This window comes from Protofrankia symbiont of Coriaria ruscifolia (assembly GCF_900634745.1).
In the GTDB taxonomy this organism is placed as follows: domain Bacteria; phylum Actinomycetota; class Actinomycetes; order Frankiales; family Frankiaceae; genus Protofrankia; species Protofrankia californiensis.
The window spans coordinates 1-57671 of sequence record NZ_CAAAFR010000044.1 but is presented as its reverse complement, the minus strand read 5'-3'; the positions used below and the strand labels follow the sequence as shown (position 1 = coordinate 57671).

Here is a 57671-nt window from a genome sequence, read left to right as displayed (position 1 = left end):
CGAGATCGGCGAGATCAACCCCGGCAAAGGCGCGGCGGACGGGAAAGCCCTCGCCCTCGTGGCCCGACGGTGCGGTCGTGACCGACCGGACAGGACGCTCCACCCGGCCGGGCAGGGGTGCGGCCAGGCGCGGCAGGCTGGTTGTGTCGGCGGTGACGGCAGGCATACTGTCCCTCCCAGAGCTTCGTTGCCTATGCAACTACTAGGAGAGAATAACTCCGGATCGCCCGGATCGCTTCCCGGCGGCGCGGTCGGCGCAGCGGCCGACCGGCCGACCGGCCGACTAGTGGTTCAGCCGCTCAGGCACTCAGATCAGGCACTCAGATGCTCGGCCGGTCAGACGCTCACGCACCCAGCCGCTCCCACCCGGCCGATCAGACGCTCGGGTCAGATCGCCGCGGCGATCGTCTCCGCCACCTGCTCCCTGCGCCTGGCGAGTTCGGCATCCTGCGCTCGCGCCCGGTCGAGGTCGTCGGCGATGTCGGCATCCCTGCGCATCAGCTCGGAAAGATCGAAATTGGACAGGTCGAGCACGCCCATCTGCGAGTAGGCGGTGCGGACCTTATCCCCCCACAGGCCGATGTCCTTCACGCACGGCACGATCCGGCTGAACAGCAGCCTGCGGAAAGCCCGCATGTACTCGGAGGTCTCAACCGCGGCAAGGCAGTCGTCCACGTCGAAGCCGAGGTTCTCCCAGACCTCAGCGCCGCGCAGCCGGTCACGCATGAGCCAGCAGCTCTCGACGACGAACTCCTCACGTTCGTCGAGCTCCCGACGGCTGAGCTGCGCGTAGTAGTCGCGCAGTGCCAGCCGTCCGAACGCCACGTGCCGGGCCTCGTCCTGCATGATGTAGGAGAGAATCTGCTTGGGCAACGCCGCTGTGGCGACGTCCCGCAGGACGCCGAAGGCGGCCAGGGCGAGACCTTCGATGAGCACCTGCATGCCCAGGTACGGCATGTCCCACCGACTGTCGTTGAGGGTCGTGTCCAGCAGCGACCGCAGCTCGCGGTTGATCGGATACAGAATGCCGATCTTCTCTTTCAGGAAGCGGGAGTAGATTTCCGCGTGCCGGGCCTCGTCGATCGTCTGGGTTGCGGCGTAGAACTTCGCGTCCATGTCCGGGACGGATTCGACGATCCGGGCACTGCAGATCATCGCGCCCTGCTCGCCGTGCAGAAACTGGCTGAACTGCCAGGCCATCAGGTGCTGGCGCAGTTCACCGCGCTCCCGCGGGCCGAGCTTGTCCCACAGGGGAAGCCCGTAGATCGGAACCGTCGCATCCGATGATCCCAGCGGGTGGTGGGGATCCACGTCCTGCGACCAGTCGATCCTGCTCGACGCGTCCCACTGCTTGTCCTTGCCCTGCTGGTAGAGAGCCAGCAGGCGAGCCCGGCCGTCGGCGTAGTCCCAGGAGAACCGGGCACTGCCGGCCATGGGAACGTCCCAGGTACGATCACCGGCCGACACGTCGTAGCGGTCATGTGCGCTCATTGAGCGAACCTCCAGTTACCAGACCCCGACCGGCCGAAGGACGGCGCGATCATGATCATCCTTACCACCGGAGGCCGCCCGAACAGACCCGGCGAGACGGCACCGGCAGGACATCCCGACGGACCAACTACCGCGTGTCGAACATGTCCACACCGTCACAGTACCCGTTGAACAGTCACCATGCCGGTGCAGGCTTAACGAATCGGCGGCAGCCCACGGGAACCGCGCAGAGCATGGCCGGGCTCCACGTCCCTCATCCCTCGGGGCCTCATCCCTTGGGGGGGTGAAGGTGCCCAACACGCCGCCGGTAAAGTTAATGGTTTGTGACAACTGGCCTCGAAGGCCAGCTGGACCGCTACCGTCGGGGCCGTGGACCGCAGCTGCAGTCGACCGGATTTCCTGCGACAAGAGCGCCTGCGAACAGCAGGGCGGCTCCGAAGCCGTCAACGTCCCCGTGACAGTCATCGCCACCGCCGGGTGGCGGCCCGGCCACCGGGGCGTCCGGCCTGGCGCCGCTGAAACCGAACGGGTCGGGTCCTCGCGGACCTGTGCAGCGGCCCGATTCGCTCGCCGGCTCGCTGGCTCGCCGTACCCACATGTCGCAGAAAGGGCGCAGATGCCGACGTCCGGGCACGGCAGTGGGCCGGCAACGAGCGATCAGTCGCACCGTCGCCATGTTCGGGAACTGATCGCCGAAGCCTCACAGGCGCTTGGCTGCGAGTTTCCCGACCACGACGCAGTGACGATCATCGGTTCGTCGCGGACCCTGCCGTCGCGGCTGCCGGTCAGTGCGCTTGCCCAGGCGACAGTCGCCGTCGTCGGGCTCGCGGCCAGCGAGCTCGGCGCCGTACGCACAGGGACGGGCCCACGGCGCAGGGAACCCCTGACAATCGACAGCGGCGCGGTGGCCGCGGCCTTCACCAGCGAACGGCACCTGCGCCTCGACGGACGGCCGCAGGGCGGCATGGATCCGCTGTCGGCGTTCCTGCCGGCAGCGGACGGCTGGGTGCGGCTGCACGGCAACTACCCGCATCATCGCGCCCGGCTGCGGGCGGCACTCGGGATCGCCGACACGACGGCTGACCCGACTGCCGCGGTCACCGCGGCAGTGGCCACGCTGACCGCGGCCGAGGTCGAGGATCGCGTGGTGGCGCATGGCGGCGTGGCCGCGGCCGTGCGAGACCCCGCCGGATGGGAACGACACCCACAGGGGCGGGCCCTTGCCGGGCTGCCCCTGATGAGGATGCAGCGTTGGGGAGACGAACAGGCATCCCACGGGAGCCGCCGCCCGCCCGGCGAGACCGGTCTGCCCGCCGCGGGGATCCGCGTCCTCGATCTGACCCGGGTCATCGCCGGCCCGGTCGGCACCAGGACCCTCGCCTTTCTCGGGGCCGACGTCCTGCGGGTCGACAGTCCGCGGCTGCCCGAGATCCCAGCCCAGCACCTCGACACCGGCCCGGGCAAGCGATCAACCTTTCTCGACCTCGGGCACCCGACCGACAGGCGGATGTTCGAGGAGCTCGTGGCGTCCGCGGATGTCGTCGTGACCGGCTACCGCCCCGGGGCGCTGGACCGGTTCGGGCTGTCACCGCAGGCGCTGCACGAGCGGCATCCCGGGATCGTGGTGGCGACGCTGAACGCATGGGGACCGACCGGGCCGTGGGCCCGGCGGCGCGGGTTCGACAGTCTCGTCCAGGCCGCCACGGGCATAGCCACGACAGAAGCCGGCGGTGATCCGGGCAGCATCCGACCCGGGGTGCTGCCCGCCCAGGCGCTCGACCACGCCACCGGCTACCTGACGGCGGCGGCGGTCCTACGTGCCCTCACCCTGCGCCATCGAGAATCCGGTTCCTGGCACGCCCAGCTGTCACTTGCCCAGACCGCCACCTGGCTGCTTGCGCGCGCGAAGGCCGGCGAGGACGCTGGCGGCAGCACAGCCGCGGCTGGCACCACGGACACGTCCACGAAGGCGTCCACGGACACGCTCACCGGTCCAGCAGACGTCCGTCCGGTCGACGCGACGCCGTGGCTCGACACGATCGACAGTGACGCCGGGCGGCTGACCTATGTGCTTCCACCCCTGCGGCTGGACGGCGGCCCGCGCACATGGTCCCACCCTCCGCGCTCTCTCGGCGCTTCCTCCTCGACCTGGCTGTGATCACGGTGCGACCGGCAACCCACGACGGGCAACCCACGACCGGCAAAGGGCGGGCCCGCGCGTGACGTCCCGGCCCGGAGACCCTAGGGTCAAGCAGATATGGATCGCCTCGTCTGGATCGACTGTGAGATGACCGGGCTCGACGCCGCCTCCGATCTCCTGCTGGAGGTCGCCTGCCTGGTCACCGACAGCGAACTGAATATTCTCGGCGAAGGCGTGGACGTGGTCGTGTCCGCGCCGGAGACCGCCCTGGCCGGGATGGATGCCGTAGTCCAGCAGATGCACGCCACCTCGGGTCTGACCGAGGCCGTGCGGGCATCGACGCTGACCATGGCCGAAGCCGAACAGCAGGTGCTCGAGTACGTCCGCAGCCAGGTTCCGGACCCGGGCAAGGCCCCACTGTGCGGTAATTCGATCGCCACCGATCGTAACTTCCTTGCCCGGTACATGCCGACACTCGACGGCTACCTGCACTACCGGATGGTCGACGTGTCGACCGTGAAGGAACTCGCCCGGCGCTGGTACCCGCGGGCCTACTACGCGGCACCGCCCAAGCGCGGTGGGCATCGCGCCCTGGCCGACATCCAGGAAAGCATCGACGAACTGCGCTACTACCGAAAGGTGATCTTCGTGCCGCATCCGGGGCCCACCAGCGAGTCGGCCCGGGCGGCGGCACGGGAGATCAGCGCGGACGGTAACGCAAGCGGCACACCGTTTACCCCGGCAGATGCCACCCCGGCGGGTATCACTCCGACAGGCCTCACCCCGGCGGAAGCCGCGGAAGCCCCACCGGCAGCCGCCATCTGAACCCCATCTGAACCCCCATCGGAACACAGCCCGGACTCGCCGACACGACACCGCAAACCACTTCGCCAGAAGGGCGATCGACCGGTACTATGGGCCGGGCCTGAACAGTTGCGCCGGCCGGTCATGGGTGTACGGTTGTTGACAGCTCGCTCTCAGGTGCGTTTTCAGTACGCGGATTTCAGCACATGGTGGGTGTAGCTCAGCTGGTAGAGCACCGGGTTGTGGTCCCGGGTGTCGCGGGTTCAAGTCCCGTCACTCACCCCAGAACAGAGATGTTCGTCGTCTCGTCGGGCCGGTCCAGAGGGCCGGCCGACAGAGGCGGTCGCCCGTCCGATAGCGGGATGACGACCATCAGGATGGCGAGTACGGGTCGGCCGGTCCGGCGACTACTGCTCGTAGTGGACGACCCCCGGCAAACCGGATGATCTGGCTCCGGAGGAACGCGGCGGCACGGGGTTTGAACGCGCTGGTGTTGCCGCCCAGGTGGGGGGTCAGCAACACACCGGGCGCGGACCACAACGGGTGTGCGTCGGGCAGCGGCTCCGGCTCGACGACGTCGAGGGCAGCCAGCAACCGCCCGTCACACAGTTCGCGGAGCAGGGCGTCGGTGTCGACGACCGCGCCCCGGGCGACGTTCACCAGCAGCGCGCCGTCGGGCATGGCGGCGAGGAACCGGGCGTTCGCAAGACCGCGGGTGCCCTCGTTGAGCGGGCAGGCCAGGATGACCACATCCTGCTGCGAGACCAGGGCCGGCAGCTCCGTGACAGCGTGGACATGACCGCGCTCGTCATCACGGGCCCGGCTTGCGACGCGGGTCAGCGACACCTCGAACGGCTCGAGCCGGGCGGCGATGGCCGACCCGAGGCCGCCGGCGCCCACCACAAGCACCCGCCGGTCCGCCAGCGAGCGGAGGGTGTGCGGCTGCCAGCGGCCCCGGGATGCGCTGCCCGCGCGGACAGCGGCCGGGATTCCCCGCAGCTGCGCCAGGATGAGCCCTACCGCCAGTTCGGACGTGGAAGCGTCGTGCACACCTGCTGCATTACACAAAGTAACCGATGAGGACACGTTCGCCACGGCGTCCTCGTAACCCGCGGTAAGTGTCTGCACAACCCGTAGCCGAGGAAGGCCGTTGACCAGGGACCAGTCCGCCCGCTTCAGGTACGGGGGGACGAAGAACTCGGCATCCACCGCACCCGCCCGCACCGGGTCGGAGCCGGCATCCCACACCACAGCCCGGACGGTCGGGACCGGGCCGACCAGGTCGATCCAGCGCTTGTCCGGAAAGCTGACGACGACCGTGGCCGCTTCGGTTCCTGCCATGGACGAAGGCTAACGGGCCGAGGACGCCGCGATCACGATGGACGTCACCGGGCGGCCGGCTGATTGTCGTCCCGGATCTCGCCGACGAGCTCCTCCAGGACGTCCTCCAGCGCGACGACCCCAAGGATCCTTCCCTCCCGGTCGGTGACCCGGGCCAGGTGCGCCCCACTGCGCTGCATCGTGGCGAGCACCGCCGCCAACCGGTCGTCGGCACCGACCCTGGCCAGCGGACGGACCCACTTGGCGGGGACCGGCGCCGACCGCTTCTGCGGGTTGGTTTCCAGGACGTCCTTGAGATGCAGGTATCCGGTGAGCTCGCCGCTGGCCGCCCGAACCGGGAAACGGGAGAACCCGGTCCGGGCGGCCACCGCCTCCACACCCCGGGGCGTGACCCCGACCGGAACCGTCTCCAGGCTGTCGAGGGGCAGCAGGACACTGCGCGCTCTGTGTTCGTCGAAGTGCAGCGCTCCGGACAGCAGCCCGTGCTGGTCCGCGTCGAGCAGTCCCTCCCGGCGGGACTCCTCGACGAAGCCGGCGACCTCGTCGCGGGTGAAGGCGCTGGCCACCTCGCCCTTCGGCGCCACCCGGACGATGCGCAGGCTCAGGTTGGCGGTCGCGTTCAGCCCGGCGATCGCCGGGCGCAGGTAGCGGACGACACCGACCAGCGGCGGGACGAGCAGCAGGGCACTGCGGTCCGGCCCGGCCAGGGCGATGTTCTTGGGAACCATCTCCCCGATGACCACGTGCAGGAACACGACCGTCGTCATGGCGACAGCGAGAGCGATCGGGTGCAGCAGGACCTCCGGCATCCCGGCCGACTCCAGCGGGCCTTCGAGAAGGTGCGCGACCGCGGGCTCTCCGAGCGAGCCGAGCCCCAGCGTGCAGATCGTGATGCCCAGCTGGGTGCCGGCCAGCATCAAGGAGACCTCCTCCATCGCCCGCAACGTGGTCTGCGCGCGGGCCGAACCCGCCTGTGCCAGGGGTTCGACGGCGCTGCGGCGAGCCGAGATCAGCGCGAACTCGGCTCCCACGAAGAAGGCGTTGGCAAGGAGCAGGACGACGGTGAGGAAGACAGCGAGCAGGACGTTCACCGCAGCGCGCCCATCGCGTCCGGGGTGGCGGGGTCGCGGTGCGCATCCCCGGAACAGTCGCCGCCCACAGGACGGTCGCCATCCGCGGGATGGTCGCCGCCCGCGGGGACGTGCGGAGGAATCAGACGGACCCGGTCCACGCGCCGGCCGTCCATCAGCTGGACGGTGAGGGTGACGCCGTCGACCTCGACCACGTCGCCGGTGACCGGCACCCGGCCGAGGCGGTCCGCAATGAGACCCCCGATGGTCTGGTACGCCTCGTCCGTCGGCAGGCGGACGTCAACGGTCTGCGCCACCTCGTCGACGCGGAGCAGGCCGGACAGCAGCCACGTCCCGTCCTGGCGCCGCGCCGCCCGCACACCGACCCGATCATGCTCGTCCACGACGTCGCCGACCAGCTCCTCGATCAGGTCCTCGATGGTGACAAGACCATCCGTGCCACCGAACTCGTCAATGACGACCGCCATCTGCAACCCGCCGCGGCGCAGCGTTTCCAGCAGCGGGTCGAGTTCGATCGTGGACGGTACGCTCAGATGAGCGACCATCACATCACCAGTGGTCACGGTATCCCGATCGTCCTCGGGAACAGCAACCGCATGCTTCACATGGACCAGACCGACCACGTCGTCGAGGTCCTGACCGACGACCGGGAAACGCGAGTGCCCGGTCCGGCGGGTAAGCGCGATCACCTCACGGACCGGGTCACCGACCCCGACCGTCCACATGCGGACCCGAGGGGTCAGGACGTCCGCGGCCTGCTTGCGCCCGAACGCCAGTGAACGTTGGAGCAACGTCGCGGTCTCCGGCGCGAGCGTGCCCTTTTCCGCGGACCGGCCGACCAGGGAGAACAGTTCCTGCGCGGAGCGGGCCGAGGCAAGCTCCTCCTGCGGTTCGATGCCCAGGCGCCGTAGCAGGCCCTCGGCGGCGCCGTTGAGCAGGCGGATCAGGAAGGCCGTCGCCCGGCTGAATCCCCGGTGGAATCCCTGCACCATCCTCGCGGTCGCCAGCGGCCGGGCCACCGCGAGATTCTTCGGGACCAGCTCACCATAGATCATCGTCGCACCCGTGGCGAGTACCACGGCGACCGTCACGGCGACACCGGTGGCCATTCCCGCCGGTATCCCGACAGATTTCAGCGGGCTGCGAAGCAGGTGCCCGATCGCCGGCTCGGCGAGGAATCCGATCGCCAGGTTGGTGATGGTGATGCCGAGCTGCGCGCCGGAGAGCTCGGTCGAGAGGTTCGTAAGCGCTGTGAGGACACCCCTGGACCTGCGGTCACCCGCTGCCGCGGCACGTTCGACGGTCATGCGGTCGACCGTCACCAGGGCGAACTCCGCGGCGACGAAAACGCCGCAGACCCCGACCAGCGCAACGCTGATCAGGACGAGGAGCCACTCGATCACTGTCGCCTGCCCGGGTCGGCTCGGTCCAGGGCAGGCGTCGGACTATGACTGGGTATATCGGGGCTAGGCATGACCCTCTCGGAGGTAGGCGTGGCAGAACCCGACGCGAGCGGAAACGTACACCGCTGGCGATGCCCGGATACCCCCGCGGGGCGCCTTCAAGCACACAGCACAAGGATGCCCGCGTCCGGCCGGGTTGGACAGCCATCCGAGCGGATCGGATCAGCACATGCTCCCTCATGACGGCCCTGGACCCAGCAAATTGCGCCGAACATCCACCCCGACGACCAACCCAAGAGGCCGGGGGAAGCTAGTCGATCTCGAAAAGACCCTGGCGGACGGCGTACATGACCGCTTCCATCCGCGAGTGCAGCTGCAGTTTGTCCAGGATGTTGCGGACGTGGTTCTTGACCGTGTTCTCGCTGATGAACAACTTCCGGGCGATCTCCCGGTTGGCTCGCCCCTCCGCGACCAGCTTGAGGACCTCCAGCTCGCGGGCGGTGAGATGGGGAGCGGGTACCCGGCTGGGCCGGTCGTCCGAACCGCGGGCGAGCGCGGCGAACTCGACCATGAGCTTGGACGCCATCGAGGGACTGATCAGGCTTAGTCCGTTGTGTACCGCACGGACCGCTCCAGCCACCTCGTGCGGGGGGATGGATTTCAGGAGATACCCGACCGCTCCCGCTTTGATCGCCTCAAAGAGATCAGACTCGTCATCGCTGACCGTCAACATGACGATCTTCGTGGTCGGCACCTCCCGCTTGATCGCACCCGCCGCGTCGATGCCGTCACGGTAGGGCATCCGGACGTCCATCAGGACGATGTCCGGGGTGGTGCCGGTGGCTATCGTGACGGCCTGCCGGCCGTCCCCTGCGCGACCGACGACAGTGATGTCCTCTTCAAGGTCGAGGACGGTCTCCAGGCCCTGCAGGAACAGCTCATGATCGTCGACGACGAGCACCCGGATGGGTTCGGACTGAGGTGCCACAGGTGGCAGAACACTAACCATCATCACAGATCGGAGCTATCTGGCACGGATAGTCCAACAACGGACTGCCGGACGGACGAGGTGCGATCGACGCATGTGCCCACTCTATGTGATGGGGGGCTTACGTAGAACCGTGTCTCTGTACCGGCACTGATCAAGTCATACACCGATACCGCTTCCGACATATCGGAATGATACGCGCCGCTGCCCCGCTACGACACTGGCGACACACCGTCACCATACCCGCGAAGGTGGTGAATCATCAACCCCGAACTGGACATATGACACACCCCCCGATGGGCCCACGAGGGGAGCCCGGTGGACCTACAAGTGGGATTCAACACCGAGACTCTCGTACTTGCGACTACTCTACGTAACAGTTCGGACGTTCAGGTGTTCGGACGGCGATACTCGGCACGGTCACCCGAACACCCGACGCTCCAGCCGCTGTTCATGGTCCGACTCCTGTCGTTCACGCTCCGGGGCGTGGTGCTGGTGGCGATCGAGGCCGATCACAGGCAACCTGAGGTCATGGTCACACCCTCCCTCAGCACGCCCCACCTACACGTCAAGCCCGGCACCACATGGTCTGACGCGTACGCCCGGTGCCGCGAGGCCGCGCCCGAGGCCTTCGACCCGGACCGGCTTCGCAACCTGTGGGGCGGCCGGTGGCGCCGCACCGGGGACCCCCTGCGCAGCGTCACGCCGGTTGACGGATCACCCATCGCCGGCCCACCGATGATCGAACCGGACGAGGCGCACGAAGCCATCCGCGCCACCCTCGACGACCACAAACAATGGCGTGACGTACCGATCTCCGACCGCAAGGCGCGGGTCACCGCCGCGGTGGACGCCATGGACGATCATCGTGACCTACTCGCGCTGCTACTGGTCTGGGAGATCGGCAAGCCGTGGCGGCTGGCGCGCACAGACGTCGACCGCGCGCTCGACGGCGTCCGCTGGTACGTCGAGGAGATCGACCGGATGATCGACGGCCGCGGCCCGCTGCCCGGCCCGGTCAGCAACATCGCGAGCTGGAACTACCCGATGAGCGTGCTCATGCACGCCATGCTCGTCCAGGTTCTCGCCGGCAACGCCGCGATCGCCAAGGCCCCGACCGACGGCGGGGCCGCCTGCCTCACCCTCGCCTGTGCCCTGGCGCGCCGCGCCGGGCTCCCCGTGGCGCTGGTGTCCGGGTCCGGATCCCGGCTGTCGAGCGCACTGGTGCGGGCACCGGAGATCGGCTGCCTTGCGTTCGTCGGCGGACGCTCCTCCGGCGGGCAGGTCGCCGCGGCGCTCGTCGACACCGGCAAACGCCACTTCCTGGAGCAGGAAGGTCTCAATGCCTGGGGCATCTGGGAGTTCTCCCAGTGGGATCTGCTGGCCGCACACCTGAAAAAGGGCTTCGAATACGGCAAGCAACGCTGCACCGCATACCCCCGCTACGTCGTCCAACGTCAGCTCTTCGACCAGTTCCTCGCGGCCTACCTGCCCGTGGTCGCATCGGTGCGCTTCGGTCATCCCCTGGCCGTCGCGCACGACGACGACCCCCTGCCCGACCTCGACTACGGACCCGTCATCACCGCGGCGAAGTCCGCCGAGCTCGCCGGAAAGATCAACGAGGCAGTCGGCAAGGGTGGCGTGCCGCTGTACCGGGGAGCGATCGCCGACGGCGCTTTCGTGCCCGGCCAGGACACCTCGGCCTATGTGCCCCCGGTGGCGGTCCTCGCTCCCCCACCGTCGTGCGCGCTGCACCATGCCGAACCGTTCGGTCCGGTGGACACGATCGTGGTGGTCGATTCCGAAGCCGAGCTCCTCGCCGCGATGAACGCCTCCAACGGCTCGCTGGTCGCCTCGCTCGCCTGCGACAACGAAACGCTCGCCCACCGGCTCAGCGGCGAGATCCAGGCATTCAAGGTCGGCATCAACAAGCCACGGTCACGAGGCGACCGGGACGAACCGTTCGGCGGCCGTGGCGCGTCCTGGAAAGGAGCCTTCGTCGGCGGCGACCACCTCGTCCACGCCGTCACCGTCGACAGCGACCCCGAAGAAAGGCTGTACGGCAACTTCCCCAGCTACTCCCTGTACCCGCCAACGTGACACTCCCGGGTCGCTGAAAAGCCAGGCGCAGCAACCGGCTGAAGGACCGAAGGTGGCGCGATCATGTTTTTCACGCGTGGGGCGCGAAGACCGTGCTCGGCCAGCGGACCGACACGAACGCCCAGGTCATGGCAGCGTGCGGCGAGCTCAGGAAGGGCACCGAGAGCGCTGCGCCAGGCCTGTGGTGCGGACGTGCAGTCGCAGTCGTGCAGGAGGACGGTCCCACCACCACGCAGGTCCGGCATGAGGGTGTCGAGGACGGTGAGCGGCGTGGCCGTCGACGTCCAGTCCCTGCCCCAGGCCGTCCACAGCACCGGAGTCAGATCCAAGCTGCGGGCGGCGAGGAGAAACCCCGCGGACAGGATGCCGTGCGGCGGCCGGACGAACCGCGGCTGCCGCCCGGTCACCGTTGTGATCAATTCGCGGGTCCGGTGCAGCTGCCGGTAGGTGGAGCGTGGCCCGCGCAACAGCATCGAGCGGTGGTCCCAGGCGTGAACCGCCAGCTCATGACCTGCGTCCACCATCCGCTCGGCCAGGTGCGGCGCACGTTCCAGCATCGTCCCGAGGACGAAGAAGGTCGCCCGGAGGTCCAGCTCGGCCAGCACCTCGAGGAACAGCGGGGTGGACGCCGGATCCGGACCGTCGTCAAAGGTGAGTGCCACATGGTCCGGTGCGCCGACCCCGGCGAGAACCGGCATCACCCGGGTCCGCAGCCGGCGCAGTGTGGCCACCGAGGGGACCGCGTGGGTGAGGGCCGCGGTGGCACCGGCGCCCGCGGCTGTCCAGGCAAGGCCTGCCACCCCGATCCGCCCGGCCGACCGGGTTGCCCGCCACGCCCGCGGCTCCTGGACGCCTGGCACGTACGTCATGCCGGACACCTTCCCACACCGTTCGTGGACCCGGCGAAACACTCGGGGCGGAAAGTGGGACGCCCCGGTGGGACGAAACGCTCCGCTCTACAGATACGACGAGCATGCGGGCACTCCGGGAACCGGCTGATTCTGCCCTCCCTGGGTCACCACGGTCGCCGGCAGGTACCCCCAGGCAGCCGTGTACCCGTGGGTATTGGACCGCGAATGATCACCCTGGGTATACAACCACCACGTATTTGTGTTGCCCTGTACCACGGGATTCGCCCGGCCCCGAAACTGGCAGATCACCCAGACGGTCGCCGCGACATCCATGTAGCCGCTGTCGTCGAGCTCCTCCGACTCCTGCTCGGCCCGGACGTTCGCGTACACCTGGGAGCCCACGTAGGTGGAGCAGTCGTAGCGCTGGGTGAAGTGCCGTCCCGCGCCGTCTGTTGTCGCCACGTTGCGGGTCACGCAGGATCCCGTCCCGGGCTGCGGTGAGACGACCCCGGTGGGAGCCGCCTGGCCGCCCGTAGGCGGTCCGGCGGCGGGCGGTCCGGCGGCGGGTGCCCCCGTGCTCGACGCCCGCGCGCCCGGCCCCCCCGCGGCAGGCAGCCCTGCGCCGGGTACCGCCGCGGCCGGCGCTCCCGGGCGGGATACCGCCGCGGCAGGTGCTTCCGCGGCAGGCGCTCCCACAGCAGGCGCTCCCGTGGCGGGCCTCTCCGCGAGGGACACCGACGTGGCCGAGGCGCCGGAACCGGACACAGTAGGGGCGAACCTGCCCGGGACGGATGGCGGGCCCGCTGAGACGGTCACCTCCGGGATGGGGGAGCGCAGTCCGGCCCCCGGTATTAACAGCAGAAGTGCCGCAAGCGCAAAGCCGCACGCCACCGGTACGAGCAGGCCCAGCCCGCGGCGCTTCCCCGGCCCGTCAGGGGCCGGCACGTCAGGCTCCGGCGTGGCAGGCTCCGGCGTGGCAGGACCCGGGGTGGCAGCATCCGGGGTGGCAGCATCCGGGATGGCGGCTGCCGGCACGACAGGCTCCACGCCCCTGCCTGCGGCGCGACCCGCACCCGGGTGTGGCTGCGGGGTCGGCCCACCGCTCGTCCCGCCGGATGACGAGGGGGGCGGGAGTGATGCGGAAACGGGATCGGCCGGACGGCTGATCATCGTCGGCGCCGCGTGCGGGTCGTCCGCGGACGCGGGAGCGCCGCCCTGGTCGCCGGAAACGTCACCGATCGCACGGAGCTCCTCCAGCACACCCGCGGCGCTGGAGGGACGCTGCTGGGGTGCGACGGCGAGGGCCCGGTGCAACAGCGCGACCAGATCGTCGGGGACGGTGCCGGGGAGATCGTCGGGCAGGGCTGGCGGAGGTCCGTCCAGCATGTCCCGCAGCAGCTGCGCCGGAACCCGAGCGGTGAACGGCGGCTGTCCGGCCAGCAGCGCGAAGAGGGTGGCGCCGAACCCGAAGATGTCGGAGGCTACGGTGTGCTCCTCGCCCTGAAGCACCTCGGGCGACGCGTAGCGGGGTGTGAACGCCACCGATGCGGTCGTGCCCTCCGCCGCGTTCTCGACCACGGCGATGCCGAAGTCGCTGAGGACGGCGGTCCCGGACTCGCGGATCAGGATGTTCGCCGGTTTGAGATCACGGTGTAGGACGCCGTGGCGGTGAGCGGTGACCAGGGCGTCGGCCACCTGCACGCCGATGCGCAACACCTCCTCGACAGCCAACCGCCCCGTGTCGGCCATCCGATCGGCCAGCGACCCGCCCGCGATGTACTCCATCGCGATGTAGGGACGCCCGTCGCGGGTCGTCCCGGCGTCGAAAACCGAGATGATGTTCGGGTGGCCGGTCAGGCGCCCGGTCACCCGGCATTCACGCAGAAACCGCCGCTTCGCGCCGGGATCCCTGAGATCGGCGTTCATCACCTTGACCGCGACCTGACGGTCGAAAATCTCCTGTCGGGCCAGGTAGACCGTGCTGAACCCGCCGTGGCCGATCGGCTCCAGCGGACCGTAACCGTCGATCATGTCAGGGGACGGACGGATGCCACCGACATCCGTCCGGTCGGATGAGCCACGTCCACGGCTAAATGCCAAGCGCCGTCAGGCGGTACCACGATATGCGGTACCAGGATATTTGGTACCACGATATTTGGTACCTCCTTGTTCGGTACCGCCGCAGCCGGTACCACCACCGTGGTGAATCCGATCACAACGATTCGACCCTGCGCCGGACGCCCTACCCGCCGACGAGGCATCTTTCCGCTGCCTACCGCTCCAGGACAGGCCAAACTGGCAATCGGGGCTGACAGTATCGGGTGAGGCCAACGACACCGGAAGTATATAAGGAGGCTCATGCCGGCAGCCATCATGCCGCCAGGCGCAACCGTCGCGCCGGCACGCGCAGCCGGTGTCCGCGGCTGGAGTTCCCCCGGGTCCCGGCCGGACGTCATCGTCGCCGGCGCCGGTGTGATCGGGCTCGGCGTGGCGTGGCGTGCCCGCCTGCGTGGGCTCACCGTCACCGTTGTCGATCCCGAACCGGGATCGGGTGCCAGCTGGACGGCCGCGGGCATGCTCGCTCCCCTCAGCGAGCTTCACTACGGCGAAAAGCCCCTGCTCGCGCTGAACATGGCATCGGCGCGGCGCTATCCCGCATTCGTCGAGGAGCTGGAGCGCAGCAGCGGTACCGAGGTCGGATACCTGCGCTGCGGGACGCTGGTCGCGGCCTGGGACGGCGCGGACATGGCCGGGCTTCGCGACATCCACGGCTTCGCGCGTTCGCTGGGCCTGGAGACCGAGCTGCTGACCCGACGGCAACTGCGCGCCCGCGTCCCCGCGTCGGCAAGCGGCCTGGCCGGCGCGCTGTCGGCGCCCGACGATCACCAGGTCGACAACAGGCTCCTGCACAGTGCGCTGCTGCGGGCCTGCGTGGCCGAGGGCGTGACGCTGCTTCCCACCGCCGCGCGGCGGTGGCTGCTACGCGGTGACCGGGTCGTCGGGCTGGCGCTGGCCGACGGCACCGACCTGACCGCACCGGTTGTCGTCCTCGCCTGCGGGGCGTGGTCGGGCCGGATCGACGGGCTGCCACCCGGGGCGGTACCGGCGGTACGTCCGGTCAAGGGCCAGACCCTGCGGCTGCGCACCGTCGGGTCACCGCTGCTGACCTGCGTGCTGCGGGGCTCGGTGCGCGGCTGCCCGGTGTACCTGGTGCCCCGTGCCGACGGCCGGATCGTCGTGGGGGCCAGCAGCGAGGAGGCCGGGTTCGACGTGCGTCCGCGGGCGGGCGCCGTATACGAGCTCCTGCGGGATGCGCAGGCCCTCGTGCCGGGGTTGGGTGAAGCCGAGCTGGAGGAGGTCAGTACCAGCCTGCGGCCCGCCTCACCCGACAACGCACCGCTGATCGGCCCGTCGCGGATACCCGGGCTCCTGCTGGCCGTCGGTCACTATCGCAACGGCGTACTTCTCACCCCGGTGACAGCGGACGCCATCGCCGGCCTGCTGGCGGACGGCGCCCTGCCCGACGAGGTGGCTGCCTTCACCCCGGCCAGGTTCGACCGGACCGAGGACCAGGCCGCCGGGGACCAGGCCGTCGAGGGCCGGACTGTCGAGGAGAAGGCCGCTGCGGATCGGACGACCAGGGAGGACGTCGGATGACTCTCACCGTCAACGGCAAGGCCATGCAGGTGTTGCCCGGGACCACACTCCAGCAGCTCATGGTGAGTCTTTCCGCCACCGGCCGCGGGAGTGCCGCCGCGGTCGACGGTGTCGTCGCCCCCCGCAGCCGGTGGGAGAGCCTGGAGCTGCGCGCCGGCCAGCAGGTGGAGATCCTGACCGCTACCCAGGGAGGCTGACATGGCCGACGACGCGTTCACAATCGCCGGTGAGGAACTCGGTTCCCGGCTGATCCTGGGAACCGGCGGCGCACCGAGCCTCGCCGTCATGGAAGCGGCGATCAACGCCTCCGGCACGGACATGTGCACGGTGTCCATGCGGCGGGTGGACACCGCGACTCCGGGGTCGGTGCTGGACATGCTCGCCCGCTGCGGCGTGCGGGTGCTGCCCAACACCGCCGGATGCCGCACGTCCCATGAGGCCGTCCTCACTGCCCAGCTCGCCCGGGAGGCGCTGGGGACGAACTGGGTGAAGCTCGAGGTGGTCGCGGACGAGCACACCCTGCTGCCGGACCCCTTTGAGCTCCTCGACGCGGCGGAACGCCTGGTCGCCGACGGGTTCACCGTCCTGCCCTACACCAATGACGATCCGGTGCTCGCCCGGCGTCTGCAGCAGACCGGCTGCGCGGCCGTGATGCCGCTGGGCGCGCCCATCGGGACCGGACTCGGTATCCGCAACGCCCACAACATCGAGCTGATCGTCGCCGAGGCCGAGGTCCCGGTCGTCCTGGACGCCGGGATCGGCACCGCCTCCGACGCGGCGCTGGCCATGGAACTCGGCTGCGACGCCGTTCTGCTGGCGTCGGCGGTGACAAGAGCGCAGGACCCCGCCCTCATGGCGGCGGCTATGGCGGCCGGCGTCACCGCGGGACGGTTCGCCGCGCGGGCCGGGCGTATCCCACCCCGTCACCATGCCCGGGCGTCGTCGCCCGTCCACGGCACGGCGGTGTTCTGACACGGCGGTGTTCTGACCAGCCCCCCGGCGCGGCTGGCGCCCTGATCCCAGGTCCGCTGTCGTCGGGATCCCACGTCCGGAGTCGTTTGCCCGCCCGAGTAACGGAAAAGAGCCCGTATGGGTTGGCGCCCACCCCGATGAGCACACCGGCCGGCATGCCCGGCACCTCGTGCCGGTGTTCCCGCCGCCTACCACGGGTCGCAGCGGGGTCGTGACCATCAATAACGATCGTTGTCAGGAATGACCGCGAAGGAGTGATCGACCATGACCGTTCCGTCTGTTCTCAGTCGCCCGGGTCCCCTCACCCGACGCGCATGGGATCCGTTCGCCGAGTTCGGCGACCTCTACGAGAGGATGGGACGGCTGCTGGACGTCTCGTTGCCGGAGCTGGCGGCCCGGGAGCGGCGTTCCTGGACGCCGACGGTCGACGTGGAGGAGACCGAGAACTCCTACCTCATCGACGCGGACCTGCCCGGCGTGCCCGCGCAAGCCGTCAACATCGACGTCCGGGGGAACGAGGTCACCATCACCGCCGAGATCGCCGACAGGCAGCGCAGCGGTGTGATGCGCCAGCAGACACGTCGCGTCGGCCGTTACGAGTACAGCGTACGGCTGCCCGGGGACGTCGACGCCGAGAGCTCCGAGGCCCGGCTCTCCGACGGGGTGCTGCAGCTGCGCCTGCCGAAGGTGTCCGCGACGTCGAGCCGGCACGTCCCCGTGATCGAGGCCGGTGGGGGCGAGGCGGGCAAGCAGGCGCGCGGCGCCACGACGTCCGGGGACGGATCCGGCTCCCGCTCCGCAACGTCCTGACTCTCCCGACCGGGGAGCTCTCCTCCCGTCCGTGCCTGCCTGTCCGCCGGCGGCCGGATGGGAGGAGGAACCGATGATCCGTCGACGCCCGCTGCCGGGCCGGCCTGTTCCGGCAGCGGGCGTCACGTCGTTCGCGTCAGGCGTGTCCCGACCGTGTCAGGCCTATCCCGGCCACATCAGGCGTGTCCCGACCGCGGGAGACAAAGTCGCCGTCCCGCACTGCGCATCCTGCGCTCCCGCACTCCTATACCTTGTGATCTTTGTTGTTGCACCGTGGCGGACACCGGATCATCGGAGGGAAGCTGCGAGCATCGGGGCGGGCACACGCCCACGTTGTTGCTCGAACGACGGATGGAGCACGTTCGTGGCCGTCCCCAGCGTTTCGTTCTCGATAACAGTGCGCCTCGACGTGCCGGCCTCGTCACAGATCGTCGGCGAGATCACCACTGCCGTCGGCAAACTGGGCGCGGTGGTCACCGCTCTCGACGTCGCGGAGTCGCACGCGGACCGGCTCGTACTGGACATGACCTGCCTGTGCGCCGACGCCGAGCAGGTGCAGTCCATCACCGAGACCCTGCGCTCCATGCCGGACTTCGTCGTCCGACGGGTGAGCGACCGGGTGTTCCTGCTACATCTCGGCGGGAAGATCGAGGTCGCGAGCAAGGTCGCGCTGCGGACCCGTGACGACCTGTCCATGGCCTACACGCCCGGTGTCGCCCGGGTGTGCCTGGCCATCGCCGACCGACCCGACGACGCCCGCCGGCTCACCGTCAAGCGCAACAGCGTCGCTGTGGTCTCGGACGGCTCGGCCGTGCTCGGCCTGGGCAACATCGGCCCCACCGCCGCGATCCCGGTGATGGAGGGCAAGGCCGCGCTGTTCAAACGGTTCGCGGACATCGACGCATGGCCGATCTGCCTCGACACCCAGGACGTCGACGAGATCGTGCGCACGGTGACGCTGCTCGCTCCCGTCTTCGGTGGCATCAACCTCGAGGACATTGCCGCACCCCGCTGCTTCGAGATCGAACGGCGGCTGCGCGAACTGCTCGACATACCAGTTTTCCACGACGACCAGCACGGCACCGCGATCGTCGTACTCGCCGCCCTCACCAACGCACTGCGGGTCGTCGGCAAGTCATTGGACTCCGTACGGATCGTCACCAGCGGGACGGGCGCGGCGGGTACGGCCATCCTGCGCCTGCTGCTGCGGGCCGGTGCGGGCCGCGCGGGCGGCAGCGTGATCGCGTCCGACATCGGTGGGATCATCTCGCCGGCCCGCGGCGATCTGGACGACAACGGCCGGTGGATCTGCAAGCACACCAACCCGGACAAGGTTTCGGGGACGCTGCGTGACGCCCTGGCCGGCGCCGACGTGTTCATCGGCGTGTCCGCGCCGGCAATCCTGACCGGGGCGGACGTGGCGACCATGGCCGACGACGCGATCGTCTTCGCGCTGGCCAACCCGGACCCCGAGGTCGACCCCGCGGACGCCCGCACGTACGCGGCGATCGTCGCGACCGGCCGCTCGGACGAGCCGAACCAGATCAACAACGTGCTCGCCTTCCCCGGCGTCTTCCGGGGGCTGCTGGACTCCCGGGCCCACGACATCACCGAGGACATGCTCCTCGCCGCGGCCTACGCACTCGCGGCCGTGCTGCGCGAGGATGAGATCAATCCGCTCTACATCGTGCCGAGCGTCTTCGACGAGCGCGTGATGCCGGCCGTCGCCGAGGCTGTCAGCGCCGTGGCACAGGCGCCGGCTGGTCAGCGCCACCGCGGCTAGGAACTGCCGACTGTCCGGGGCCACGCACGGACCACCCCGCGCACGTGCACCGCCACGTCGTCACCGAGGGCGAGAGGCTCCCCTGCATCCAGGATCCGGGCGGTCACTCGCGTGCCGTCGGTCAGTCCGAGGGTAATCATCGCATCGTGACCGTAGAAATCCTGGTGCAGCACGGTCGCGGTCACCGCGGAGTCGGGTGCCCTATCACGGGCTGTGACGCCCATCTGCTCCGGCCGCAACATGACGGTCACCGGCAGACCGCCGTAAGACAGGACACACCAGCACGGACGGAGCAGCCTTCGCGCCGAAGGCGGCGCGCGAACCAGACTCGCGCCGCCTTCGGCGAACACGAGTCGCCCGCATCCCGGGCGCTATTACAGCCGGATGTCGCCCCTGCTCCGTGTCAACTGCAGCGCCCTGGGGCTCTCGTACAGTTCGCGGTCTGGTCTGTGGCCATACCGGAGGGTCTCGCGGCCGACTTCAGGCACTTCTGCGCGGGAAAAAGGTCCTCCTCCCTGGCCAGGACGCCATCCGTCGGATCACACTGCCATATGAACATGATGTTTCATGAATGTGACCGGTGCGGTAGCTCCAAGCGGGTACGGACACCCGTCCGGGCCGCCGTCGACCGGCGACCGGCGACTACGGAGGTGGCGAATCGTGCAGTCGACAAGCCTGCGGGGCGAGCTTTTTGCCGTGACCACGGCGGTTCAGGAAGCACAACGCCATATCCGGCACCTGCGCACCCACGCACCGAACTCAAGGGCTGCCGACCGCCTGGAGGCGGACGTCCGCCGGGTCATGGAGGACATCGACGACCTGGCCGCCGAAACTGCCGTCCTCGCCGAAAGCGGCAGTTCCGACGAACCGCATGCGGACACCGCCTGCGAGTGCCACGAGCCGGTGTTCGTACCGGCCCGCCACGATGAGCCGGAGTTCCAGCCCGAATGCGACGACGAGGGAGTCGCCGGCGGGTGGCAGCGACATCGCACCGTGTCGCCGCGACGTCGACGCCGCGCCCGAGTATGACGGTCCGACGGCGATCCGGGTCACAGATCACGGCTTGACGCCGATTCCGACCGGCAACACGACCACTACGGAAAGTTACTGCTGGAGGCGCGATCACGAGGAACCCGGGTTATCGTGATCGCGCCTCCAACGGCCGAAGGCAGGTAGCCGGCGGGCCGAAAGTCGCGTGATCATGGCTCCTCTCGCGCGGTCCGGGAGGCCTCAAGAGGTTAGGAGCGCTATGGCGACGCAGACGCACACCCGTGCCGACGACCAGGGGCCCGCCGGTACGGCCACCCCCCTCAGCGGCGCGGCCAGGGCGAGAATCGCCCAGGCGAGCCTGAGGCAGGACCGCTGGTGGGTGACGCCTGCCATCACGGTGGCGGTCCTCACCGGCTTCGTCGTCTACGGGACGTGGGCGGCGTTCCGCAACGCCCACTACTATGCTGACCCGTACCTGTCGCCGTTCTATTCGCCCTGCCTGACCGACTCCTGCCCGAGCGACACGCTCGGTTCCGGGCTGTTCGGCGACATACCCTGGATCTCGCCCGCCATACTGGTTCTGGTCTTTCCGCTCGGCTTCCGGCTGACGTGCTACTACTACCGGAAGGCGTACTACCGGTCGTTCTGGTGGGCGCCACCGGCCTGCGCGGTCCCGGACGCCCGGCGAAGATACAGCGGCGAGACACGGTTGCCACTGGTCATGCAGAACGTGCACCGCTATTTCCTCTATTTCGGCGTGCTGTTCATCGGACTGCTCGTCTACGAGGCCGTCGGGGCATTCAGTTTCGACGGTCGCCTCGGTGTCGGGGTCGGCACCGGCATGCTCGCGGTCAACGTGGTTCTTCTGGGTCTTTACACATTCTCCTGCCATTCCTTCCGGCATCTGTGCGGGGGCGGGCTGCGGACACTGTCAGCGCATCCGGTACGCCGGCGGCTGTGGCAGGGGGTGTCGGCGCTCAACCGGCGGCACATGGTGTGGGCGTGGGTGAGCCTGTTGTGGATCATGGCGGCCGACTTCTACGTCTGGCTGGTCGCGGCGGGCCACCTGCACGATTACCACTGGGTGGCCTGAGGTGTCACCGTCGCGACTTCGTCCGGATTCCGCCGGTGCCAGGACCGGCATGGATCCGGCGGCCCGCAAACCGGGCACCTTGAGAACCGAGCACATTGAGAACCAGGCATCCTGCGAACAACGTGCGGTGGTGACCACGTAAGCCATGACAACGTTGGAAAGACACGCATACGACGTCATCGTGATCGGCGCGGGCGGAGCGGGCCTGCGGGCCGCGCTGGAAGCGCACGAGCAGGGTGCCCGGGTCGCTGTCGTCTGCAAGAGCCTGCTCGGTAAAGCCCACACCGTGATGGCCGAGGGGGGTATCGCGGCCGCGATGGGCAACGTATGGCCCGAGGACAACTGGCAGACGCACTTCCGTGACACGATGCGCGGCGGGAAGATGCTCAACCAGTGGCAGATGGCCCAGATCCACGCCCAGGAGGCCCCGGCGCGGGTCTGGGAACTGGAGGAATGGGGCGCGGTCTTCGACCGGACACCGGACGGCCGGATACTCCAGCGCGACTTCGGCGGTCACCGTTTCGCCCGGCTCGCGCACGTCGGGGACCGTACCGGCCTTGAGCTGATCCGTACCCTGCAGAACCGGCTGATCAGCAAGAGAATCGACGTCTTCATGGAGTGCACGGTGTTACGCCTGCTGACCGCGCCGGATCCCGCGCCAGCCCGGCCGGCGGCACCGGTCCAGGTGACCGAACCGGCCCGGACGGGCAAGCCGGGTGTACCGAGCGCACCAGGTGAAACCGGTGAACCGTCCACACCGGCGCACGAGGGTAGGCGGATCGCCGGCGCCTTCGCATACTGGCGTGAGTCCGGCACTTTCGTGCGTTTCGACGCACCCGCGGTGGTGCTCGCCACCGGCGGGATCGGCAAGTCCTACCAGGTGACATCGAACTCGTGGGAGTACACCGGCGACGGCCACGCACTCGCGTTGTGGGCCGGGGCCGCGCTGATGGACATGGAGTTCGTCCAGTTCCATCCCACCGGGATGGTCTGGCCACCGTCAGTGAAGGGAATCCTCGTCACCGAGGGCGTCCGGGGCGACGGCGGCGTGCTGCTCAACTCCGCGGGACGTCGCTTCATGTTCGACTACATCCCACCGATCTTCGCCGCCGAGACCGCCGGCTCCGAGGAGGAGGCCGACCGCTGGTACACGGACAAGAAGACCGCCCGCCGGCCACCGGAACTGCTCCCCCGGGACGAGGTGGCGCGGGCCATCAACACCGAGATCAAGGCCGGGCGTGGCTCGCCCCACGGCGGGGTCTATCTCGACATCGCCTCGCGCCGCGACCCGGAGTACATCCGGCGCCGGCTGCCGTCGATGTACCACCAGTTCACCGAACTCGCCGACGTCGACATCACCCGCGAGGCGATGGAGGTCGGCCCGACCTGCCACTACGTCATGGGCGGCATCAAGGTCGACCCGCCGACCGCCGCGGCGACCGTGCCGGGGCTTTTCGCCGCGGGCGAGTGCGCCGCCGGCATGCACGGCTCCAACCGGCTCGGCGGCAACTCCCTGTCCGACCTGCTGGTCTTCGGACGGCGGGCAGGGATGTACGCGGCCCGCTACGCCCAGTCGGTGCCCCCGCACAAGCGAGCCATGGCCGACGATGCGCAGATCAACGCGGTCGCCGCGCAGGCCCTCGCGCCCTTCGACACGACCTTCGCCCAGGACACCACCAAGGTCGGCGCGTCCCACACCCACCCTCCGGAAAACCCCTACCAGCTCCAGAACGACCTCCAGGAAGTCATGCAGCGCCTGGTCGGGATCATCCGGACCGAGCCCGAGCTCGCCCGGGCGCTCAAGGAGATCGAAACGCTGCGCTCCCGCGCACGGCACGTCGCGGTCGTCGGGCACCGTCAGTACAACCCGGGCTGGCATCTCGCCCTCGACCTGGGATCGCTGCTCACCGTCGCGGAGTGCATCGCCACAGCCGCGCTGGCCCGCCGGGAAAGCCGTGGCGGGCACACCCGCGACGACTACCCGTCCGCGGACCCGGCGTTCGCGACGCTGAACCACGTGCTCCGGCTACGTGACGAACGACTCGTGCTCACCGCCGAGCCCCTGCCCGCGATGCCACCGGAGTTCGCCGCGCTGTTCGAACAGGCCGGCGCGGGCATCTCAGCCGGAACAGCATCAACCGGTGAGAAGGGTTCCTGATGGCAGGATACGATCTTTCACTTCGGGTGTGGCGAGGCGACTCCGGCGGCGGCGATCTCCACGACTACACGGTCGGTGTCGAAGAGGGCATGGTCGTCCTGGACGCGCTGCACCGGCTCCAGCAGACGCAGGCCCCGGATCTGGCCGTCCGGTGGAACTGCAAAGCCGGCAAGTGCGGGTCGTGCAGCGCCGAGGTGAACGGCCGCCCCCGACTGACGTGCATGACCCGCCTGAACCTGTTCGCGCCCACGGACACCGTCACGGTGACGCCGCTGCGGACGTTCCCGGTGATCCGGGATCTTGTCACCGACGTCTCGTACAACTACGAGAAGGCCGCGCAGGTGCCGGCGTTCGCGCCGGGAACCCCGGCGGGAGACGACGGGCATCACCGGATGAAGCAGGCCGACGTCGACCGCGTCCAGGAGTTCCGCAAGTGCATCGAGTGCTTCCTGTGCCAGACGGTCTGCCATGTCATCCGTGACCACGAGGAGAACAAGCCCGTCTTCGCCGGCCCACGGCTGATGATCCGGTACGCCGAGCTGGAAATGCACCCGCTGGACACGCATGATCGGCGGGCACTGCTGCGCGGACAGGCCGGCATCGGCTACTGCAACATCACGAAATGCTGCACGGAAGTCTGCCCGGAGCACATCGCGATCACCGACAACGCCATCATTCCGCTCAAAGAAAGGGTCGTCGACGCCTCCTACGACCCGATCACGCGGCTCGGCAACCGCATCCTGCGCCGTCGGCGCTGACCCCTCCACGTCGGCGCTCCCTGCCTCGTGCTTGCCCGTCACGACCGAGTCAGTTACCCTTCGCATCGGAATGCATTCGGCACTTCCACGTGTGCCACTTTCAGGTGTGCCAATGGTGGCTCAAGCTTCGGGGGCGACGCGGTGGCCGGATGCGGATCCGTCCTCACACCAGGGACGGCCAAAGAGCCAAAGGCAGCGCGATCATGTTTCTTTCGCGTTCGGGGTCCGGAAGCCGATCCGGAAGGTCCGCCAGGCCCAGGTCCCCAGTTCGCTGCCAGGATCGTCCTCGTTCCTGCCGTCTTTTTCACAGCGCTGGTCATGATCGGGCAGCCCGCCACCGCGCAAACCGCCACCGCCCAACCGGAGATCACGGGAGCCGCGGTGACCCGCCACCTTTCAATCGTCCAACTCGGCGATTCGTATTCCGCTGGGAACGGCGCGGGTGCCGGTACCTATGACACCGGTGACGGACCACGCGGATGCCACCGCTCGGCGGTGAACTGGGGCGAGCGGTATGCACAGTGGCTGCGGGACGAGCGCGGATATGACGTCACCTATGTGAACCGGGCGTGCAGCGGCGCCGCCACGGACGATCTCCTCAACCCGTACAAGGCGGATCAGCGCAGCTATTGGACCCCGCTGCGCGCCGGCGAGACCGGGAACGACCCCGCTGTCCTCGGTCGCCTGCGGCAGGACTGTTCGGCCGGGTTCGGGCCGGAGGAATCCGCTGAGATCGGCCCGGTCAACGTCACCTACGGTATCGCGAGCGCCGTGTGCACCCGGGTGATCGCGCCTCAGATCAACGCGGTCGGCGCGGATACCGACCTTGTCCTGCTGACGATCGGCGGCAACGACGTCCGGTTCGCCGACATAGTGCTCAGGTGCTTCGCGTTCGGGATACCGAAAGCGCTCGGGATACCCGCCGGAGACATCGCAGAATGCGAACGGCTCACCCGGCGGGCGACGGGGGATCTCACGCTGGTCCAGACACGCCTGGTCACCCTGCTCACCCGCCTGCACCAGCGGATGCCGGCCGGAGGACGCGTGGTCCTGCTCACCTATCCTTACCTGTCCAGCCGGGAACACTATCCGCTGCCAGGCATGCATCTGCCGCCAGGCACGCAGACCACCTTCGGGGAGACGACATTCGACCCATCGGCCGCGGTTCGGACGCTCGGCGACCGCGGGGACGCCATACAGATCACCGCGGCGGACACGGTGAACCAGTCGTTCGGCTTCACCGGAGCGTCCGACCCCGCTGCGCACACATGCTCGCCCGACACCCTGCCGGTGGATTCAGCCGACACGCCAGGCCGCTTCGTCACGGTGGTCGACACCGTCAAATGCCATTTCGCCGGCCACGAACCGGACCCGACCATCGGCCAGCGGAACCCGGACCGCTGGATGAACGAGTTCCTCGACGGTTTTCTCGCCCTCGACCAGAACCTGATCTACCATCCGAACAGCGAAGGCCACAGACAGCTGGCCAACCTGCTCAAGCCGTTCGGTGATTTCGGCGCTTCGGCCCGGTCGAGCATCAGCGGTAACGCCTACCTGGACGCCGATCGGAACGGGCGTCAGGACCTGGGCGAGCCCGGCGCGCCCGGCGTGGCAATCCAGTTGACCGGCACGAATCCGGACGGGACGGCCATCCGGCGGGACACGACCACCAACGCCTCCGGGGCCTGGACATTCCGCGATCTCATACCGGGTGTGTACGCGGTCCAGGAGGACACCCCCCGCGGCGGATCTGCCGCCAGCACAGCCCTTGACCCGGGCACGTTCACCGACATCGTTCTCGACCGGGTCGGTAGCACCGCGACCGGATACACCTTCGCCGTGCAAAACGTGCGATCCGTGCAGGCGGTCCAAACCGGTCGAGCCAGGCGGACCGGGCAGGCCGAGTTGGTCGAGCACACCGAGCAGTCCGAACAGACACCGCAGTCTCTTCGAGCCGCCCGGACGGAGGACGCCGGTGGCACGCTCCTTCCGCTCGCGGTGGCTGGGGCGATGCTTTCCGTCGGCGTTCCAGCGACGATCATGATGATCCGTCGCCGGGCCCTCTCCGCCCCGCGGAGCGAGGACGTACCGGTCAGTCAGGACTGATCAGTCAGATCGGCCGGGACCGGTCGCGGTGGAAGACCCTCCAGCGGGAAGACCGTCCAGCAGACGGGGGGCAAGGCGACGCAGCAGGTGACCCGCCTGGGACATGCTCACCCGCGCATCGGGTTCGGACTCGGCGAGGGTACGCACCGCCGAGAAACCGGCGCCGGCCAGCGTCGAGGGATCCAGGAGCGAGCGTCCCGCCACCGCGACGACCGGTACGCCGGCCGCCCGCGCACGTGCCGCGACGCCGGCAGGGGCCTTTCCATGCAGCGTCTGCTCGTCCAGCAACCCCTCCCCCGTCACGACCAGGTCGGCCCCGCGCAGCGCGTCATCGATACCGACAAGATCGAGTATCAGGTCGATCCCGGAATGTAACCGGGCGCCGAGCAGCGACAGGGCGGCAAAGCCGACACCACCGGCGGCACCCGCCCCCGGGGTCTGCCGGTGATCGGTTCCGGTCACGGACATCACGATCAGCGCCCACCTGCTCAACGCCTGCTCCAGGAACACGACGTCGGCCGGCGTGGCGCCCTTCTGCGGGCCGTACACGGCGGCGGCGCCGTGCGGGCCCATCAGCGGATTGTCGACGTCGCACGCGACAACCAGCTCGGTGTCGCGCAGTCGCGGGTCCAGCCCGGACAGATCGACATCATCGAGGACGGCGAGGGACCGCCCGCCCCGGTGGCGCTGCCGCCCCTCGGATCCCTCGAAGTCGGAGCTCTCGGAGCCGGATCCCTCGGGTAGCAGGACGGCACCCAGCGCCTCGACCAGTCCGGCGCCGCCGTCGGTGCTCGCGCTCCCCCCGATACCGAGCACCACCCGCCGGCAGCCAGCCTGGATGGCGGCGGCGACCACCTGGCCCGTCCCATAACTGGACGCGGTCAGCGGCGCGGGACATCCGCCCGGCAGACGGCGCAGGCCGCAGACATCGGCCAGCTCGACGACCGCGGTGCCATCGAGCTCGGCATAGGCCGTGTCGACAGGCTCGCCCGTGGGCCCCTCGGCCCGCACCGCAACCCGCCGGTATCCCGCCGACAGCGCGGCCTCGACCGTGCCGTCACCGCCGTCCGCAACGGGCAGGGACACCGTGTGCACGTCGGGACGGGCCTCATGCAGCCCCTCAGCCAGCGCCGCGCACACCTCGGCGGCACTCAGCGAGCCCTTGAACTTGTCGGGTGCCAGGACAACACGCATCACAACCGCCAGCCCAGCACATCAGCAGACGCCACTGCCAGCCCCGTCGTCCCGGTGGCCCCGGACCAGACCCCATCAAAGCCGTAGGTAGAAACCGTCATTATCACGATGAAAACCACCTACAGCTTCGACGGACGCCCGGTATCCGTAGGTAGAAACCGTCATTATCGCGACGAAAACGACCTATCCGCTTCGGTAGCAAGGCTGTTGGCGACGAAAGCGGTCCGGCGAAGGCGAGGTGAAACCGTACCTTCGGGGTACGCCGGTGGGATGACATCGCCACGGAAACCGCCCGTACAGCCTGCTCCGTGGGCGGGTACCCGGCATGAGACGGCCGGGGGCGCCGACTATCCTGAGACAGTGTGTGATCTGGATGACCTTCTCGACCCCGGCTTGGACCATCTGGTGGCGTGGGCTCGGGAGCGGGGTACCGCGTTGCCGGCCCGACCAGCCGGTGTCGTACTCGCCCTGCTGGTACTGCGTGGTGCCAGGGTCCGCGGCGGCCTTCCCGAACCAACCGTCGCCCTGATCCGCCAGATCATGGACGAAGACCTGCCGCAGCTCGTCACCGCCGATCCGGAGGAACTGCGGGCCTACCCCGACGTCCTGGCAGCCCTGATCGACCAGCGGCGGGAAGCCGGCCTGCTGAACGCAAAACGTCAGAGCAAGCTGCACACGGCATTACAGGAGTCGATCGCGGACTACGAGCAGGCGATGACCGACCCCGTTCGTCTTACCTGGCCGCGCCTGTATGCCGGTCTGCTGCGCGCCGACGGGGTGGATCCGACCGACCGACAGGCGGTATGGCAGTGGCTGTGCGAATATCGGGAACGGCCGCTGTCACAACGCCGCGCCATATTTGAATCCGCCCTGGGCACTCCGGCCGTCGACGATACGGGCATCATTTCACGCCAGCGGACGGTCATCCTGGGGCTGCGTACCGAAAACGCCGAGCTTGTCCTGCAGGGCCTCCTCCTCACCAGGATCAGTGGCATCCTGGACGCCACGGCGAACGGTTCGGCCCAGGCCGAGCCGGCACCGGGGTTCGATCGCACGACGATGGTCGACGACGCGACGGACGCCCTGCTGGACCGAGGTACCGCCGTCGGGCTGAGCGCCGCTCTGCGCGGCGAGTTCCGCGATCTGACTCCCCGTCGCGACAACGCGGCTACGGTAACCGACCTGCTGATGCGCGAGCTTCGCCGGATCCAGAAAGATGTCAGTGGCGGGGACACCCACCTTCCCCCGACGGATGACGTCCCGGCCACGGAGATCGCCGAACTTCTCCGTTCCTCCGCGTTACTGCCTGCGGCGGCCGGCCTGGCCGAGTGGGTCGAACAGCAGGGCGGCGTGACGGGCGGGCCCGATGCCGCTGCACCGGCGGCCCGCGAGTTCGCGGCCGGGCAGCTGGGTCTGCCTCCCCAGATCCTGGACGAGGTGTGGCGCCATGCCGTCGCGGTCGGCCTGCTGCGTCCCGCCGACGGCAGGATCGTCACCGGCGGCGCCCTGCAGGTCTGGCGTGACGGTACTGCGGGCGAGCTTGTCCAGCTCGGTCTGGACGCCTTCGGCGCGGTCGCGACCGAACTGACCCATCTCGCGGAACGCGCAGAACAGGCCGACGTACCGAGCGAGGAGCGCGGCACCATCGAAGCCCTGGTCGAGGACCTCCCGTTCACCCTGTTCCAGCTGTTCGAGGAGCCCGCCCCGGCATCCCTGGCCAGGATGGCCGCCGTGGCTCAGATGTGGGTGCTGCCCTACGATCTGGAAGAGATCGCCCAGCTGCCGCCGCTGTCCGCCCGGAACACGGTCACCCTGGCCGCGCAGCTGCGCCCACCCCGGCCGATGCCGTCGGACCCCGACCAGCTCACCCTCATGTTCGGCGACGATGACGAATCTCTGCCCGCCGCCTACCACCTACCGGCTGATGACGAGCTCAGGCGTCTCCTCCCCCAGGGCGAGCTGGACGCATCCGACCGCACCGAGCTGCTGGGGATCGCCTACTGGCAGGCCCTGCTCGTCGACCGTTTGGCAGCGCTCGGTGTCATGCAGCGTGCGGACGACCGGGTCGAGCTCACCCGGCTCGGCAGGGCACTGGTGCGAGTCGGCTTCCAAGCCGCCGGCGGGACCGCACCGACCATCGGCGAGATAGCCGCCGTCGACGCCGACGAGCTACTGCGATCGATGCCGTCATGGACTGAGCGCATCCGGCTACACGTGCTGCAGACCTGGCTGGACGCCCGAGGCGACATCGCCAAGGCCTGGCAGGAGCTGCTGGCGGCGATCGCTGGCAACCCGCACAGCCGCAGGGCCATCTTCGACCTGCTCGGCGTGCGGTACGAGACCGACCCGACGCGCGACCTGCGCCATGTCGTCATACCGCAGTTGCCAGCGCCGCTGGAAGACCCCGTAGCGGAACACGCTCTGCGGACCGCGCTTCACGAGGCTGTCGACGATCCCATAAACGGAGCGCTGGCTGCCGAAGCCTTGCGGCTGCGCGGAGAACAGCCTGCTGACCCGCCCCTTTCCGCCCAGGCGGTGCTGCTGTTCGAACGCCTCAACATGCTTACCTTCGCCGAATATCGGGCTCGTCAACCCGCGGAATACGACACGCCTGACGAGGATGAGGTAGCTGACGAGAACAAGACGGCCGACGGGACGCAGGAGGCGGAGCAGGACACGATGACGCTGCCGCTCGGCTCGGCGCTGTGCGTCGCGTTCGACCAGGCGGCGGCTAACTGGCCCGGCGGGGCCGGCGAACTGCTTCGGCAGTTCACCGCGGTCGCGCCGGAACTACCCGGATATGAAAACTTTCTGGAGACGCTGGGCCAGGCCCATTCCCAGCCCGCGGTGGCGAAAACAGCCAGAACCGCTGCCCGCCAGGCACACAACCGACCACGATCAGGAGACGACGCGTCCACTCATACCCACCATCGCAAGCGCTCCAGCTCCAGCAGCAGGAAAAAGCGACGCCGACGGTAGAAAAAACGATGCCGCTGACGTGGAGCGCGTCAACGCCCCAGTGGCAGCGTCGTGGGATGCGAGCCCGCGCCGGATCGCAGGTACCGATACCAGGCAAGGGCTGCCGGACGGGCCTGTGGGTCGGTGGACAGGCTGGCCCGCACGAGGTTCACGCCGGTCCGGTCGAAAACACCGTCGACAACCTGCGTGGCGATGTCCGGTGTGACCGCTCGGCCGGGCGCGAGAATACGGGCGATGAACAGACCGAGCTTGAACAGGTCGGAACTGATCGACTGTGGTTCGTGCACCACCGGAGGAAAGAAGTCCGGAGTGTGCCCCTGGTCGACAACCGCTGCGTTGCCGACCTTTCGTACCGCGTCACAGTCCACGAGAAGCACATCCGGAGTCGGTCGCAGGCGGTAGAGGACGTTCCGGGCGGAGATATCGCCGAAGACAATGCCCTGGTTGTGCAGGAACGCCACCAGATAGGCCAGCCGCAGGCATAGCCACCACCGTTGCGCACGGTTCGGGAATGGCAGGCCGAGTGCCCGCATCTCGTCGGGGCCGGCGAACAGCGACCGCGCTTCGCTCGGCTGGCGCTCCAGCCGTCCGGCTGCTGCCGGGAACACCTGGAAGAAAGCATCGGGTATAAGCCGCATGACGACCCCGAGCACCTTCGCACGGGCGAAGGCGTCGTCGTTGTCGACCACAATCCGCAACGGCCAGGCCATGTGCGTGTCAAACCACAGGCGCTGGTCGGCCGGCAACGCCAGCCGCAGTGCGATGATGTTGGCAAGGCCCTGGGCCGGCACCCGCCCCACGACCGAACGATATTCCTTGTAGACGAGCGGCACCGCCACGTCAGGAAGATCGAATTCGGGCAGCCGGTAGATGACTGCCTGGCCTCCCCTGCTCAACAGATCAACCTGGCCGAGTCGTTGCCGCCCGACGGCGATGTCCTGCCACCTCACAGCACACACTCAGTACACTCAGTGACGGCTGTCCGGGTCGATCCAGGATTCGGGCGGGTCGACGATAACCGTGTCGAGGGCATGGACGTCCGTTTCATCGATCACAACCATTTCCTGGTGCCCCGAGGCAACGACACTTCGTACGATGATCTCGGTCAGATTCTTGATCGCACTTTCCGGGCTGGCCAGCCGGCTTTGTATGAACAATGGTGCCGTCGGTGCCGGATGAGCCAGCGCCCGCATGATTCCGGGATTCGAGTCGGCGACGGCACAGGGAATAATATGCGGCGTGGTCGGGCATTCCCTGAGCAGCGTGGCGAAAGCCTCCTCCCAGGCACCGGGAGGATCGTCGAAGGGTTCGCCGTCGCTGAGGAAGAACACACCGGGCCGGCCCACGACAAAACCGTCGGCCTCCAGCTGACGGTGGTCGCGGTCCACGGTGGCCTGTAACAGGTTGAATACGGGCGCATATCGGGTGCCGTCGTCACGGCACTCCAGACGGGGGAACGTCGCCGTGTTGAGCAAGTCGCACAGCGGAAGCACCGTTCGGCTGCCGCCGGCAAAGTCAATCATGCCGACCCGGACCCGGGCGGCGGCGACCGGATCGCGGGCCAACGCCTCCCCGATCCGCTGCAGAATGAGGTTTGCGGTGTCCAGACGCGGCCCGTCCATCGACTGCGAGACGTCCACCACGAGGTAGAACGGAATCAGGGTGGTTCGGGGATACGTGCTTTGTGGATACGTGCTTTGTGGGTGCACAGCTACCTCTACCTCCTTCTGCCGATGTCGCTTCTGCCGATATCGCTCTACCGGGTGGCGACGGCGACGACCAGCAGCGCAAGGACCAGCAGGGCCGCGACGACGAGAAGAACCGTGGGGAACTTCGCGGCGGGCGCTCCAGCACCGGCTCCGGCGCCACCACCTGCGGCACCGCCCCCAGCGAGGTCCGGCAACGCCGGGAACGGATCAAAACGGCCCAGTCTGCCCCGGGCGCACCATGGACATTCCGGGAGATGTCCACTGTAGGTGTGAACCTTCCGGTTGCCGCACATTTTGACGTCGTCCCAGGCGAGGTCGAGCGCCTCGGCCCATTCCTGCGCGGCTGGCCGCGACCCGGCCGTGCCGTGACCCGCCCCGAACGCCTGCCTGGCCAGCGCGGCGACCCGCGGCGGAAGGACGCCGGGCTCGATGGCCTCGTCCGGGACCTCGACCTCCCTGGGCGCCGTCAGGACGGTGATGCCGTACTGGATGTTCGTCTCGGGTGACGGGTCGACGTCCAGCGGCCGGGCCGGGATGCCCTGAAACGGATGGTCACCGCACAGCAGCAGCTGGCATACCAGCAGCGCGAGGGTGAACCGGTCCGTTTCGACGTTCTTGGGTCCCGCCAGCTCGGGCAGCAGCTCGGGCGCGGCATATTCCGGGGTGACGGTATGGCAGGCGAAAACCTCCCCGTCATACCGGAACTGCAGCGAGTCGCAGTCGAGAAAACTGATCAGACCGTCCGCCCGGACATGAATGTTGGACGGCGCGAGATCACCTATCACGATCTCCTGATCGTGCAGGATCGCGACCAGCTGGCTCAGGTTGCTGGCCACCCCCAGCAGAAATTTCCAGTCCTTGTCCGGGAACTTCGTCAGACGGGTGTAATGTTCGAAGAAAGTGCTCAGCGGCTGATGGTCGGAACGCCGCATGACGTAACCGAGAACCGCCCCGGTGGAATCACGGGCGAGATCCTCCGGCCATATCAGCACCGGATGACCGGAAACAGGCTCGACGAACTGTGACGCATTGAAGGCTCGAAGCATGTGCTCGAGCCGGCGGGTACGCTCGGCATCGGGCTCCCGGTAGATTTTCACGGCCTGCCGGGGATCGGCGTCCACGGCATGGACGATCGACTCTGTTCCGCTGCCGAGCACGGTCGAGCAGGTCAGCCTGCGCCCGTTCACAAAAATCTCCGTCACCGACACAGGACTGCCACTACCAGCGTCGTGTCGTCCTGGGTCACTTCGGTGACCGCCTCCCGTAACAGCAGACGGACGAGGCCGGAGGCGTCGAAATGATCGTCGTCGAGCAGTCTGAGCACGGTGTCGATGACCGGTTCCCTGGCCACCGCCAGCCGGCCGTCGGTGTCCCGCCGCAGTGCCACGGGGATCAGACCGTCGGTCGACACGAACACACCACTGATCCAGGGGTCGTAGACCGCGTTCACCCGGACGGCCCGGCTCGTGTCCGAGGTCAGGAAGACCGCATGGGTGGCATGCTCGGCGTCGGCGGTCCCGGCGTCGAGCAGGTGCAGGTTGGCCTGTCCCCCGTCACCCGTGCGGATGACGATGAAGCCGTCTCCGATGCTCAGGTAGCCGATGACGGGATGGGCGAGCACGACGACCGTCAACGTCGTCGCGAACTCGTCGACATGCTCCGGCCCGGAAACCGCGGCGACGACCCGCCGGAACTCGGTGACTATCTCCTCATGCGAGGCCGCCAGGATCTGCCGTAGTTCGGGCGCGGTCGTGGACCGACCGGCAGCGTGGATCCGATCGCGCACGAGCCGGGTGGCGATCGCGACCGCGAGCCGGGAACCCTCGGCCGATCGGGGTGCGGATCCCGCGCCGTCGGCCACCGCCAGCACGTGGACGTCGGGAAGGGGTCCCCGCTCGTACAGCGAAAGGTGGGCGAACGAGTCCTCGCACCATTTCCCCTCCCGCACGTGTGAATATCCCTGGACGCTGGCCCCCCGGATACGCCAACGGTCGGGCCGGCCACCGCCGGCGTTGCGTTCCACGGCCACGGGCTGCCGGTCGGGAGTCACGCCTGCCTCGGCTGGTAGCCACGCAGCTTGTAGTTGGGATCCTCCACGCTTCTGTCCAGCTGCACGAGGATGTCGCTGAAGTCGAACCGTCCGTACATCATGTTTCGCTCCGGCGCGAGCTCACGCAGGGTTTCCTGGCCCTGGTCGTCGATGGGCGGGATGCCGATCGCGAACAGAGCCAGTTTCTGGGCTACCTCCAGGGCGCGGATCTCACTCGTCAGTGGCCGCCAGTCCAACGCCGGATGCCCCTGGTCGTCGGTTGGCCGGCCGTCGGTGACCAGCCAGACAAGCGGACGTTTCCAGGTCACCTTGTCCTGAGCTAACTGCCGCTTGCGCGCCTCGATGACCGAGATGCTGAGCCGGACCGCCTCGACCAGCGGTGTCACGCCGTCGGCGGTCAGTTTCGGCGGTCGGAAACTGTGGGCCGGTACGAACGGAGTCCGGTCGCTGCGCGGATCGAAGCTCTCGCTGCCACGCCACTTGCGCACTCCCCCAGCACCAAAAGTGATGAGTGCGAACTCGGTGGTCGTCGCCATCTTCTCACCCGCCTGCATACTGCGCGCCCAGCCGGCGAGCGCATCGTTGAGCCTGCCGATCGCCTCGCCACGCATCGAATACGAGGTATCCATGCACAGGACCACGAGCACGCGGTGACTCGGCCGGGGAATAGGAATGTTCCCGATGACGTCCCGCGGCTGCTGGCGATCCGTTGCCCTGTCAGAGCTGTTACGAGGTGCCATTTTCTGATGTGTCCCCGTCTCCCAGTTACTACGGGCGAAGCCCGAAGCGGCCTTGCGCCGGCCACGCCTGCAGTCCGTCCACCTCGTGCATTCTCAGCCGCACCTGGTCGCCGACGCGGGGCCGGCCCGACCCCGGACCCATCCAGGTCGCCCGGTAGAGCCCGCCGTCGACCGCGACGTAACCCTGCGGGTCGAAAGGGGAATGCACGGTACCGAGTGGGCTGACGGACACGTTCGGCGGCGCGACAGGAGACGCCGGCCGTGAGTCGATCAGCTCGCCGTCCTCGTCGTCCGCACCGCCGTCGTCCTCGTCCTCCTCGCTGTCCTCGCCCTTGCGCAGGAGGCCACGCCACCAGTCGGCTGCCGGCGAATCACGCTTTCCGAAGACGGCGACGCCAAGCCCGAGCAGCACGACAACGATCACTACATAAGCCCAGGAAGGCACTGTCGAGTCGTCCTGCCCCGATGGGGACGGCTCCACTGGCGGAGGGGTCAGGTCGGCCGGAACAGCCGACGCGTCCACCAGCAGCGCCCGCTTGAGCATGACGTCCAGGAAGAAGGGGTCGCTGTTGGTGGAGTACATCCCCGAAGCGCGTTCTGTCTCGGTACCCGCCACCTGCTCCCGGCACTGTTTCGAGCAGGACGCCTTCTGCTCGCTGTTGCGGGACAGCGCGGCACGGGCTTCGTCCACGGCCGCGAATCGGTGGTCGGCCACAGCCAGCAGCAACGAGCCGGCCGTCCCGAGGTCAGGTTGCGCACCTGCCTTCGAGCGGCTGCGCAACGCGACCTGGACGGCGAGCTTGGCTCGACGATCGAAGATCGAATCCAGGACGGTCGGGGCACCTCGGTCACCGACCAGGGTGGACGTGCCGGTCACCCGCGCCACAACGGCTCCGCCGCTGTCCGGGATCCCCTTGAGCAGACTGTCTAAATTACTCAGAGTAGCCTGGTCGACCTGCTCCGGCAACTCCATGACGCGCAGCGGGAACGTCGATTCCTGGCCAGGTGTCGACGCGGCTGCCACGGGAAGCGCGGACACCAGCGGCACGGTCAACCCGGGGGTGACCAGCCCCATGATGATGGCAATCGCCCCGGTCATTGGTAACAAGGTCCGGATCGAGACCCGTAACCGGACCGGACGTCGCGCCGGAACGCTCCCCGTGTCCGTCACGGGGTGATGATGGCCGCCTCGCAGCACTGAACCCCCCCGCATATCTGCTGCTGTTTGTGACACTACAGGTCACCGTGGTCAGCGGAAAACCAGCATAGTGCCCTGAAGACCCAAACCTCCCAGACCTGCAGGACCGCTTCGCCGACCGCGCGGGCCCCCGCCGTCCAGACGGGTATGAGCCGCCAGCATGACTGACATGCCACGTCCGAACGGCATCGCCATCTGTCACGCTGAAGAAGATGGGAACGACAACAACCAAGATCACAACGGAACTACGGGACCGCCTGGCCAGCGTCTCCACCGACTTGGGCGGCGTGACGCTAGCGGAGACGCTGCAGCGCCTGATCTCCGAGCACGAGGAGCGGGCCGCACTGGCGGCCTATGACCGCCTGCGCGCCGACGAGCGGGAATGGGCCTCCTACCTGGAAGAGTCACAACTCATCGACAACGCCACCGGCGACTGGCTGCGGCGAGACGGTGCTGTCGGAACAGCGTGAGAAACGTTCGGCCGTGGCAGGTGTGAATCGTGGACTTCGGCCATCCCCTCGGCAGCGAACAGGCAGGCATGCGGCCGGCAGTCGTGGTGGCGTCCGAACTGCACTGCCGCTTCCCGATTGACATGACCATCGTGGTGCCGACAACCGCCCGGGATCACGGGCTCCCCCACCACGTACCGATCACCTCGCGGGAGTCCGGCCTGAACCGGCCGAGCTGGGCCCGCACCGAGAACATCACGGCCATCTCCACCAGGCGCATGCCCAGTGGTCAGTCGATCGGCGAACTGGCCCCGACCGAAACGAACGACGTTAACCGCTGGATCCACCGGATGATCGCGCACTGAGCGGACCGGTGCCGCCAGCGGTGACACCAAGGATTGCCGACTTATCATAAGTCAGCAATCCTTGGAAGACCTGGGGCCGTCACGAACCCACCCCTGGCGGCCGGGCCGCGATCAACGCGGGAACCCAACTGGTTGCGGTCACATAGTCTGCGAGTGGCGGAGCCATCAAATGGGCGAGGAAACGTAGGTCGGCGAGGATCACGGCGAGGTCGAGGCGGAACAGAGGTTCGTGGTGCGCGGCACGGTTGCGCACCACGTGCATTCGACCGACCCGTCCGTCCACGTCGCGGCGGTCGGTGCCGGAAGGAAACGCACGGTGCAGATAGGGAACCCACAGAGTCTTCTCGTGGCTTGCGGATGACAGATAGCGCCAAAATCCAAACCCTAACTCGGCCACGATCTTTCCGGGCTTCGCGGAAGGTCCGCCGGCAGCTCTGATTGCCGCTGTGACAGCATTTCGGGGCTTGGCGTTGACGTCGATACGGCGTCCGGACCTGGTACGCAGCAGCGGGACGAACATGGCGGTATCAGCTGTGTAGATCCAATGCCGGGAACCCTTCCAGGCCGCGCACAGCGCAGAGTCATAGGCGTTGCGCAGCCCGATCTCGAGGTGGCACAAGTCGTGGAGGAAAGCGGCTGCGACACGCGCGTTCCACTCATACAGGACCAGGGCAGCCAACCGGTCCCCGCCCGCAGCAGCCAGGTAAGACGCCAACCGAGGCGACGACAGCCACCGGTCGACCCATCCCCCGTCTGCGGGCCACTCCGATGCCGGCGACTGGGTACTGCCTGCATCCGCCGTCCCGCTCCTCGAGGTGCTACGATCGTTAGCGAACAGCCTCGGTGGACCGCTGGCCTTGGCCATGTCGCCGGGGCTACGACGTTCCGGGATCTGATCGGTGTCCTTTGGTAGGGTCACGGTCGCTCCAGGCAAGTGGTCTCATGGCATATTTGGCGCAAAAGCCCGCGTGTATCTCCACAACCTGGGCTCGTACCCTGTCACCGGGCGGCATACGCGCCTACGAGTTCCCTCCGGCGAGCCGGTATGCAGCTGGTATCGGACGGTAGCAGACCTTCGGCGTACAGCCGGCAACCGGGCCATACAGGCCGAGGCGTTTACCACCCGCACGGACGCGTTCTTCACGCCAGACCGATTGATTCGACCCATCAATGCCAGCTGGCCGGGGACTGCTGGCGCACGGACTCGCCAACGTCGTCCAGCAGCCGGCCGGCGCGGGCAGTCCCGGCCGGCATGATCAGCCGCTCGGACGACCCGGTCAAGCTGGAGGCCGCCGCGGTCAGCGAGCAGGTGGCCTGCCAGGATGCAGTGAATTTCCAGCGCTACCATCAGCGATCAATGTGGATCTTGCCCGTTCCAGTTGAATACCCATGACCCTCTACGCGCAGAAGGGTGATGGTGCGGCCGGCGGGGCTGGTGGCCTTGTCGAAAACCCGGTGCGTCCGGTGATGGGAGCGGCATCGGGTCGCCGGAGACGACCAGAGCACAGCCGGGCTCGATCCACCACGTCAGGCCCACGGCCGGGGACAGCGGCGAGCGGACGTACCGTTCGAGCCGACCTGAGCATGACCGTCCACACCACCACGGCCCACCGTTGCACCTGCGAAGGCATGCTCAGCACCCTGCAGCGCTGGTGACCCGCGACCAGGTACGGGGCATGTACCGGGATGCCACCTACATCCCATATCTATTCATCGATCATCATCCGGATGAAACGCCGCACCTGGGCGAGGTCGGTGTCGGTGAGTCGACCGAGCGGCCCCCGTGCCGCGAATCTGCGCTCGGACACAGAACGCATATCCTCTGTACGCACCCACGTCGGCCGGTCCAAACCCGCGGCCCGCCAATCGATGGCGACGTGGTGCGGCAATTCCCGATCGACCGATGTACACAGCGTGACGAGGGCCATCCCGATCGGGAACGAACAGTGCAGGGCAGAACCCACGACGACGACGGGACGCCTCCCCGCCTGTTCGGACCCGATGGGAACGCCCAGGTCGACGAACCAGACCTGGCCAGGCCGGACAAGACGACTCACGAACCCTCGCCGGTATCGGCCGTCACGCCATCCCATTCGTCGAGTTCGCTGACGTAGGCGGACCAACCGTCCGCATCCTCGCGAAGCCGGGCGTACGCGGCCGAGATCTGCCGGCGGAGCCGCGCCTCCTGGTGCTCGGCAACGAGCCGCGCGACAGCCTCGGAGAGAGTGACCCCGTCAAAGTCGTCGGCGGCGACCCTCGCCAGGGAATCCCGTACCTCAGCCTGGATCTTCATCGTCGTCACAGACATAACATCAGTATACCTAGGCGGATACCACGGGTAGATCTCAGCCTCACGCCAGCAGTGTCCGCACCCAGCGCCGGCCATCGCTGCACACCGGCCGTCCACAGAACCGTGATCTCAACCGCCCGCTGGGACGGCACTCCGGCGATCCGGCGCCGCACGGATTCCTGGATCATGAGGCAGCGGAAGCCGTCACGGTGCGCGTCCATAATGTAGGGATGTTGGCCGGGTCTCCTGGCAGGGGTTGTGCGGCCGTGACTCGTCAATGGCAAGGAGGGAGGGATGACTATCCGGTGGAGACGTCCTCGCCGAGATATGCCTGCCGGACACGGTCGTCGGCGAGCAGGTCTGCGCCGCTGCCGGCGAGGACAACCCGGCCGTTCTCCAGGACGCAGCCACGATTCGCGATCCTGAGGGCCTGTGCCGCGTTCTGTTCCACCAGCAGCACGGCCACGCCGACCTTGTTGATCTCGACGATCACTTCGAAGATGGTCTGGATGATCCGGGGGGCCAGCCCCATCGACGGCTCGTCGAGCAACATCAGCCGGGGTCGGCTCATCAACGCCCTGCCGATAGCCAGCATCTGCTGCTCCCCGCCGGAAAGGGTGCCACCCACCTGGGACGCCCGCTCGGCCAGCCGGGGAAACAGGCTGAAGACCCGTTCGATGTCCTCCCGTACATGCCGCCGGTCGTGGTAGGCGCCCATCAGCAGGTTCTCCCGGACGGTCATGGCGGCGAACACCCGCCGCCCCTCGGGGACATGGCTGACCCCCTGCCCGACCAAGGTGTGCGCCGGCATGGATGACAGCGGCCGTCCGTCGAGGTAGATCTCTCCGCTCCGGGGGCGGAGCAGCCCGGAGATCGACCGCAGGGTGGTCGTCTTGCCGGCGCCGTTCGCTCCGAGCAACGTCACGATCTCCCCTTCGGCAACCTCCAGCCGGACGCCGCGCAACGCCGGTACGGCGCCGTAGTTGACCCCGATGTCGGCGAGCTCCAGCAACATCACCGCACCTCCCTGCCGGTCCCGCCAGACGTGTCCGTGGTCCACGCGCCATCGTTCGCCGTACCGCTACCGGTCTCCACTCCGAGGTATGCCTCGACCACCGCCGGGTCGTGCTGGACCTCGGCCGGGGTGCCGTGGGCGATGACGCGACCGAAGTTCAGCACCACCACCGAGGTGGCGATGGACATCACCAGCCGCATGTCATGCTCGATCAGCAGAATCGAGACCCCACCCCCGGCGATCCGCCGGATCAACGTCTCGAGACTGCGCTTCTCGGCGGGGTTCGTCCCGGCTGCGGGCTCATCCAGGAGAAGAAGCCGCGGGTCGGTGCCCAGCGCCCTGGCGATCTCCAGCCGGCGCTGTTCGCCGTGGGGCAGCGACGAGGCCAGGTCGTGCGCGCGGTGGGACAGGCCGACCAGATCCAGGAGTTCGAACGCCCGACTGACTCCGGCCCGTTCCTGCCGCCGTGCGCCGGGCAGCCCGAGGATCGCGCCGAACGGTCCGTACCGCTGCCGGACCTCGGTACCGATCTGCACGTTCTCCAGCGCCGACAGGGCGGGGAAGAGCCTGATGTTCTGGAAGGTCCGGGCGATTCCGAGGTGGGTGATGGCATGCGGGCTGCGGCCGACGATCTCCGCCGGCCGGCGGGATGTCCGCCAGAACGTCACCGACCCCTGCTGCGGCCGGTATGCGCCGGTGAAGCAGTTGAACAGGGAGGTCTTACCGGCCCCGTTCGGCCCGATCACGGCCAGGATCTCGCCCCGGCGCTGTTGCAACGAGACCCCGTCGAGGCTGGTGACCCCACCGAACCGCAACATCAGGTCACGGGCCTCAAGCACCAGGTCGGACGGCGGACTGCCCGGCGTGCCGGCCGGCCCGGTCGCGGCGACGGCAGTCATGCGGCGACTGCGCCAGGGTGCACGGTGTCGCCAGGGTGCACGGTCATGTGATGGTCCTTCCGAGCGGGGCTGCGCCGAGCGAGTCCGACGCGCCGGCGCCGGCCCCGGCGAGCTCGATCTCCCGGCGTCTGCGGCGGGATGGCACCATGCCCTGCGGACGGAAGATCATCATCGTGATGATCACAGCACCGAAGTAGATGTACCGATCCGTCGGCGGGACCTTGTCGCGCAGGTAGAAGGCCAGCCCCTGCAGGACGACGGCACCCGTCACCGCACCCAGGCGCGAGCCCATCCCACCGAAAATGACCACCGCCACCACGAGGAACGACGACTGCAGGCTGAAGCTCTGCGGGTTGAAGAACTGCTTGGTGGCGAGCAGGACACCGGCGAACCCGGAGACCGACGCCCCGATCGCGAAGGCGAGCAGCTTCATCCGCAGGGTCGGCACCCCGGTGGCTTCCGCGGCGATCTCGTCCTCCCGGATCGCAGCCCAGGCCCGGCCGATGCGGGATCGTTCCAGCCGTCCGAAGGCAATCATGACGAGGACCACGATCCCGAGCAGCAGGTAGTAGTACGGGAGCGGATCGATTCCCCACTGGTAGTGGATCCCGGGCAGGTCGACCGACAGGTGCGGCACCCCGAACACCCCACGCGGGCCGTTCGTGATCTCGTCCGAGTTGTTCGCGATCAACTGGATGATCTCCCCGAAACCCAACGTCACGATCGCCAGGTAGTCACCCCGCAGCCGCAGCGTCGGCGCACCGAGGATCACACCGGCGAGCGCCGCGAGGACGAGCGCGATCGGGAGGACGAAGAACGGGTTGAGAATGAACGGTGCATGCCACGGCATCGCCGACGACGAGCTGAAGTAGGCGGCCACATAGGCGCCGATCGCGAAGAACGCGATGTAGCCGAGGTCCAGCAGGCCCGCATAGCCGACCACGACGTTCAGCCCGAGCGCGAGCAGCGCGTAGATGCCGATGTCGTTCACCATCGACTGCTGCGCCGCCGTCGAGACGAGCATCGGCGCCACGATCGCGATGACGAGCAGGACCGCGTTGAGGCCGACGTTGCCGTAGCGCCGCTCGAACGTGGCCCTGACGGGCCGGCGTGCCCGCGCCGTCACCGTCACCCGGCCGAGCACCGGTCGCAGCTCCGTCGCGGCGACCAGCACCACCCACAATCCGACCGCCAGGCCGAGGAATACCCCGATGCGCGGGTCGATCACCGACTGCCGCAGCGCACGGAACGGGTGAGCGGAGTCGCCGCTGGGCCCGGTCACCAGCGCGGCGACGACACCGAGCGCGAGACATACCCCCAGCTGCCGCAGCCGCGCCGGAGTGATCGCGCCGGTGACCCCACGGGAGGTCCGCGCCGGCGCTGTGAGGATGGACGGACTCGGCCCGGGCGCCTGCCGCAAGGCGATCTTCGGCTGCTTCCGCGGTATCGGCTGCGTCGGCGGATTCGATGACGGCTCGGACAGCTCCGGCTGTCTCTGCGGCGCCGGATGTGTCGGCGGCGCCGGATGTGTCGGCGGCGCCGGGGGCTTCGATGACGGCGTCGGCGGCTCCAGCTGTGCCGGCGGATGCGATGGCGTCGGCGGCTCCGGCGGCGTCGGCGGATTCGATGCCGAAGAAGGTGTGGACGAGGTCGACGCGGGGGGTTCGGGCGACGCCGGGGACGGCGGTCGGGCGGTCATGCGGCCCTGCCCAACCGTGCGCCGAGCAGACCCGACGGGCGCACCATGAGGATCCCGACCAGCACCAGGAAGGCGATCACGTCCTTGTAGGACGCCTGGAAGACGTAGCCACCGTAACTTTCCACCAGCCCGAGCAGGATGCCGCCGAGCATGGCACCGCGGACGTTCCCGATGCCTCCGAGCACCGCGGCGGTGAACGCCTTCACCCCGGGAACAAAGCCCATGTTGTACGAGGCGTTGAAGGTCATGGCATAGAGAAACCCGCCCGCGCCGGCGAGCAGGCCGCCGATGACGAAGGTCAGGATGATCACTCTTTCGACGTTCACGCCCATCAGGACGGCGGTGTCCGCATCCTGCGCGACCGCCCTGATGCCCTGCCCGAGGCGGGTCGTCGCCACGAGGCGGTCCAGCAGGACGAGCATTACGACCGCGGCGCCGAAGACGACGACGGTCTGGGTGGACACCTGGGCGCCGAAGAGGTGGAAGACGGTGCCGTTGGTGAACAGGGCGGGCACCGGCACGTTCTGCCGGCCGAACTCCTTGCCGGCGAGGTTCACCGCGAACAGCGACGCGCCGATCGCGCTGATGAGGTACGCGAGCCTGGGGGCGGACCGCCGACGCAACGGCCGGTAGGCGACCCGTTCGAGGGTGAACGCCGCCGCCGCGCCGGAGGCGGCACCCACCGCCAGCCCGGCGGCCAGCAGGCCCACCGAGGTCATCCCGGACGGCGTGGAACCGCCCGGCAGCAGACCCCTGGCGGCGAACAGCCCACCGAAGGCCCCCAGCATGAACACCTCGCTGTGGGCGAAGTTGATGAGCTGGAGCACGCCGTAGACGAGCGTGTAGCCCAGGGCGATGACCGCGTACAACGAACCGACCATGAGACCGTCGACGGTCAGCTGCCAGAACTGGTCGGCAAAACCCATGCATCTCCTCGTCGTGTCCTCGTCATGGCGTGGGGCGGTGACCGGCGCGCCCCAGGCGCCCCGGTCACCGCCCCACTATCCGTCAGGCTGTCCGTCAGGACTTGATCAGGTCCACGGTGTTGCCGAGAACAGTGATCTTTCCGCCCTTGACCTGGTAGATGAAGTCGTTCGCGCCTTCGACCTCACCATTGGGCTGGAACTTGACCAGCTTGGTGACACCCTTGTATTCGACCTTTCCGAAGGCCGATGCCACCGACTGCCGGTTCACGTTGTCACCAAGGCTCTTCAGCACCTGGATAAGGGCGTTGGTCGCGTCGTATGCCTCACCGGAGTACGTGCCGGGCCGGGCGCCGCCGTTGGTTTTCTTGTACGACTCGACGAAGGCCGCCGCGGCTGGATCACTGTTGGCGTCGCTGCAGGGGCAGCTCAGGTAGGTGCCCTCGGCCGCGGCGGTACCGGCCTGCTCGACGTACTTGCCGTCCAGCGAACCGTCACCGCTTATCGTGGCGCCTTTGAAGCCCTTGTCGTGCAGCGCCCTGGACAGCAGCGCCAGCTCGGCGTAGTAGCCCGAGTAGAACAGGACGTCCGGACTTTCCGAAATAATCTTTGTTGCCTCGGAGGTGTAGTTCTTCGTCGGGTTGATGCCGTCGTGGACCACGGTCACGCCCTTGGTCTTCAGCTCCTTCTCCAGAGCGGCGGACAGACCGGTGCCGTAGTCGCTCTTGTCGTCGAGCGAGAACACCTTCTTCGCCTTCAGCACGGTGGCGATGTAGTCGGCGTCCGCCGTGCCCTGGACCGTGTCCGGAGCGATGACCCGGTAGAAGGTCCTGAAGCCCAGCGTCGTCAGCGCCGGGTTCGTCGCCGAGGGGCTCACCGACAGCAGGCCGGCCTGCGAGTAGAGCGGCTCGCTGGCCTTGGTGGCTCCGGAGAACATCGGCCCGACGACAGCCAGGACGTCCGAGTTGTCGATGATCTTCTGCGCGGCGGTCGGGCCCTGATCCGGCGAACCCCCGTCGTCGGACTGCACCAGCTTCACCTTGAAGGGCAGGCTCGCGTCGGAGTTCGCCTCGGCGATGGCGGTCTCCACCCCGTACAGGGCGTTGATGCCGAGCTGCTGGTTGTCACCCGACAGCACCCCCTGGAAGCCGATAGTGATCGTCTTCTTCCCGTCCGACGACGACCCGCCGTCGCTGCTACCGCATGCCGCGGCGGTCAACGTCACCGCGCTGGCTAGGGCAATTGCCCCCAGGAGTGTTCGCCTGGCCATGCATCTCCTCCTAACCTGTCCTGCTACCTGTCCCGGACCCGGCGTGGACGACGCATGGTTGCGGTCACGAACTGCTGGTGTGCCCCGCCGACACGCATCTGCGCATCTCCACCGAGATGTCGGCACCGTAGTCCCCCCTCTGAACATGCCGGAAGCACACCCTGCGTGTCATCCAACGTACCGGTCATCCTGCTTACACCGACTGTCCGCACAGCTGCATCAACGTTGGGCCAGGACAAGGTCGAAGCGGGTTGCGCGGAGCCACCAGCCATCCCAGCAGAGGACGATGCCACCAGGTGGGACGCTGGTGATAGGTCGTCCTGCCCCGTGGCGGTAGAACTCGCCGTTCGCCGGTGTGCTGTCCGAGCAGGAGCGACAAGCGGCTCTGGCCGCATGCCGGTCCGGTCCACGCAAGCAGATCACTGTCGGGGACGGACTCGTCAGCCGAGCAGGTAGCGCAGGAGAACGACGTCGCCGATCCGGCGGACCTCGGCCAGTTCCATCCGGTGGCCCGCATGGTAGGGAAAGGTTCCGTTGCCGACGAAGCGGGGTGCGGCTGGGTCCCCGATAAAGAATGGCGCGATCACCAGGTGGATCTCGTCGGCGAGCCCGGCGGCGAGGAACTGGGTGTGGATCATGCCGCCGCCCTCGACCATCAGCCGGCGTACGCCGCGCGAGACAAGGTCCGCCAGGACGACGTTCAGGTCCGGGGGGTCACCGGCGTCCACCACGGATGCCACGCCGGCGAGGCGTTCACGGATCTTGTCCGCTGCGGGACTCGCGGTGTAGACGATCTTTTCGACCTGCCCGGCGGTGAAGAAGCTGGCGGTGGGGTCGAGGCCGCCACGGCCGGTGAGGGTGACCTTGATGGGGCTTTCCGGTAGGCCGCGGGCCACCCGCTCCTCGCGGCGGGCCGCCGAGCGGACCAGCAGCCGGGGGCTGTCGCGACGGATGGTGTTAGCGCCCACCAGGATGGCGTCAACGCTGGCACGGACCTCGTCGACCCGGTCGAAGTCGGCGTCGTTGGACAGCAGCAGCCGCTGGTCGGTGGCGTCGTCGATGTAGCCGTCCACGGACGCGGCAACCGACAGCAGGATGTGCGGACGTTCGGTCACGTGATACTCCAGGCTCGCCGGTGAGCATATTTTCCACGATGCGGGCGAACTGATAATCACCAAAAGAAATGAATTCGATCAAGCTATGGTGCGCCGGGACCCCTTCCTGCCGACATGAATACGGAATTCATTTTCCTCTACAAGGGTACCATCAGACGAAAAACCTGCAAGCACCTCCCGGACGCGACGCTCGAAGACCTGGGCTCGATCGCCGAAAAGCGGACGAGCAGCAAAGGACGTGGAGTACAGGTATCCGATGACGCTGCCACTCGTCCAGGTACGACGTACCGGAACCCGCGTCTCCTCGACCACTCCGAACGGCGATTCAGCCAAAATTTCACCACAGGGCCGGTTATGATACACGAACACGCCCGCACCCGCTCGGCGCTGCTCGCCAAGAAATTCTTGAATCATCCGCCGTACCGCCACTGCCCAGTCACTGCCGATCTCCCAGAAGCTACTGTCGCCGAAGACGGCAACAGCACCCTGTTCATGGACGTACGGCGCAATACGATGCAGAGTGCCAGCCTGGTCCATCCAGTGGAAGGCGCGGCAGATGGTGGCGAGCGATGCGCGCCAGCCCGCAGGCGGCGTGAAGTCTTCCGCCGGAGAATGATGAAATGCAATTCTTGTATCCGGGGCAGCGGAGCGGATGCTGTTTTCCGCCAACCTCAGCATCTCACCGTCCGAGTCGACACCGATAATCTCGGTGAAGAACAGGCGAAGCGCTCGGACGACCTGCCCGGTGCCTGTGCCGAGATCGAGAAGTGTACGAGACGGCTCATCCGCCACCGCGTCGACAAGAATCCGAACGACGCCACGAGGAATACCTGGACGGAATTCGTGGTAATAGGTGGCGGCGCCTGCGAACCGGCTCATATGCTTCCTCTACATTAATCAGCCAGGCCTCCGCGTACAAGAGGCGGGTGGCCGCCAGCCACCAGATCACAATATAGGTACCCGACAGTAACCCTATGACGTCAGGCCGAAGTCGTCGGCGACGGCCTGGTTGACTTCAGGAGAATCCCGGTCGTCGGTAAGGACGAGCGTGCCGCGTATAGAACCACGGCCGGTCCGGTCGGCCATCGCCCCCGGCGTCGCCTTCGACCGGGTCTGCCCGGACCTCCCCGAAACGCTGCCGCCACCCGTCCTTCCAGTCCTGTCCCGGCCGTCCCCGATACGGGCGGGAAGCGGAGACGGGCCGGTGACCACATGATCTCGCATGATGTCATGGTCGCGCACGGCGTCATGGTCCCGCGGCGTCGCCTACTCGATGGCTCCGTGCCCCACGGGCTCTCGGCGGCACGACCGACGTTCCTATGATGAATAGTGAGCAGCGGGCAGCGGTAACCAGGACCGCAGTAAGCAGGGGCCGACGGGATAGTCAGGGGGATTGGCCAAGCATGACCGACTCGCGGCAGCAGGTGCGCGGGGCCGCGCGGGCCGCCACGGGTAATGAACCATCCGGTCCGGTGATTCTTTTACCCCGCCGACGACCCGGCTATCTCGGCCCGGTCCACATCATGCAGCTGTTGCTGGCCGAGACGGCGATCATAGCCATACTGGCGACGCTCACCCGCGGCATCGTGGCCATCACCGCAGCCTGCGCCGGCGCGACCGTGCTCCTGCTCGTAACACTGGGGCGACGTAACGGCCGGTGGTGGGTGGAACGCCGCATGATGATCTGGCGGTACAACCGGCGCAGGCGCGCGAGCCCGGCCCGGTACTCCAGCGACCCGCGCCTGGCCGCCCTGTCAGTGCTGGCCCCGGGCCTCACCGTCGAGGACATACCCGCCGCGGACGGCACACGGGTCGGCGTCGCGCAGGACGACGCCGGCTGGTTCGCGGTGGCCGCGCGCAGCACGGGCGCGGCCATGTGTGACGATCCGGGCGAACGCCTGCCCCTGGAGGTTCTGGCAACCGCGCTCGCGGACGCCAACCAACCGGGCGCCGTACTCCAAGTGGTCCGGCACACGGTACCGGCACCGGGGCTCGACACCCATCCCGCATCCCCGGCGGACCAGTCGTACCGCCAGCTCCTCGCTGAGTTCGGTGCGGCGCCGGTCCCACTGGACGCGATCCCACTGGACACGGTCACCTGGATCGCGGTCCGGCTGGACAGGCGGGCCCTGGCCGAAGCCGGCGCCGACATCGGTACCGATCGGGATGCGGCGCCCGCGCCCGCGGTCGTGGCCGCTCTGCTCCGCGGTGCCGCCAAGTCGTTGCGCCGGGTGGGCATCCCATGCCAGGTGCTCGACGCCGCCGGCCTGGTGGACGCGCTGGCGCGATCCTGCGATCTGGACCTCACGGCGCCGGGGAGCGCACCCGCCGCGCGCAGGGAGAAGTGGACCACGTGGCACTCGGCCCGGCTGGCCCACCGCTGTTTCTGGATCCGGAGCTGGCCGCCGGTGGAGGAGGCTGCCGCGCTCCTGGACCGGCTGGCCGCCACGCCAGCCGCCGTGACCAACGTGACAATGATCATGGTACCGGACAACGACAACGATCTGATCGACCTGCGCGGTCTGGTTCGAGTGGCGGCACCGGCCGCCGATCTCGACCAGATCTGCCAGACGATCACCGACCTCGCCGTACAGGCGCAGGCCGAGCTTTTCCCACTCGACGGCGAGCAGGCGCCGGCGGTCTACGCGTCGGCCCCCACCGGAGGTGGCGTGCGATGACCGCCCCCCGGCACGGTGCAACCGCGGGGGAACCGACACCGGATGGCGAGGCCGGCGTGGAGCACCGATCCACGCCGGTGCCGGCGGCGCTGGGCGCGCAGGCGCAACCCAGCCCATGGGCACCGGTGATCGGGCGAGATCCAGGCCAGGATGCGCCAGCCCCCGGCCAGGCCGCGGCACCCGCCCGATCAGCCACCACGGCCACAACCGCACACGCCACAACAGCTCAGGCCGCGGCAACCCAGGGCACAACGGCGCAGGCTGTGGCGTCGCAGGCTGTGGCGTCGCCACACACCGCGGCCGAGGCGAGGGCGCTGCCCGGCACCGCCCGGGAAGGCGCCGTCCACGACGGCAGCCGCCCCCCGAACAGCACTGTGCCGGGCGGGCACGGGCCCCGCGGTCTCACCGGACGGCTGGCCCGGCTGCGGATCGGCTCACACACCACGTCCGGACCGGCCCTCGCCCAGCTGGGTGTCACCTCGCCGGGCTCCGGGCTGATCCTCGGTGCCGATCGGTACCAGCAGCCGGTACGAGTGCGTTTCTTCCGCCCGGAGCCGACCAGGGTGACGCTCCTCAGCCGCGCCTGGGCCGGCAAGTTGATCGTGTTCCGCGCGCTCGCGCTCGGTGCGCGAGTGACCGTGGTGACCACCGAACCCCGGGAATGGGACGGTTTCGGCGAACGCGCGACCGGTCATGGCGACCGCCTCCGGGCGCTGACGGTCGAGCAGCCGCTCACGCTGGCCGCCACGGCACAGCGGCCGGTGCTGCTCGTCCACGATCTCGGCATGGTGGGAGCGAGCGCACCGCCCCCACTGGGCCCCTGGCAGACGCAGCTCACCATCCTGCGGCAACTCGACCGGTCCGGGATCCCCTCAACGGCCCGGGGACTTGGGCCGCCCGGACCTCCCAGACCGGCTCCGCCGGCCGGGGAGGAACCCCGAACGCGAAAGGAACATGATCGCGCTGCCGTTGGCCCTCTGGTGCGGGAAAGCCATCTGGTGGTGCTTCAACGACTCGGTGGTGTCGAGGCGGCGTTGGTCGGTGGCGCGCTGCGGCTACCCGGCCATACCGTCCGGTTCCTGCAGTCGATGGCGGACGACATGGTCGCACTGGTCGGTGACGGGGTCGACCGTCACGTGTGGCTCAGGCAGACCGACGTGGAACGCGGGTACACGGGCGGGCCGTCGAGCCGCCCGGAGTACCGAGCCTTTCCATAACGGAACGTCACTGCGCCGGGGGCGTCCAGGGCATCTGGATGAGCCGGGCGCCATGGCGCCGGGTGACAAGCCATCCTCGCCCGGGTGGCAGAACCTGCGGTTTCATGGTGCCGAACAGCGCACCCTCCTCCTTCGGGCCGGACATCATGACGCCGGGCGAGGCGAGCTCCCGGATCCTGGAGATCACCGGGTCGAACATGGCCCGCCCGGCGCCGCCGATCCGCCTTGTCAGCACCAGGTGCAGCCCGATGTCACGCGCCTGCGGCAGGAACTCGAGAAGCTGCGCCACCGGGTTCATCGTGCCGCCCGCCACCAGGTCGTAGTCGTCGACCAGGAGGTAGAGCTCGGGGCCCTTCCACCAGCTCCGGTTGCGCAGTTGCTCCGGTGTCACGTCCGGGCCGGGCAGCCGCTCCTTCATCACCGTGGCGACCTGCCCGATGAGGTCCGCGGTGACCTGCTGGGACGTGCCGGTGCCGATGAGGTGTTCGGTGTCGACGCAGCCCAGCAGGCTGCGTCGCAGATCGACCAGGATGATGCGGGCCTGGGCCGGCTCGTAGGCCCGGGTGATGCTGCGGGCGAGGCTGCGCAGGAACGAGCTCTTTCCGCACTCGACGTCGCCGAGGAGGATCAGGTGCGGGTCCGCGTCGAAGTCGAGGAGCACTGGCTGCAGGTCGGTCTCGGCGATACCGATCGGGATCTTCCCGCTCCTGGGTTCGGGCAGCGACTCGTGGGGCAGCTCGTCGGGCAGCAGCCGGACCCGGGGCGCCGGCGCCCCGGTCCAGGACGTCCGCACGTGCGTGACGAACTCGGCCACGCCGTCAGCCAGGTCGTCGACTCGGTGCGCACCGTCGATGCGGGGCAGCCCAGCCTGGAAGTGGAAGCCGTCGGGTGTCAAGCCCCGGCCCGGGTTCTGCTCCGGCACGTTCACCGCGGCCCGGCGGTTGATGGCCGAATCGCTCGGGTCACCGAGCCGCAACTCCACCTTGGTGGCGAACATGTCCCGCACCGCGGCCCGGACGTCCATCCAGCGGTTGGCGGCGGCGAGGATGTGGATGCCGTAGCCGAGACCCCGGTTGGCCAGCTCGGAGACCATCGGATCGAGATCCTCGAACTCACCGCGCAGGGTGGCCCAACCGTCCACGACCAGGAAGACGTCGCCGAACGGGTCCTGTGCCCCGAGCTGCCCGGCGCGCCTGGCCCGCCGGTACGCGGCGATGCCTTCCACGCCCTCGCTGGAGAACAGCGCCTCCCGGGCCTGCATCAGCCCGTACAGCTCGGCGACGGTGCGGCGGACCTTGTCGGCGTCACGCCGGGTGGCCACCCCGCCCACGTGCGGCAGGTTGGCCAGCGCGTTCAAGGCGCCACCGCCGAAGTCGAGGCAGTAGAACTGGGCCTCGGCCGGGGTGTGCGTGAGCGCCAGGCTGCACACGAGCGTGCGCAGGAAGGTGCTCTTGCCGGTGACCGGGGCACCCACCACCATGACGTTGCCCGCCGCGCCGGACAGGTCCAGCCACATCGGGTCGCGGACCTGCTCGAAAGGCTTGTCCACGACACCGACCACGCCGTGCAGAGCACCGTGCATCCCGGCGTCGTCGCTGGTGAGGCCACGCTCCGGCGAGTGCACGAGCCGGGGCAGAAGCTGGTCGAGCGTCGGCGGCTCGGCCAGCGGCGGCAGCCAGACCTGGTGGGCCGGCGGGCCCTGGCCCTCCATCCGCCGCACCAGCACATCCAGTAACGTCTCGCCGCCGACGGGCTCCTCCTGCTCCGTCGCAGGCTCGGCCGGCTGGTCGGTGTGCGGCGGAGCCACATAGTAGGTGGAGAACTCCCGCACCGGATCCACCGGCCGACCGCCGCTCGTGGGCACCGCGCCGTCCCGGCGGTACACCCCCGACACGTACGCCGCCTTGAACCGGACGAGCTCCTCGGTGCCGGTTTTCAGGTAGCCGTGCCCGGGCGAACGCGGCAGCTCGTAGGCGTCAGGCACCCCGAGCACCACCCGGCTTTCCATGGACGAGAACGTACGCAGGCCGAGCCGGTACGACAGGTGTGTCTCCAGCCCGCGCAGCCGGCCCTCCTCAAGCCGCTGCGAGGCCAGCAGCAGGTGGATGCCCAGCGACCGGCCCACCCGCCCGATCTGGACGAACATGTCGATGAAGTCGGGGCGTGTGGTGAGCAGTTCGCTGAACTCGTCGACGACGATCAGCAGGCTGGGCAGCGGCGCCAGCGGCACGCCCGCGGCCCGCGCCCGCTCGTAGTCCCGCTGCGAGGCGTAGTTGCCGGCCCGGCGCAGCAGCTCCTGGCGTCGGACCAGTTCGCCCGAGATCGCGCCGTGCATCCGGTCCACCAGGGACAGTTCGTCGGCCAGATTGGTGATCACAGCGCTGGTGTGCGGCAGACGGTCCAGCCTGGCAAAAGTGGCGCCACCCTTGAAGTCGACCAGGACGAAGTTGAGGATCTCGGAGCTGTGCGTGACGGCCAGCGCCAGCACCAGCGTGCGCAGCAGTTCGCTCTTGCCCGACCCGGTCGCCCCGACGAGCAGGCCGTGCGGACCCATACCGTCCTGCGCGGACTCCTTGAGGTCGAGCTCGATCGGGCGCCCGTCGAGCCCGACGCCGAAGCGCAGCCGGAGCCGGTCCCGGTTGGGCCGGCTCGCCCACATCCGTGCCAGGTCGAGCTCGTCAGGATCGCCGAACTCGAGCAGTTCGGCGAGGCCGAGGTCGGCCGCCACCGCGGACTTCTCGGTGACCGACGTGGCGGACAGCCGTAGCGGTGCCAGCCCGCGCGCCAGCACCTCCGCCTGCGCCGGGTCGAGCCGGTCGGCCCGCCCCACCTGGATCGTCCCGTCCATGGTGGTGCCCGAGATCGAGCCGTCCTCGGCGATGTCAAGCACCACGGTGGTGCCGTCCAGCAGGCGGGGCGGCGGGTTGGACAGGTCGAGGATGGTGACCCCGGCCACGCCGCCGTCGGTCATGAGGTGGTCCGACCCGGCGGTGGAGCCACCGTCGATGACCACGACCACCTGCGGCCCGGCAAAGGACCCGGGCGCGACCGGGTCGAACCTGGGCCGGTTGGCCAGCACGTCGTCGAGCATGGCCTCCAGCGCCGTGACCGCCGGCGCGATGAGCCGGACCGGACCGACCGCGTCCGCCTTGGTCGGATGCCCGGCGTGCGGCAGCCACTTCGCCCATTCCCACTGCGTGCGACGCAGGTGGTCGGCCACGGACAGACCGACCAGCAGGTCGTCCGGGGCGTGGAAGGTGACGAGCTGGGCCAGTAACGCGCGGACCAGGTCGCGCACCGCGTCCTCGTCCGGGCCGCGCAGGTAGACGTGGGAGAAGTCGCGCAGCGCGATCGAGACCGGCAGGTCCGGTACGACCGAATAAGTGGCGACGAACTTCCGCAGGGCCATCGCGCACAGCAGCTCCAGCTCGTCGACCGGTCGGGTCTGCGGCGGCACCAGCGGGGTCGCGACCTCCTGGGAGCCCAGGCCGATGCGTACCACCGTGAAGTCCACGTCGCCGCGCCGGCGCTCCCACAGCCGTCCGCTCATCACCGTCGACCACAGGGCGGACGGGTCGGGATGCCGGTAGTGGATCGCCTCGCGTTGCTGCCGGATCGTGTTACGCACCTGAGCGCGCAACTGGCTGAGCCGGCGCATGTACTGGCGACGCGCCTCGATCATCTCGCGCTTGCCCGGCCCGGTCTGCTGCACGGCCATCATGGCGATCATGCCGAGGATCGACACCCCGTACATGCCACCGGCCACGTACGTCAGTGGCCCGCCGCGCTGGACGCCCATCATCAGCCCCATGGCCGCCGCACCGGCCCCCATGGGCAGGATCATCAGCATCCGCTGCCATGTCCTGCCGGTGGTGGTCGGCACCTCCGGCGGCGGGTCGAGCAGCAGCTCCCCGCTCGGGAGGGCCGGCGCCAGGTGTCGCGGCGGACGTTTGACAACCACCGATGTCACGCCGCTGCCCTCCTCCCCGAATCGGCGGATCAGATCCTACAGACCGCGGCAGTTGCCCGATCAGACCGAAATGCTACGTTGAGTCCTCGGGGTCGACACGCATTGGGAGGTGCGCGGACCGTGAGCACCCCGCGAAACCGCTCGCTGCACCCACGACTGCGCGTGGGCAGCGCGTGACGGCCCCAGGCGGCCTGAGCCTGGCCAGGGTGACCGTCGCCGCGCCGGAGCGCCGCATGGACGTCGCGCTACCCGACAACATGATCGTGGGGGAGCTGCTCCCCCACCTGCTGCGCCACGCCGGCGACGACCTCGGCGACGAAGGTGAGCGGCACGGCGGCTGGGTGTTGCGCCGGGCCACCGGCACGGCCCTGGAGTCGACCCGCAACCTTGCCGCGCAGGGGGTACGCGACGGCGAGGTTCTCCAGCTCGCGCCACGCCGGCTCGACTGGCCCGAGCTCGCCTACGACGACGTGGCCGAAGTGATCGCGAGCAGCTCCCGGCGGAGCAGCCGCTCGTGGGGCAACGCCGCCACCCGCCGGTGCGGGCTCGCCGTCGCCAGCGGCGTGCTCGGGCTGGGCGTGGCCGCGGTGGCCGCGTCCGGCCCGCCCTGGCCGCTGCCGGCCGGCCTGGCGATCGGCCTGGCCGCACTGCTCGCGATCGTCGGCATCACCGCGGCCCGTACCTTCGCCGACGCCACCGCCGGCGCCGCGGCGGCCGCGTCCGGCCTGCCCTACGCCCTGCTCGGCGGCGCGTTGATCGCCACGCCGGCCGGCGTCACGCTGACCCACCTGGGCGCGCCCAGCCTCCTCCTCGGCTCGGCCGCGCTGCTGGTTTTCAGCGTCGTCGGCTACACCGGTGTCGCCGCGCTCCAGTCACTGTTCACAGCCGGCCTGGCCGCCGGCATCGCCGGGTTGCTCGCCGCCCTGTCGTGCCTCGCCGGCATGTCCGCGGCGGGGGCCGCGGCGGTCACCCTGACGGTTGCCATCGGCATGCTGTCCGGGTATCCGCTGATCGCGAGTCGGATCGGCCGGCTGCCCGCGCCCGAGCTGCCCGACCGGCCCGAGGGGATCCTCGAGGACCGGCCGGTGCCCAGGCGCGCGGATGTCTTCGCCTCCGTGGCGCGCGCCCACGAGCTGCTTTCCGGCATGCTGCTGGCGACCGCCCTCGTAAGCGTCGCCGCCATGGCGTTCCTACTGGCTGTCGAACGGACCGTAACCAGCGCGTTGCTCACCGCCTCCGGGGCCTGTGCCCTACTGCTGCGCGGCCGGCTGTTCCGCACGCTGCGGCAACGGATCCCGCTGCTCGTCAGCGGGACAGCCGGGCTCGGGCTGCTGGTCTTCAGCGCCGACCTGGAGACCGGCCGCGGCGGAGCGCGGCTGCTGTACGTGCTGGTGCTGGTGGTCGCCGCCGCGACCGTGTTCGGGGCCGCGCTCCTGTTCAGCCGGCGCCGGCCCTCGCCCTATCTGGGCCGCATCGCCGACATCGCCGACGTGCTCGCCATCATGGCGCTGATCCCGCTGACCTGCGCCGTCATGGGGATGTTCGGCTCGATCCAGGGGCTGTTCGCGTCGGTCGGGGGGTGAGACAGCGTGGTGACACGGCGCGACCAGCTCCAGTCGTACCAGTTCCTGACCCAGCGAGTGATCTCCGCGTTCGTCATGCGGGAGACCGACCCGCAGCAGTCCCCGCTGCGCCGGGGCATCGGCGCGGTCTTCGGCGGGGTGATGATCGCGGTGGTCGCGGCCACGGGCTTCGGTGTCTACGGCATCCTCACCAAGACTGACAACGGTGCCTGGAAGACCGACGGCTCGGTCGTGATCGAGAAGGAGACCGGCGCCAGCTTCGTGTACTCCTCCGGCGGGCTGAACCCCACGCTCAACCTCGCGTCCGCAATGCTCGCGGCCGGGACGCCGAACCCGCGGGTCCACCGGATAGCGAGCAGGTCGCTGGCACTCGTCCCGCGCAGGGTCTCGATCGGCATTCCCGGCGCGCCCGACTCACTGCCCGCCGCGGGCAACCGGGTCGGCCTGCCGTGGACGCTGTGCACCGCGTCCGGGCCGGGCTCCTCCGGCAGGGCCGTCAGCACGGTGACGCTCGCGGTGGCCAGCGCTCCCACCGGCGGCCGCAGGCTGGACACCGACGAAGGCATGCTGGCCAAGAATGCGGTGACAGGCACCACGTACCTCATCTGGGGCGAGCACCGCTACCAGCTGACGGACACGGACAGGGTGGTGCCGGCGCTGTTCGGGGCGCTGGTCACCGCGGTACCGGCCGGGACGTCGTGGCTGAACGCGCTGCCCGCCGGGGCCGGCATCGGCCCGATCGTGGTCAACGGGCGCGGCCGCCCGTCCCCGGCGGTACCCGGCCACACCATCGGTGAGCTGCTGGTCGCCGAGACCGGCTCCGGTCCGCAGTACTACCTGGTCTTCGACGACGGCCTCGCCGCGATCACCCCGCTGCAGCAGGCCATCGCCAGCGTATGGTCGCCGGCACCGCCGACGCGGATCTCGGTGTCCGAAGCGACATCCGCGGCCACGAGCAGCCGGCTGAGCCGGCCCAGCGGGCCGACGGCGCCGCCCCGGTCCCCGCCCGCGCTGGTCACCCCTGCCGGCGACGATCTCCTCTGCGCGGTGACGAACAACGCGGCGGCCCCGCCGGACATCTGGGTCGGTGGCTCGGTCAAGGGGCTCGCCACGGCCAACCCGACCGGCACGATCGGCCCGGGCGGCGCGAGGCTGGCCGACCGGGTGTACGTGCCGGCCGGGCATGTCGCGATCGTGCGGGCGATGGGCGCGCCGAACACCACCACCGGGCCCTACTTCGTGATCACCGATGTGGGCATCCGGTACGCGGTACCCACGCCGGGCGTGCTTGCGATGCTCGGGTACGCACCCCAGCTCGCGGTCGACGTGCCGGCCGATCTGGTCAGGGAGATCCCGGCCGGCCCGACGCTCGACCCGGCCGCGGCGACCAGACCGGCCCCCCTGGCATAAGGCGACCAGGCCGGCCTCCTGGCATAACCGGCGGCGCGTGCGCGGGCCCGAGATCCCCGGTGGCCGACGTCATCGCCGCGGCTGCTCGTCGAAGAGCATGACCGGTGGGCCCGACTCCCGCTGCTGCGGATGGTGTGGCGGCGGCGTGGCGAGCCCGGACCGCCAGGACCTGCGCCGGCCCCGCGGCAGCGCCACGGCCAACACGAGCACGGCGGTCACCATGATGGCGGCACCCGCGGTGCCCACGACGGCGGTCTCCCGGGCCCGAGCCCACGTCGGCGTCCGCTCGCGGTGCGGGCGGGTCAGGGCGGGCAGAGGTACGGGGCTGGCGTCGACGAGCGTGTCGTTCACCGCCGCGTACGGGTTCACGATGCCCTGGCCG

General features: G+C 68.8%; 48 protein-coding genes, 1 tRNA gene and 1 pseudogene (1 of these 50 running past the window's edge). 21 read left to right on the top strand and 29 right to left on the bottom strand.

All coding sequences use genetic code 11. From position 1 onward, the window contains the following. Together CV1CTNOD_RS06930 and CV1CTNOD_RS06925 are read right to left on the bottom strand one after the other, a co-directional pair. On the bottom strand, positions 1-166 hold the 5' portion of the coding sequence (locus CV1CTNOD_RS06930) for a pirin family protein (RefSeq protein ID WP_131785330.1). The gene continues 842 nt to the left of window position 1, outside the view; only the first 166 of its 1008 coding nucleotides appear in the window; the start codon lies at positions 164-166; its stop codon lies off the left edge, out of view. 221 nt (positions 167-387) lie between these two features. Then, on the bottom strand, positions 388-1491 hold the full coding sequence (locus CV1CTNOD_RS06925; RefSeq protein WP_131785329.1) for a ferritin-like domain-containing protein: 1104 nt from the start codon (positions 1489-1491) through the stop codon (positions 388-390). Positions 1492-2107: 616 nt separating this feature from the next. On the opposite strand from CV1CTNOD_RS06925, the gene CV1CTNOD_RS06920 reads away from it, so the two are divergent. The 3 genes from CV1CTNOD_RS06920 (at position 2108) to CV1CTNOD_RS06910 (ending at position 4720) form a co-directional block, all read left to right on the top strand. Further along, the gene (locus tag CV1CTNOD_RS06920) at positions 2108-3649 is read left to right on the top strand and encodes a CoA transferase (protein WP_131785328.1); all 1542 of its coding nucleotides are present in this window, start codon (positions 2108-2110) and stop codon (positions 3647-3649) included. Between the two features lie 99 nt (positions 3650-3748). Then, positions 3749-4456 carry an oligoribonuclease gene (orn, locus tag CV1CTNOD_RS06915; protein ID WP_131785327.1) on the top strand — a complete coding sequence of 236 codons (708 nt, stop codon included), beginning with the start codon at positions 3749-3751 and terminating at the stop codon, positions 4454-4456. A gap of 188 nt (positions 4457-4644) precedes the next feature. Next, positions 4645-4720: transfer RNA gene (locus CV1CTNOD_RS06910), tRNA-His, on the top strand. 87 nt (positions 4721-4807) lie between these two features. On the opposite strand, the gene CV1CTNOD_RS06905 is transcribed toward CV1CTNOD_RS06910, so the two are convergent. From CV1CTNOD_RS06905 to CV1CTNOD_RS06890, 4 genes are all read right to left on the bottom strand, one after another. Further along, positions 4808-5776: a 2-hydroxyacid dehydrogenase gene (locus CV1CTNOD_RS06905; RefSeq protein WP_131785326.1), complete on the bottom strand. Its 969-nt coding sequence runs from the start codon at positions 5774-5776 to the stop codon at positions 4808-4810. A gap of 44 nt (positions 5777-5820) precedes the next feature. Beyond that, entirely contained in the window at positions 5821-6867 is a 1047-nt protein-coding gene (locus tag CV1CTNOD_RS06900; protein WP_131785325.1) for a hemolysin family protein, read from the bottom strand. Beyond that, positions 6864-8270: a hemolysin family protein gene (locus tag CV1CTNOD_RS06895; protein WP_242606431.1), complete on the bottom strand. Its 1407-nt coding sequence runs from the start codon at positions 8268-8270 to the stop codon at positions 6864-6866. Before CV1CTNOD_RS06895 ends, CV1CTNOD_RS06900 begins: the two co-directional genes overlap by 4 nt. Positions 8271-8580: 310 nt before the next feature. Further along, positions 8581-9282 (bottom strand): response regulator, encoded by a 702-nt coding sequence (locus tag CV1CTNOD_RS06890; protein ID WP_131785324.1) that lies wholly within the window; start codon positions 9280-9282, stop codon positions 8581-8583. A 507-nt stretch (positions 9283-9789) separates the two neighbouring features. Here CV1CTNOD_RS06890 and CV1CTNOD_RS06885 point away from each other — a divergent pair. Beyond that, a complete protein-coding gene (locus tag CV1CTNOD_RS06885) occupies positions 9790-11358 on the top strand; it encodes an aldehyde dehydrogenase family protein (protein ID WP_131785344.1) in 1569 nt (522 codons plus the stop codon). Here the strand turns inward: CV1CTNOD_RS06885 and CV1CTNOD_RS06880 are convergent. Together CV1CTNOD_RS06880 and CV1CTNOD_RS26345 are read right to left on the bottom strand one after the other, a co-directional pair. Beyond that, on the bottom strand, positions 11334-12227 hold the full coding sequence (locus CV1CTNOD_RS06880) for a polysaccharide deacetylase family protein (protein WP_131785323.1): 894 nt from the start codon (positions 12225-12227) through the stop codon (positions 11334-11336). The two genes, CV1CTNOD_RS06885 and CV1CTNOD_RS06880, sit on opposite strands and share 25 nt — an antisense overlap. An 87-nt stretch (positions 12228-12314) precedes the next feature. Further along, positions 12315-14240: a serine/threonine-protein kinase gene (locus CV1CTNOD_RS26345; protein ID WP_242606430.1), complete on the bottom strand. Its 1926-nt coding sequence runs from the start codon at positions 14238-14240 to the stop codon at positions 12315-12317. A gap of 327 nt (positions 14241-14567) precedes the next feature. Between CV1CTNOD_RS26345 and thiO the strand changes: the two genes are divergently transcribed. The 5 genes from thiO (at position 14568) to CV1CTNOD_RS06850 (ending at position 19431) form a co-directional block, all read left to right on the top strand. Then, on the top strand, positions 14568-15866 hold the full coding sequence (thiO, locus tag CV1CTNOD_RS06870) for a glycine oxidase ThiO (RefSeq protein ID WP_131785322.1): 1299 nt from the start codon (positions 14568-14570) through the stop codon (positions 15864-15866). Then, a complete protein-coding gene (gene thiS, locus CV1CTNOD_RS06865) occupies positions 15863-16063 on the top strand; it encodes a sulfur carrier protein ThiS (RefSeq protein ID WP_131785321.1) in 201 nt (66 codons plus the stop codon). Before thiO ends, thiS begins: the two co-directional genes overlap by 4 nt. A gap of 1 nt (position 16064) precedes the next feature. After that, on the top strand, positions 16065-16838 hold the full coding sequence (locus CV1CTNOD_RS06860; RefSeq protein WP_131785320.1) for a thiazole synthase: 774 nt from the start codon (positions 16065-16067) through the stop codon (positions 16836-16838). 264 nt (positions 16839-17102) lie between these two features. Beyond that, positions 17103-17648 carry an Hsp20/alpha crystallin family protein gene (locus CV1CTNOD_RS06855; protein ID WP_131785319.1) on the top strand — a complete coding sequence of 182 codons (546 nt, stop codon included), beginning with the start codon at positions 17103-17105 and terminating at the stop codon, positions 17646-17648. A 364-nt stretch (positions 17649-18012) separates the two neighbouring features. Beyond that, positions 18013-19431, top strand: a complete 1419-nt coding sequence (locus tag CV1CTNOD_RS06850) for an NAD-dependent malic enzyme (protein WP_131785318.1) — start codon at positions 18013-18015, stop codon at positions 19429-19431. On the opposite strand, the gene CV1CTNOD_RS06845 is transcribed toward CV1CTNOD_RS06850, so the two are convergent. Continuing rightward, the gene (locus CV1CTNOD_RS06845) at positions 19428-19673 is read right to left on the bottom strand and encodes a TOBE domain-containing protein (protein ID WP_242606436.1); all 246 of its coding nucleotides are present in this window, start codon (positions 19671-19673) and stop codon (positions 19428-19430) included. The genes CV1CTNOD_RS06850 and CV1CTNOD_RS06845 overlap by 4 nt on opposite strands. 418 nt (positions 19674-20091) lie before the next feature. Here CV1CTNOD_RS06845 and CV1CTNOD_RS06840 point away from each other — a divergent pair, with 418 nt between their 5' ends. The 5 genes from CV1CTNOD_RS06840 (at position 20092) to CV1CTNOD_RS06820 (ending at position 26536) form a co-directional block, all read left to right on the top strand. After that, on the top strand, positions 20092-20460 hold the full coding sequence (locus tag CV1CTNOD_RS06840) for a hypothetical protein (protein WP_131785316.1): 369 nt from the start codon (positions 20092-20094) through the stop codon (positions 20458-20460). Positions 20461-20680: 220 nt separating this feature from the next. Then, positions 20681-21514, top strand: a complete 834-nt coding sequence (locus CV1CTNOD_RS06835; RefSeq protein ID WP_131785315.1) for a hypothetical protein — start codon at positions 20681-20683, stop codon at positions 21512-21514. A 145-nt stretch (positions 21515-21659) separates the two neighbouring features. Further along, complete coding sequence (locus CV1CTNOD_RS06830) at positions 21660-23672, top strand: fumarate reductase/succinate dehydrogenase flavoprotein subunit (protein ID WP_131785314.1); 2013 nt, start codon at positions 21660-21662, stop codon at positions 23670-23672. After that, positions 23672-24430: a succinate dehydrogenase/fumarate reductase iron-sulfur subunit gene (locus CV1CTNOD_RS06825; RefSeq protein WP_131785313.1), complete on the top strand. Its 759-nt coding sequence runs from the start codon at positions 23672-23674 to the stop codon at positions 24428-24430. Before CV1CTNOD_RS06830 ends, CV1CTNOD_RS06825 begins: the two co-directional genes overlap by 1 nt. A 318-nt stretch (positions 24431-24748) precedes the next feature. After that, complete coding sequence (locus CV1CTNOD_RS06820) at positions 24749-26536, top strand: SdrD B-like domain-containing protein (RefSeq protein ID WP_131785312.1); 1788 nt, start codon at positions 24749-24751, stop codon at positions 26534-26536. On the opposite strand, the gene CV1CTNOD_RS06815 is transcribed toward CV1CTNOD_RS06820, so the two are convergent. Next, positions 26537-27730: a glycerate kinase gene (locus tag CV1CTNOD_RS06815; protein WP_131785311.1), complete on the bottom strand. Its 1194-nt coding sequence runs from the start codon at positions 27728-27730 to the stop codon at positions 26537-26539. 360 nt (positions 27731-28090) lie between these two features. Here CV1CTNOD_RS06815 and CV1CTNOD_RS06810 point away from each other — a divergent pair, with 360 nt between their 5' ends. Then, on the top strand, positions 28091-30709 hold the full coding sequence (locus CV1CTNOD_RS06810; RefSeq protein ID WP_131785310.1) for a hypothetical protein: 2619 nt from the start codon (positions 28091-28093) through the stop codon (positions 30707-30709). Between the two features lie 29 nt (positions 30710-30738). On the opposite strand, the gene CV1CTNOD_RS06805 is transcribed toward CV1CTNOD_RS06810, so the two are convergent. From CV1CTNOD_RS06805 to CV1CTNOD_RS06780, 6 genes are all read right to left on the bottom strand, one after another. Beyond that, on the bottom strand, positions 30739-31659 hold the full coding sequence (locus tag CV1CTNOD_RS06805; protein WP_207386245.1) for a hypothetical protein: 921 nt from the start codon (positions 31657-31659) through the stop codon (positions 30739-30741). An 18-nt stretch (positions 31660-31677) separates the two neighbouring features. Next, positions 31678-32418, bottom strand: coding sequence for a vWA domain-containing protein (locus tag CV1CTNOD_RS06800; RefSeq protein ID WP_131785308.1), 741 nt, complete (start codon positions 32416-32418; stop codon positions 31678-31680). A gap of 47 nt (positions 32419-32465) precedes the next feature. Then, positions 32466-33620: a protein kinase domain-containing protein gene (locus tag CV1CTNOD_RS06795; protein ID WP_207386244.1), complete on the bottom strand. Its 1155-nt coding sequence runs from the start codon at positions 33618-33620 to the stop codon at positions 32466-32468. Further along, entirely contained in the window at positions 33617-34468 is an 852-nt protein-coding gene (locus CV1CTNOD_RS06790) for a protein phosphatase 2C domain-containing protein (RefSeq protein WP_131765901.1), read from the bottom strand. Before CV1CTNOD_RS06790 ends, CV1CTNOD_RS06795 begins: the two co-directional genes overlap by 4 nt. Next, a complete protein-coding gene (locus CV1CTNOD_RS06785; protein WP_165485354.1) occupies positions 34465-35097 on the bottom strand; it encodes a vWA domain-containing protein in 633 nt (210 codons plus the stop codon). Before CV1CTNOD_RS06785 ends, CV1CTNOD_RS06790 begins: the two co-directional genes overlap by 4 nt. 139 nt (positions 35098-35236) lie before the next feature. After that, positions 35237-36307: a hypothetical protein gene (locus CV1CTNOD_RS06780; protein ID WP_131785305.1), complete on the bottom strand. Its 1071-nt coding sequence runs from the start codon at positions 36305-36307 to the stop codon at positions 35237-35239. A 311-nt stretch (positions 36308-36618) separates the two neighbouring features. Between CV1CTNOD_RS06780 and CV1CTNOD_RS24500 the strand changes: the two genes are divergently transcribed. Then, on the top strand, positions 36619-36876 hold the full coding sequence (locus CV1CTNOD_RS24500; protein WP_165485353.1) for a hypothetical protein: 258 nt from the start codon (positions 36619-36621) through the stop codon (positions 36874-36876). A gap of 29 nt (positions 36877-36905) precedes the next feature. Next, a complete protein-coding gene (locus CV1CTNOD_RS06775; RefSeq protein ID WP_242606429.1) occupies positions 36906-37220 on the top strand; it encodes a type II toxin-antitoxin system PemK/MazF family toxin in 315 nt (104 codons plus the stop codon). A gap of 79 nt (positions 37221-37299) precedes the next feature. Here CV1CTNOD_RS06775 and CV1CTNOD_RS06770 read toward each other — a convergent pair whose 3' ends face one another. The 11 genes from CV1CTNOD_RS06770 to CV1CTNOD_RS06715 all read right to left on the bottom strand — a co-directional run bounded on the left by CV1CTNOD_RS06770 (position 37300) and on the right by CV1CTNOD_RS06715 (position 47673). Continuing rightward, the gene (locus tag CV1CTNOD_RS06770) at positions 37300-37899 is read right to left on the bottom strand and encodes a hypothetical protein (RefSeq protein ID WP_207386243.1); all 600 of its coding nucleotides are present in this window, start codon (positions 37897-37899) and stop codon (positions 37300-37302) included. A 1027-nt stretch (positions 37900-38926) separates the two neighbouring features. Continuing rightward, a complete protein-coding gene (locus CV1CTNOD_RS06760; protein WP_131785304.1) occupies positions 38927-39277 on the bottom strand; it encodes a type II toxin-antitoxin system PemK/MazF family toxin in 351 nt (116 codons plus the stop codon). Next, positions 39274-39513 carry a hypothetical protein gene (locus CV1CTNOD_RS06755; RefSeq protein WP_207386242.1) on the bottom strand — a complete coding sequence of 80 codons (240 nt, stop codon included), beginning with the start codon at positions 39511-39513 and terminating at the stop codon, positions 39274-39276. The genes CV1CTNOD_RS06760 and CV1CTNOD_RS06755 overlap by 4 nt, the downstream gene beginning before the upstream one ends. Positions 39514-39808: 295 nt before the next feature. Next, the gene (locus CV1CTNOD_RS06750; RefSeq protein ID WP_131785342.1) at positions 39809-40525 is read right to left on the bottom strand and encodes an ABC transporter ATP-binding protein; all 717 of its coding nucleotides are present in this window, start codon (positions 40523-40525) and stop codon (positions 39809-39811) included. Next, on the bottom strand, positions 40525-41424 hold the full coding sequence (locus CV1CTNOD_RS06745) for an ABC transporter ATP-binding protein (RefSeq protein WP_242606428.1): 900 nt from the start codon (positions 41422-41424) through the stop codon (positions 40525-40527). The genes CV1CTNOD_RS06750 and CV1CTNOD_RS06745 overlap by 1 nt, the downstream gene beginning before the upstream one ends. A 43-nt stretch (positions 41425-41467) precedes the next feature. Next, entirely contained in the window at positions 41468-42844 is a 1377-nt protein-coding gene (locus CV1CTNOD_RS06740) for an ABC transporter permease subunit (RefSeq protein WP_431607082.1), read from the bottom strand. 275 nt (positions 42845-43119) lie between these two features. Further along, positions 43120-44049 (bottom strand): branched-chain amino acid ABC transporter permease, encoded by a 930-nt coding sequence (locus tag CV1CTNOD_RS06735; RefSeq protein ID WP_131785302.1) that lies wholly within the window; start codon positions 44047-44049, stop codon positions 43120-43122. A 94-nt stretch (positions 44050-44143) separates the two neighbouring features. Then, positions 44144-45316: a branched-chain amino acid ABC transporter substrate-binding protein gene (locus tag CV1CTNOD_RS06730; RefSeq protein WP_131785301.1), complete on the bottom strand. Its 1173-nt coding sequence runs from the start codon at positions 45314-45316 to the stop codon at positions 44144-44146. Between the two features lie 440 nt (positions 45317-45756). After that, positions 45757-46431, bottom strand: coding sequence for a RibD family protein (locus CV1CTNOD_RS06725; protein ID WP_131785300.1), 675 nt, complete (start codon positions 46429-46431; stop codon positions 45757-45759). Between the two features lie 78 nt (positions 46432-46509). Beyond that, positions 46510-47310, bottom strand: a complete 801-nt coding sequence (locus CV1CTNOD_RS06720) for a class I SAM-dependent methyltransferase (protein WP_131785299.1) — start codon at positions 47308-47310, stop codon at positions 46510-46512. A gap of 93 nt (positions 47311-47403) precedes the next feature. Further along, positions 47404-47673 (bottom strand): hypothetical protein, encoded by a 270-nt coding sequence (locus CV1CTNOD_RS06715; RefSeq protein WP_131785298.1) that lies wholly within the window; start codon positions 47671-47673, stop codon positions 47404-47406. Between the two features lie 161 nt (positions 47674-47834). On the opposite strand from CV1CTNOD_RS06715, the gene CV1CTNOD_RS06710 reads away from it, so the two are divergent. Continuing rightward, positions 47835-49109, top strand: coding sequence for a type VII secretion protein EccE (locus CV1CTNOD_RS06710; protein ID WP_131785297.1), 1275 nt, complete (start codon positions 47835-47837; stop codon positions 49107-49109). Then, on the top strand, positions 49106-50326 hold the full coding sequence (locus tag CV1CTNOD_RS06705; RefSeq protein WP_131785296.1) for a hypothetical protein: 1221 nt from the start codon (positions 49106-49108) through the stop codon (positions 50324-50326). Before CV1CTNOD_RS06710 ends, CV1CTNOD_RS06705 begins: the two co-directional genes overlap by 4 nt. A 7-nt stretch (positions 50327-50333) precedes the next feature. On the opposite strand, the gene eccCa is transcribed toward CV1CTNOD_RS06705, so the two are convergent. Next, positions 50334-54296, bottom strand: a complete 3963-nt coding sequence (eccCa, locus tag CV1CTNOD_RS06700; RefSeq protein WP_131785295.1) for a type VII secretion protein EccCa — start codon at positions 54294-54296, stop codon at positions 50334-50336. Positions 54297-54469: 173 nt separating this feature from the next. Here eccCa and eccD point away from each other — a divergent pair, with 173 nt between their 5' ends. Both eccD and eccB read left to right on the top strand, forming a co-directional pair. Then, positions 54470-55879 (top strand): type VII secretion integral membrane protein EccD, encoded by a 1410-nt coding sequence (gene eccD / locus CV1CTNOD_RS06695; protein WP_131785294.1) that lies wholly within the window; start codon positions 54470-54472, stop codon positions 55877-55879. A gap of 6 nt (positions 55880-55885) precedes the next feature. Beyond that, complete coding sequence (gene eccB / locus CV1CTNOD_RS06690; protein WP_131785293.1) at positions 55886-57289, top strand: type VII secretion protein EccB; 1404 nt, start codon at positions 55886-55888, stop codon at positions 57287-57289. 69 nt (positions 57290-57358) lie between these two features. Here the strand turns inward: eccB and CV1CTNOD_RS24495 are convergent. Beyond that, positions 57359-57671: pseudogene (locus CV1CTNOD_RS24495) on the bottom strand (S8 family serine peptidase); the annotation flags it as partial.

What these genes read in the sequence shown, in the direction of transcription:
- CV1CTNOD_RS06925 (WP_131785329.1), bottom strand. Translation starts at nt 1,491, where the DNA reads ATGAGCGCACATGACCGCTACGACGTGTCGGCCGGTGATCGTACCTGG.
- CV1CTNOD_RS06920 (WP_131785328.1), top strand. Translation starts at nt 2,108, where the DNA reads ATGCCGACGTCCGGGCACGGCAGTGGGCCGGCAACGAGCGATCAGTCG.
- orn (WP_131785327.1), top strand. Translation starts at nt 3,749, where the DNA reads ATGGATCGCCTCGTCTGGATCGACTGTGAGATGACCGGGCTCGACGCC.
- CV1CTNOD_RS06905 (WP_131785326.1), bottom strand. Translation starts at nt 5,776, where the DNA reads ATGGCAGGAACCGAAGCGGCCACGGTCGTCGTCAGCTTTCCGGACAAG.
- CV1CTNOD_RS06890 (WP_131785324.1), bottom strand. Translation starts at nt 9,282, where the DNA reads ATGATGGTTAGTGTTCTGCCACCTGTGGCACCTCAGTCCGAACCCATC.
- CV1CTNOD_RS06885 (WP_131785344.1), top strand. Translation starts at nt 9,790, where the DNA reads ATGGTCACACCCTCCCTCAGCACGCCCCACCTACACGTCAAGCCCGGC.
- CV1CTNOD_RS06880 (WP_131785323.1), bottom strand. Translation starts at nt 12,227, where the DNA reads ATGACGTACGTGCCAGGCGTCCAGGAGCCGCGGGCGTGGCGGGCAACC.
- CV1CTNOD_RS26345 (WP_242606430.1), bottom strand. Translation starts at nt 14,240, where the DNA reads ATGATCGACGGTTACGGTCCGCTGGAGCCGATCGGCCACGGCGGGTTC.
- thiO (WP_131785322.1), top strand. Translation starts at nt 14,568, where the DNA reads ATGCCGGCAGCCATCATGCCGCCAGGCGCAACCGTCGCGCCGGCACGC.
- thiS (WP_131785321.1), top strand. Translation starts at nt 15,863, where the DNA reads ATGACTCTCACCGTCAACGGCAAGGCCATGCAGGTGTTGCCCGGGACC.
- CV1CTNOD_RS06860 (WP_131785320.1), top strand. Translation starts at nt 16,065, where the DNA reads ATGGCCGACGACGCGTTCACAATCGCCGGTGAGGAACTCGGTTCCCGG.
- CV1CTNOD_RS06855 (WP_131785319.1), top strand. Translation starts at nt 17,103, where the DNA reads ATGACCGTTCCGTCTGTTCTCAGTCGCCCGGGTCCCCTCACCCGACGC.
- CV1CTNOD_RS06845 (WP_242606436.1), bottom strand. Translation starts at nt 19,673, where the DNA reads ATGTTGCGGCCGGAGCAGATGGGCGTCACAGCCCGTGATAGGGCACCC.
- CV1CTNOD_RS06835 (WP_131785315.1), top strand. Translation starts at nt 20,681, where the DNA reads ATGGCGACGCAGACGCACACCCGTGCCGACGACCAGGGGCCCGCCGGT.
- CV1CTNOD_RS06830 (WP_131785314.1), top strand. Translation starts at nt 21,660, where the DNA reads ATGACAACGTTGGAAAGACACGCATACGACGTCATCGTGATCGGCGCG.
- CV1CTNOD_RS06825 (WP_131785313.1), top strand. Translation starts at nt 23,672, where the DNA reads ATGGCAGGATACGATCTTTCACTTCGGGTGTGGCGAGGCGACTCCGGC.
- CV1CTNOD_RS06820 (WP_131785312.1), top strand. Translation starts at nt 24,749, where the DNA reads ATGATCGGGCAGCCCGCCACCGCGCAAACCGCCACCGCCCAACCGGAG.
- CV1CTNOD_RS06815 (WP_131785311.1), bottom strand. Translation starts at nt 27,730, where the DNA reads ATGCGTGTTGTCCTGGCACCCGACAAGTTCAAGGGCTCGCTGAGTGCC.
- CV1CTNOD_RS06785 (WP_165485354.1), bottom strand. Translation starts at nt 35,097, where the DNA reads ATGGATACCTCGTATTCGATGCGTGGCGAGGCGATCGGCAGGCTCAAC.
- CV1CTNOD_RS06780 (WP_131785305.1), bottom strand. Translation starts at nt 36,307, where the DNA reads ATGACCGGGGCGATTGCCATCATCATGGGGCTGGTCACCCCCGGGTTG.
- CV1CTNOD_RS24500 (WP_165485353.1), top strand. Translation starts at nt 36,619, where the DNA reads ATGGGAACGACAACAACCAAGATCACAACGGAACTACGGGACCGCCTG.
- CV1CTNOD_RS06755 (WP_207386242.1), bottom strand. Translation starts at nt 39,513, where the DNA reads ATGAAGATCCAGGCTGAGGTACGGGATTCCCTGGCGAGGGTCGCCGCC.
- CV1CTNOD_RS06750 (WP_131785342.1), bottom strand. Translation starts at nt 40,525, where the DNA reads ATGTTGCTGGAGCTCGCCGACATCGGGGTCAACTACGGCGCCGTACCG.
- CV1CTNOD_RS06745 (WP_242606428.1), bottom strand. Translation starts at nt 41,424, where the DNA reads ATGACTGCCGTCGCCGCGACCGGGCCGGCCGGCACGCCGGGCAGTCCG.
- CV1CTNOD_RS06735 (WP_131785302.1), bottom strand. Translation starts at nt 44,049, where the DNA reads ATGGGTTTTGCCGACCAGTTCTGGCAGCTGACCGTCGACGGTCTCATG.
- CV1CTNOD_RS06730 (WP_131785301.1), bottom strand. Translation starts at nt 45,316, where the DNA reads ATGGCCAGGCGAACACTCCTGGGGGCAATTGCCCTAGCCAGCGCGGTG.
- CV1CTNOD_RS06720 (WP_131785299.1), bottom strand. Translation starts at nt 47,310, where the DNA reads ATGAGCCGGTTCGCAGGCGCCGCCACCTATTACCACGAATTCCGTCCA.
- CV1CTNOD_RS06710 (WP_131785297.1), top strand. Translation starts at nt 47,835, where the DNA reads ATGACCGACTCGCGGCAGCAGGTGCGCGGGGCCGCGCGGGCCGCCACG.
- CV1CTNOD_RS06705 (WP_131785296.1), top strand. Translation starts at nt 49,106, where the DNA reads ATGACCGCCCCCCGGCACGGTGCAACCGCGGGGGAACCGACACCGGAT.